General features: G+C 38.7%; 46 protein-coding genes (1 of these 46 running past the window's edge). 32 read left to right on the top strand and 14 right to left on the bottom strand.

Annotated elements, in window-relative coordinates; all coding sequences use genetic code 11:
* The 5 genes from VKY50_RS09530 to VKY50_RS09510 form a co-directional block, all read left to right on the top strand.
* On the top strand, positions 1–741 hold the 3' end of the coding sequence (locus VKY50_RS09530; RefSeq protein ID WP_324301230.1) for an AMP-dependent synthetase/ligase. 1,032 nt of this gene lie to the left of the window's left edge; the window shows 741 of its 1,773 coding nt (coding positions 1,033–1,773); its start codon lies beyond the left edge, outside the window; its stop codon occupies positions 739–741.
* Positions 742–891: 150 nt separating this feature from the next.
* Positions 892–1,329, top strand: coding sequence for a MarR family winged helix-turn-helix transcriptional regulator (locus tag VKY50_RS09525; RefSeq protein ID WP_324301228.1), 438 nt, complete (start codon positions 892–894; stop codon positions 1,327–1,329).
* Between the two features lie 54 nt (positions 1,330–1,383).
* Entirely contained in the window at positions 1,384–3,789 is a 2,406-nt protein-coding gene (locus tag VKY50_RS09520; RefSeq protein WP_324301226.1) for a 3-hydroxyacyl-CoA dehydrogenase/enoyl-CoA hydratase family protein, read from the top strand.
* A 24-nt stretch (positions 3,790–3,813) separates the two neighbouring features.
* Positions 3,814–5,001 carry an acetyl-CoA C-acyltransferase gene (locus VKY50_RS09515; RefSeq protein ID WP_324301223.1) on the top strand — a complete coding sequence of 396 codons (1,188 nt, stop codon included), beginning with the start codon at positions 3,814–3,816 and terminating at the stop codon, positions 4,999–5,001.
* A gap of 14 nt (positions 5,002–5,015) precedes the next feature.
* A complete protein-coding gene (locus VKY50_RS09510) occupies positions 5,016–6,815 on the top strand; it encodes an acyl-CoA dehydrogenase family protein (RefSeq protein WP_324301221.1) in 1,800 nt (599 codons plus the stop codon).
* Between the two features lie 199 nt (positions 6,816–7,014).
* On the opposite strand, the gene VKY50_RS09505 is transcribed toward VKY50_RS09510, so the two are convergent.
* From VKY50_RS09505 to bshC, 7 genes are all read right to left on the bottom strand, one after another.
* A complete protein-coding gene (locus VKY50_RS09505; protein WP_324301219.1) occupies positions 7,015–7,968 on the bottom strand; it encodes an NAD(P)H-dependent flavin oxidoreductase in 954 nt (317 codons plus the stop codon).
* 67 nt (positions 7,969–8,035) lie between these two features.
* The gene (gene mnmA / locus VKY50_RS09500; RefSeq protein WP_324301217.1) at positions 8,036–9,223 is read right to left on the bottom strand and encodes a tRNA 2-thiouridine(34) synthase MnmA; all 1,188 of its coding nucleotides are present in this window, start codon (positions 9,221–9,223) and stop codon (positions 8,036–8,038) included.
* Positions 9,224–9,426: 203 nt separating this feature from the next.
* On the bottom strand, positions 9,427–11,313 hold the full coding sequence (yidC, locus tag VKY50_RS09495) for a membrane protein insertase YidC (RefSeq protein ID WP_324301215.1): 1,887 nt from the start codon (positions 11,311–11,313) through the stop codon (positions 9,427–9,429).
* A gap of 99 nt (positions 11,314–11,412) precedes the next feature.
* Positions 11,413–13,029: a CTP synthase gene (locus VKY50_RS09490; protein WP_324301213.1), complete on the bottom strand. Its 1,617-nt coding sequence runs from the start codon at positions 13,027–13,029 to the stop codon at positions 11,413–11,415.
* A gap of 115 nt (positions 13,030–13,144) precedes the next feature.
* Entirely contained in the window at positions 13,145–13,375 is a 231-nt protein-coding gene (locus tag VKY50_RS09485; protein WP_324301210.1) for a DUF3820 family protein, read from the bottom strand.
* Between the two features lies 1 nt (position 13,376).
* Complete coding sequence (locus tag VKY50_RS09480) at positions 13,377–14,747, bottom strand: pyridoxal phosphate-dependent decarboxylase family protein (protein ID WP_324301208.1); 1,371 nt, start codon at positions 14,745–14,747, stop codon at positions 13,377–13,379.
* A 162-nt stretch (positions 14,748–14,909) separates the two neighbouring features.
* Positions 14,910–16,523: a bacillithiol biosynthesis cysteine-adding enzyme BshC gene (gene bshC / locus VKY50_RS09475; protein ID WP_324301206.1), complete on the bottom strand. Its 1,614-nt coding sequence runs from the start codon at positions 16,521–16,523 to the stop codon at positions 14,910–14,912.
* A 277-nt stretch (positions 16,524–16,800) separates the two neighbouring features.
* Here bshC and VKY50_RS09470 point away from each other — a divergent pair, with 277 nt between their 5' ends.
* Positions 16,801–17,715 (top strand): DUF6807 family protein, encoded by a 915-nt coding sequence (locus tag VKY50_RS09470; protein WP_324301204.1) that lies wholly within the window; start codon positions 16,801–16,803, stop codon positions 17,713–17,715.
* 14 nt (positions 17,716–17,729) lie between these two features.
* Here VKY50_RS09470 and VKY50_RS09465 read toward each other — a convergent pair whose 3' ends face one another.
* The 3 genes from VKY50_RS09465 to guaA form a co-directional block, all read right to left on the bottom strand.
* On the bottom strand, positions 17,730–18,134 hold the full coding sequence (locus tag VKY50_RS09465) for an OsmC family protein (protein ID WP_324301202.1): 405 nt from the start codon (positions 18,132–18,134) through the stop codon (positions 17,730–17,732).
* Complete coding sequence (locus VKY50_RS09460) at positions 18,091–20,049, bottom strand: amino acid ABC transporter substrate-binding protein (protein WP_324301200.1); 1,959 nt, start codon at positions 20,047–20,049, stop codon at positions 18,091–18,093. Before VKY50_RS09460 ends, VKY50_RS09465 begins: the two co-directional genes overlap by 44 nt.
* A 76-nt stretch (positions 20,050–20,125) precedes the next feature.
* Positions 20,126–21,655, bottom strand: a complete 1,530-nt coding sequence (gene guaA / locus VKY50_RS09455; RefSeq protein WP_324301198.1) for a glutamine-hydrolyzing GMP synthase — start codon at positions 21,653–21,655, stop codon at positions 20,126–20,128.
* Between the two features lie 237 nt (positions 21,656–21,892).
* Between guaA and VKY50_RS09450 the strand changes: the two genes are divergently transcribed.
* The 20 genes from VKY50_RS09450 (at position 21,893) to VKY50_RS09355 (ending at position 42,763) form a co-directional block, all read left to right on the top strand.
* On the top strand, positions 21,893–22,825 hold the full coding sequence (locus VKY50_RS09450) for a sugar phosphate isomerase/epimerase family protein (RefSeq protein WP_324301196.1): 933 nt from the start codon (positions 21,893–21,895) through the stop codon (positions 22,823–22,825).
* 169 nt (positions 22,826–22,994) lie between these two features.
* Positions 22,995–23,639: a DUF4159 domain-containing protein gene (locus VKY50_RS09445; RefSeq protein ID WP_324301195.1), complete on the top strand. Its 645-nt coding sequence runs from the start codon at positions 22,995–22,997 to the stop codon at positions 23,637–23,639.
* Between the two features lie 3 nt (positions 23,640–23,642).
* Entirely contained in the window at positions 23,643–24,164 is a 522-nt protein-coding gene (locus tag VKY50_RS09440) for a TrmH family RNA methyltransferase (RefSeq protein ID WP_324301193.1), read from the top strand.
* A 129-nt stretch (positions 24,165–24,293) separates the two neighbouring features.
* Positions 24,294–25,469, top strand: a complete 1,176-nt coding sequence (locus VKY50_RS09435; RefSeq protein ID WP_324301190.1) for a THUMP-like domain-containing protein — start codon at positions 24,294–24,296, stop codon at positions 25,467–25,469.
* Between the two features lie 75 nt (positions 25,470–25,544).
* Positions 25,545–26,609, top strand: a complete 1,065-nt coding sequence (locus VKY50_RS09430; protein ID WP_324301189.1) for a LacI family DNA-binding transcriptional regulator — start codon at positions 25,545–25,547, stop codon at positions 26,607–26,609.
* Positions 26,610–26,816: 207 nt separating this feature from the next.
* A complete protein-coding gene (locus tag VKY50_RS09425) occupies positions 26,817–28,196 on the top strand; it encodes a 3-keto-disaccharide hydrolase (protein WP_324301187.1) in 1,380 nt (459 codons plus the stop codon).
* A 6-nt stretch (positions 28,197–28,202) separates the two neighbouring features.
* Complete coding sequence (locus tag VKY50_RS09420; protein ID WP_324301185.1) at positions 28,203–29,543, top strand: Gfo/Idh/MocA family protein; 1,341 nt, start codon at positions 28,203–28,205, stop codon at positions 29,541–29,543.
* A gap of 14 nt (positions 29,544–29,557) precedes the next feature.
* Entirely contained in the window at positions 29,558–29,902 is a 345-nt protein-coding gene (locus VKY50_RS09415; protein WP_324301182.1) for a cupin domain-containing protein, read from the top strand.
* A 4-nt stretch (positions 29,903–29,906) separates the two neighbouring features.
* Positions 29,907–30,710 (top strand): SDR family oxidoreductase, encoded by an 804-nt coding sequence (locus VKY50_RS09410; RefSeq protein ID WP_324301180.1) that lies wholly within the window; start codon positions 29,907–29,909, stop codon positions 30,708–30,710.
* A 10-nt stretch (positions 30,711–30,720) separates the two neighbouring features.
* On the top strand, positions 30,721–31,926 hold the full coding sequence (gene uxuA, locus VKY50_RS09405; RefSeq protein ID WP_324301178.1) for a mannonate dehydratase: 1,206 nt from the start codon (positions 30,721–30,723) through the stop codon (positions 31,924–31,926).
* A 132-nt stretch (positions 31,927–32,058) separates the two neighbouring features.
* Positions 32,059–32,895 carry a 5-dehydro-4-deoxy-D-glucuronate isomerase gene (gene kduI / locus VKY50_RS09400; protein ID WP_324301176.1) on the top strand — a complete coding sequence of 279 codons (837 nt, stop codon included), beginning with the start codon at positions 32,059–32,061 and terminating at the stop codon, positions 32,893–32,895.
* Positions 32,896–32,902: 7 nt separating this feature from the next.
* A complete protein-coding gene (locus VKY50_RS09395; RefSeq protein ID WP_324301174.1) occupies positions 32,903–33,688 on the top strand; it encodes a gluconate 5-dehydrogenase in 786 nt (261 codons plus the stop codon).
* Entirely contained in the window at positions 33,688–35,094 is a 1,407-nt protein-coding gene (gene uxaC / locus VKY50_RS09390) for a glucuronate isomerase (RefSeq protein WP_324301172.1), read from the top strand. The genes VKY50_RS09395 and uxaC overlap by 1 nt, the downstream gene beginning before the upstream one ends.
* A 23-nt stretch (positions 35,095–35,117) precedes the next feature.
* Positions 35,118–36,128, top strand: a complete 1,011-nt coding sequence (locus VKY50_RS09385; protein ID WP_324301170.1) for a sugar kinase — start codon at positions 35,118–35,120, stop codon at positions 36,126–36,128.
* A 21-nt stretch (positions 36,129–36,149) separates the two neighbouring features.
* Complete coding sequence (locus VKY50_RS09380) at positions 36,150–36,818, top strand: bifunctional 4-hydroxy-2-oxoglutarate aldolase/2-dehydro-3-deoxy-phosphogluconate aldolase (RefSeq protein ID WP_324301168.1); 669 nt, start codon at positions 36,150–36,152, stop codon at positions 36,816–36,818.
* 83 nt (positions 36,819–36,901) lie between these two features.
* Complete coding sequence (locus VKY50_RS09375) at positions 36,902–37,882, top strand: TRAP transporter substrate-binding protein (protein ID WP_324301166.1); 981 nt, start codon at positions 36,902–36,904, stop codon at positions 37,880–37,882.
* Between the two features lie 2 nt (positions 37,883–37,884).
* The gene (locus VKY50_RS09370; RefSeq protein WP_324301164.1) at positions 37,885–38,346 is read left to right on the top strand and encodes a TRAP transporter small permease; all 462 of its coding nucleotides are present in this window, start codon (positions 37,885–37,887) and stop codon (positions 38,344–38,346) included.
* Between the two features lie 4 nt (positions 38,347–38,350).
* A complete protein-coding gene (locus tag VKY50_RS09365; RefSeq protein ID WP_324301162.1) occupies positions 38,351–39,646 on the top strand; it encodes a TRAP transporter large permease in 1,296 nt (431 codons plus the stop codon).
* 27 nt (positions 39,647–39,673) lie between these two features.
* On the top strand, positions 39,674–41,125 hold the full coding sequence (locus VKY50_RS09360) for a tagaturonate reductase (RefSeq protein ID WP_324301160.1): 1,452 nt from the start codon (positions 39,674–39,676) through the stop codon (positions 41,123–41,125).
* A gap of 27 nt (positions 41,126–41,152) precedes the next feature.
* Positions 41,153–42,763 carry a UxaA family hydrolase gene (locus VKY50_RS09355; RefSeq protein ID WP_324301158.1) on the top strand — a complete coding sequence of 537 codons (1,611 nt, stop codon included), beginning with the start codon at positions 41,153–41,155 and terminating at the stop codon, positions 42,761–42,763.
* Positions 42,764–42,849: 86 nt separating this feature from the next.
* On the opposite strand, the gene VKY50_RS09350 is transcribed toward VKY50_RS09355, so the two are convergent.
* A complete protein-coding gene (locus tag VKY50_RS09350; protein ID WP_324301157.1) occupies positions 42,850–43,377 on the bottom strand; it encodes a DinB family protein in 528 nt (175 codons plus the stop codon).
* A gap of 141 nt (positions 43,378–43,518) precedes the next feature.
* Positions 43,519–44,535, bottom strand: coding sequence for a LacI family DNA-binding transcriptional regulator (locus tag VKY50_RS09345; RefSeq protein WP_324301155.1), 1,017 nt, complete (start codon positions 44,533–44,535; stop codon positions 43,519–43,521).
* Positions 44,536–44,861: 326 nt separating this feature from the next.
* Here VKY50_RS09345 and VKY50_RS09340 point away from each other — a divergent pair, with 326 nt between their 5' ends.
* The 6 genes from VKY50_RS09340 to VKY50_RS09315 all read left to right on the top strand — a co-directional run bounded on the left by VKY50_RS09340 (position 44,862) and on the right by VKY50_RS09315 (position 53,688).
* Positions 44,862–47,963 (top strand): SusC/RagA family TonB-linked outer membrane protein, encoded by a 3,102-nt coding sequence (locus VKY50_RS09340; protein ID WP_324301153.1) that lies wholly within the window; start codon positions 44,862–44,864, stop codon positions 47,961–47,963.
* 6 nt (positions 47,964–47,969) lie between these two features.
* Positions 47,970–49,592, top strand: coding sequence for a RagB/SusD family nutrient uptake outer membrane protein (locus VKY50_RS09335; RefSeq protein ID WP_324301151.1), 1,623 nt, complete (start codon positions 47,970–47,972; stop codon positions 49,590–49,592).
* A gap of 110 nt (positions 49,593–49,702) precedes the next feature.
* On the top strand, positions 49,703–50,722 hold the full coding sequence (locus VKY50_RS09330) for a DUF4861 family protein (RefSeq protein WP_324301150.1): 1,020 nt from the start codon (positions 49,703–49,705) through the stop codon (positions 50,720–50,722).
* Between the two features lie 11 nt (positions 50,723–50,733).
* Positions 50,734–51,960, top strand: a complete 1,227-nt coding sequence (locus VKY50_RS09325; protein ID WP_324301148.1) for a glycoside hydrolase family 88/105 protein — start codon at positions 50,734–50,736, stop codon at positions 51,958–51,960.
* Between the two features lie 2 nt (positions 51,961–51,962).
* Positions 51,963–52,952, top strand: a complete 990-nt coding sequence (locus VKY50_RS09320; protein ID WP_324301146.1) for a pectinesterase family protein — start codon at positions 51,963–51,965, stop codon at positions 52,950–52,952.
* A complete protein-coding gene (locus tag VKY50_RS09315; protein WP_324301144.1) occupies positions 52,927–53,688 on the top strand; it encodes a rhamnogalacturonan acetylesterase in 762 nt (253 codons plus the stop codon). The genes VKY50_RS09320 and VKY50_RS09315 overlap by 26 nt, the downstream gene beginning before the upstream one ends.
* Before the next feature lie 84 nt (positions 53,689–53,772).
* Here VKY50_RS09315 and VKY50_RS09310 read toward each other — a convergent pair whose 3' ends face one another.
* Together VKY50_RS09310 and gyrA are read right to left on the bottom strand one after the other, a co-directional pair.
* Positions 53,773–55,044, bottom strand: coding sequence for a tetratricopeptide repeat protein (locus VKY50_RS09310; RefSeq protein ID WP_324301142.1), 1,272 nt, complete (start codon positions 55,042–55,044; stop codon positions 53,773–53,775).
* A gap of 31 nt (positions 55,045–55,075) precedes the next feature.
* Complete coding sequence (gene gyrA, locus VKY50_RS09305) at positions 55,076–57,631, bottom strand: DNA gyrase subunit A (protein ID WP_324301140.1); 2,556 nt, start codon at positions 57,629–57,631, stop codon at positions 55,076–55,078.
* Positions 57,632–57,671: the final 40 nt, after the last annotated feature.

The following is a 57,671-nucleotide window of genomic DNA, read 5'->3' as shown; positions in this document are numbered from 1 at the left end:
CTTCAACCTAGGTTAGCTCGAATATTCGGCGCTGCTGGAATACCTGTGATGGAAGGGTATGGACTCACTGAAACCTCTCCTGTGATTGCGGTAAATGACCAGAACAACCGCGGTTGGAAAATCGGGACCGTTGGTCGTATGCTTCCCAATGTCGAAGTTAAAATTGCAGAAGACGGAGAAATTCTGTGTAAAGGGCCCAACATCATGTTAGGTTATTATAAAGATGAAGAAAAGACCAAAGAGGCCATGGAAGGTGAATATTTCCACACGGGTGATATCGGGCAAGTTGATCCTGACGGCTTTCTAAAAATAACCGATCGTAAAAAAGAAATCTTTAAAACCTCAGGCGGTAAGTATGTCGCACCCCAAATGATAGAAAATCAAATGAAACAATCCCGATTTATTGAGCAGATCATGGTTGTTGGAGAAGGTGAAAAAATGCCTTGCGCACTGATTCAACCTAATTTTGAATTTGTTTACAAATGGGCCAGACGACAAAAAATCGACATCGCCGATAATCAAGCGCTTGTTAAAAACCCAAAAGTAATCGAACGCATCGGGGAAGAAGTTTCCAAATACAACCAACAATTTGGGCGATGGGAACAAGTTAAGAAATTTGAATTAACTCCAGATGAATGGAGTGTGGAGCAGGGGCATCTCACACCTACTTTAAAACTCAAGAGGAGAATCATAAAAGAAAAATATATGGATCTCTATAAATCCATGTATAAACCAGAATAATATACCAACAAATTGAACGCTTCCCATCGGAAGCGTTTTTTTGTATAGCGATCTTAAATCAGGGTTTTAAAATATTATCAAAAAATTCATCTATTTACTATGCATGCATAATAAATTATTCGTATATTTGGGTATGACCACATTAGAATAATGAAGGATAAGACTATAGATTTTGTATTAAGAGCTACTTGGCAAGCAGTAGCCAAGATGTATAATGAAGAAGCTGCCAAAGAACAAAGTACCATGGCCATCGGATTTACCTTGTTGAGTATTGATCCTGAGTCTGGATCTTCGTCCACTACATTAGGACCGAAAATGGGGATGGAAGGCACAAGCCTCTCTAGGATTTTAAAAAGTATGGAAGAGAAAGGTTTAATTGTCCGGCGACCAAACCCCAATGATGGACGCGGTGTGCTGATATGTTTAACCGAATTTGGAAAACAAAAAAGAGACTTTTCGAAAGAGGTTGTTCTTAGATTTAACGACATCGTTCGAAATCATGTTACCCAGGAGGATTTAAAAGGATTCTATAAGGTCACTAGTGTGATCCATGAATTGATATCAGAGAAAAAAATATATTCCAATTAAAAAATTGGAAAAAGCCATATTACCACAGATAAATATTAAAAACCCAAACACAAAATGAAAAGACATATTAAAAAAGTAGCGGTGATCGGCTCAGGAATTATGGGGAGCGGAATTGCATGTCATTTTGCCAATATTGGTGTGGAAGTTTTATTGTTAGACATTCTACCAAGAGAACTCAATGACAAGGAAAAGGCAAAAGGCCTTTCGATGGAGGATGCCGTTGTTAGAAATCGTGTGGTAAACGAGAACCTACAAGCTGCATTAAAATCGAACCCCTCTCCTATTTATAATAAAAAGTTTGCGGATCGTATTTCCACTGGAAATCTCGAAGATGATATTTCTAAAATTAAACATGTAGACTGGATTATAGAGGTCGTAATTGAAAGACTCGACATTAAAAAGTCGGTTTTTGAATCCATAGAAAAACATCGAAGTCCGGGAACCCTTATTACCTCCAATACCTCTGGGATCCCAATCCAATTTATGAATCAAGGGAGAAGTGAAGATTTCCAAAAACATTTTGCTGTAACCCACTTTTTTAATCCTCCCCGATATTTAAAACTCTTTGAAGTGGTTCCAGGTCCTAATTGTAAAAGTGAGGTGGTCTCTTTTTTAATGGAGTACGGAGAGAAATTCCTTGGTAAAACTTCTGTGCTAGCCAAAGACACCCCAGCCTTTATCGGAAATCGTATTGGTATATTTGGGATACAAAGCTTATTCCATCAGGTTAAAGAGATGGGACTAACGGTATCTGAGGTTGATAAATTGACTGGTCCCGTAATTGGACGACCAAAATCGGCTACATTTAGAACGGTAGATGTAGTAGGACTAGATACCCTTGTACATGTAGCTAATGGTTTATATGAAAATTGTCCACAAGATCAGGCAAGAGAATTATTCAAACTACCTGATTTCATCCAAACTATGATGCACAACAATTGGTTGGGTAGTAAAACTGGTCAAGGATTTTATAAAAAGATAAAAAATAAAAGTGGCAAGAGCACTATACTAGAACTCAATTTAGATACCCTAGAATACCAAGAAAGTAAAAAGACACATTTTGATACTTTGGAGCTCACCAAGTCCGTAGAACGCGTCTCAGATAGATTTCCAATACTGGTTGGTGGCAAAGATAAAGCTGGTGAATTTTACCGAAAGAACTTTGCCTCTCTTTTTGCCTATGTGCAAAATAGAATCCCTGAAATATCAGATGAGTTGTATCGTATCGACGATGCAATGAAAGCTGGTTTTGGGTGGCAACATGGTCCTTTTGAGATTTGGGATGCTATAGGAGTCGAGAAGGGAATAGCACTAATGAAAAATGAAAACCTCGAAGTAGCCTCTTGGGTGACTGAGATGGTGAACGCGGGTTCTACTTCATTCTATACCGTTAAAGAAGGAGCTACTTATTACTATGATATCCCTAAAAAGCACTATCTGAAAAAGCCCGGACAAGACGCCTTTGTTATTCTAGACAACATAAGAACCACAAAAGAAGTATGGAAAAACCCAGGGATAGTGATTGAAGATCTGGGTGATGGTATACTCAATGTTGAGTTTATTTCAAAAATGAATACCCTCGGAGGTGAAGTTATCCAAGGGCTAAACAAAGCGATCGATATCGCTGAAAAGGATTTTCAGGGATTAGTCATTGGAAACCAAGGTGCCAATTTCTCCGTGGGAGCCAATATCGGAATGATCTTTATGATGGCTGTGGAACAGGAATATGATGAGCTTAATTTTGCCATTAAGACCTTCCAGGATACCATGATGAGAATGCGATACTCCGCCATCCCTACAGTGGCCGCTCCACACGGCATGACACTAGGAGGAGGTTGTGAATTATCCATGCATGCCGATAAGGTAGTCGCAGCTGCTGAAACTTATATAGGATTAGTTGAATTTGGTGTAGGGGTCATTCCAGGCGGTGGTGGATCAAAAGAAATGACCTTACGAGCTGCTGATCTCTTTAGAAAGGATGATGTTGAACTCAATGTCCTTCGGGAACACTTCTTAAATATTGGAATGGCTAAAGTATCTACTTCTGCCTATGAAGCCTTTGATTTGAATATACTCCAAAAAGGAAAAGACATCGTTGTGGTAAATAATGATCGATTGATTGCCGAGGCCAAAAAGCATGCCCTAATTATGGCAGAGGCTGGATATACCCAACCTGTTAAACGAAAAGATATTAAGGTATTAGGAAAACAAGCTCTCGGTATGTTTCTGGTAGGAACCGATGCCATGAAGGCTGGAGGATACATCTCAGAACACGATTTGAAAATTGCCAACAAATTGGCCTATGTAATGGCGGGAGGTGACTTATCTGAAGCCACTTTGGTTTCAGAGCAGTATTTACTCGATCTAGAACGTGAAGCTTTCCTATCCCTATGTACGGAACGAAAAACCTTGGAGAGAATACAACATATGTTGAAAACAGGTAAACCACTTAGAAATTAAATTTTCAAATCAAAAAATTAGAACATGAAAAATACAGCATATATAGTACAAGCTTACAGGACTGCGGTTGGAAAAGCACCCCGAGGCTTACTCCGTTTTAAAAGACCCGATGAATTAGCTGCAGAGACGATCCAACACATGTTAAAGCAGGTACCCCAGCTTGATGTTAAACGAATCGATGATGTCATTGTTGGAAATGCCATGCCAGAAGCAGAACAAGGATTAAACATGGGACGCTTGATCTCCTTAATGGGATTAGGTGTTGAGGAAGTTCCTGGAGTAACGGTCAACAGATATTGTGCTTCTGGTTTAGAGACCATCAGCATCGCAACTGCAAAAATACAATCAGGGATGGCCGATTGCATCATCGCTGGTGGAGCAGAAAGCATGAGTTATATTCCAATGGGAGGTTATAAACCAGTACCTAATTATGAAGTGGCCAAAAAGGGACATGAGGATTATTATTGGGGAATGGGGTTAACTGCTGAGGCAGTTGCAAATCAATACAAAATATCACGTGAGGAACAAGATGAATTTTCTTATAACTCTCACCAAAAAGCTTTAAAAGCCATTAAAGAGAATCGATTTAAAAATCAAATTGTTCCCATAAATATAGAACAGGTCTATGTCGATAAAGCAGGTAAAAAGGCTACCAAACAATACATTTTCGATACTGATGAAGGTCCTAGGGCAGATACTTCCAAAGAAATATTAGCCAAACTTCGTCCTGTATTTGCTCAAAATGGAAGCGTAACTGCTGGAAATTCATCACAAATGAGTGACGGAGCGGCGTTTACTTTAGTGATGAGTGAAAAAATGGTCAAGGAGCTCAATTTAGAACCCATCGCAAGGTTAGTTTCATTTTCAGCTGTTGGTGTGCCACCCAGGATTATGGGAATAGGCCCTATTAGAGCTATTCCAAAGGCACTAGATCAAGCAGGGTTGAAATTAAACGACATCGACCTAGTGGAGTTAAATGAAGCTTTTGCTTCGCAATCTGTAGCTGTTATTAGAGAGACAGGTTTAAATCCTGATATTGTCAATGTCAATGGTGGAGCTATTGCTTTAGGACATCCACTTGGATGTACAGGGGCAAAACTCTCCGTTCAATTATTTGATGAGATGAGAAAACGTAAAAACAAATATGGTATTGTTACCATGTGTGTAGGTACTGGGCAGGGTGCTGCCGGCGTTTATGAGTTTTTAAACTAAAAAAACAAAGTGTGATGGAAACCAAACAAGAAACAATTAGAGGTGGTCAATTTTTAGTAAAACAGACCAAGGCAGCGGATGTTTTTACTCCAGAAGATTTTTCGGAAGAACAACAGATGATGCGCGATGCAGTAAAAGAATTTGTAGATCGAGAGGTATGGCCACATAAGGATCGATTCGAAAATAAAGACTACGGCTTTACAGAAGAGATTATGGGTAAAGCTGCAGAGCTTGGATTATTAGGAACCGCTGTACCTGAGCAGTACGGTGGTTTAGGAATGAGTTTTGTAACCACCATGCTAGTGTGTGACTATATCTCAGGTGCCACTGGTTCATTGGCTACGGCATTTGGAGCACATACTGGTATCGGGACAATGCCAATTCTATTATATGGAACAGAAGAACAAAAGCAAAAATATGTTCCCAAACTGGCCACAGGTGAATGGTTTGGTGCATACTGTTTAACAGAACCTGGTGCAGGTTCTGATGCCAATAGTGGTAAAACCAAAGCGGTATTGTCCGATGATGGAAAACATTATTTAATCAGTGGGCAAAAAATGTGGATATCCAATGCAGGCTTTGCAAATCTTTTTATCGTTTTCGCCAGAATTGAAGACGATAAGTATATCACTGGATTTATTGTAGAGAACGATCCTGAAAATGGTATTACTTTTGGCGAAGAAGAGAAAAAACTAGGGATTCATTCTTCTTCCACCCGCCAAGTGTTTTTTAACCAGACCAAGGTGCCCGTTGAGAACATGTTATCCGAACGAGGAAATGGATTTAAAATTGCTATGAATGCTCTTAATGTTGGTAGAATTAAATTGGCTGGAGCGTGTTTAGATGCACAGCGCCGTGTGATCACTGAGGCTATAAAGTATGCCAATGATCGCATTCAGTTTAAAACGCCTATAAGTCAGTTTGGTGCCATTAAAGCAAAAATAGCCCAAATGGCAACAGCAGCCTATGTGGATGAATCTGCGGTATATAGAGCGGCTAAAAATATAGAGGACAGAATTGCGATCCGAATAAGCAATGGGGAGAGCCATCAGGAAGCGGAACTCAAAGGATTTGAAGAATTTGCTATTGAATGTTCAATTCTAAAAGTAGCAGCTTCTGAGCACTGTCAAGACTGCACTGATGAAGGAATCCAAATATTTGGAGGAATGGGCTTTTCTGCAGACACTCCCATGGAGTCTGCATGGCGAGATGCTCGTATTTCAAGAATATACGAAGGAACCAACGAAATCAATAGAATGCTCTCTGTGGGCATGTTGATCAAAAAAGCGATGAAGGGTCATGTAGATTTACTAGGTCCTGCAATGGCAGTGAAAGAGGAGCTAATGGGGATCCCAGACTTTAACACTCCTGATTACTCTGAACTATTTGCAGAAGAAAAACAAATCATCGCAAATCTTAAAAAAGCATTTTTAATGATTGCAGGTTCCGCTGTTCAAAAATTTGGGCAAGATCTAGAGGAACATCAACAGATTTTAATGGCAGCATCAGATATTCTTATTCAAATTTATATGGCTGAATCAGCCCTTTTGAGAACACAAAAAAATGCTAATAGATTTGGTGAGGATTCACAAAAGCATCACATAGCGATGGCAAAACTTTACCTCTTTAACGCAGTAGAAAAAGTAAATGCAAAAGGTAAGGAAGCTATCATTTCAATTGCTGATTCAGATGAACAACGAATGATGCTTATGGGGCTTAAACGCTATACAAAATATACCAACTTCCCTAACATTGTAGACCTCCGAAATACTGTGGCCGACAAAGTTATCCAGGAGAATGCATATTGCTTTTAGAAAGTTTTAATAATATATTTCATAGAGGGTGAGAATAGCTGTTGTACACTTTTAGTCAGCAGCTATTTTTTTGGGGTCCGTATTTTAATACATATAATGGAACCGCTATCAACATTTGGACAAGGGTGTAAATCCAGATCGTTCATATGGTTGTAATAATGTGGGATTATTGAAAATACATTGTTGAATAGTTTCATCCCTATATATCATAACCTCTACTTTTAATTTCTTGTAAACAAGACCGATACTCTGAAACAATTTCTTGGACAATGGTTGCGACAGGCTTAATAGCATTAATCAGCCCACTTATCTGACCAATTTCAAGTTCACCTTGTTCGAGATCGCCCTCAAACATGCCCTTTTTTGCTCGACCTCTACCTAGATGAGTGGCTAAAACTTCTTTTGAAGCACCTTGGGAGTATAAATCTTCAATTTCATGAAAAAATTTGTTCTTCAGTAACCTCACTGGCGTGAGTTCTTTTAAGGTGAGTTTAGTATCGCCCTCTTTGGAGGCAACCACCATTTCTTTGAAATTTTGATGTGCTGAAGCCTCATCACTTGCCACAAACCGACTTCCGATTTGTACTCCTTCAGCTCCAAGGACTATAGCCGCTAGCATGGCCCTACCTGTTGCTATTCCTCCAGCGGCAATTAAAGGAATGTCCAACACCCTTCTGACCATAGGTATTAAACTCATGGTAGTGGTCTCTTCTCTTCCATTATGACCTCCAGCCTCGAATCCTTCAGCCACAACGGCATCTACTCCAGATTGCTGCGCTTTTAATGCAAACTTTACGCTACTTACCACGTGAACCACTGTTACACCATGTTCTTTTAAAAATGGCGTCCAAGTACTAGGATTACCTGCCGAGGTAAATACAATTTTAACCCCTTGCTCTACTACAATTTTGAGCAACTCCTCAATATTTGGGTAAAGTAAAGGAATATTAACACCAAAGGGTGCTTTGGTTGCCTGTTTGCATTTAGCAATATGCTCCTCTAGCACAGGAGGATACATAGATCCCGCCCCAATGATTCCTAAAATACCAGCATTCGAAGCTGCTGAGGCAAGTCTCCAACCACTGGTCCAAACCATACCCGCTTGAACAATCGGGTATTTAATTCCAAAAAGTTGTGTGATTCTATTGTCCATAGCTCAAAGATAAGAAAGCATTTTGAACCTAAGAACGATAAATTAAACCCAGCAAAAGCTACCGCTTTTAGCCAATAACGCCAGAACCAATCAATTCATCACCAGAATAAAAGGCTACAAATTGCCCTTCGGTGATCGCACTTTGTGGCTGATCAAAATCAACATATAAACCACTTTCTACTTGGTAAAGGGTTGCTTTTTGAAGAGGCTGACGGTATCGTATGCGCGCCATTACTTCAAGTTGCTGATCTGGTGCTAATGCTAAATCCTCACGAACCCAATGCAATTCTTCTTTACTCACAAACAATGCTTTTCTAAACAAGCCAGGGTGGTCCTTCCCCTGTCCTGTATAAATTACATTTTGATCCACGTCTGTCTCTATCACAAAAAGTGGTTCAGGTGTACCTCCCACTGCTAAACCTTTTCGTTGACCTTTTGTAAAATAATGAGCGCCTTGATGTTTCCCAACAACTTTTCCTTCGGAGACATTGTATGTAAGGCGTTTCGAATTGTAGGCTAATTCGTCAATTTTATTTTCAAAAATTCGCAGCTCTTTTTTCTTAAGGACGCTTTCGGAATCAATCTCTACGATCTGCCCCTCTTTGGGTTTTAGTTTTTGTTGTAAAAATTCCGGTAGTCTGACTTTTCCAATAAAACAGAGTCCTTGTGAGTCCTTTTTATCAGCGGTGATCAATTCATTTTCTTGGGCTATTTTCCGAACCTGAGGTTTAATAAGCTCTCCTATTGGAAAGAGTGTTTTACTGAGTTGTTCTTGGGATAATTGACATAAGAAATAAGATTGATCCTTATTGGGATCCTTTCCTGCCAATAGACGATGAATTTCTTTTCCATCCACTGTGATGGTGTCCTTTCTACAATAATGTCCAGTGGCTACATAGTCTGCTCCTAAACTAAGCGCAATTTTAAGGAACACATCAAATTTGATCTCTCTATTACAAAGCACATCAGGATTTGGTGTACGCCCTCTTTCGTACTCGTTAAACATATAATCAACGATACGCTCTTTGTACTGCTCACTTAAATCCACAGTCTGAAAAGGAATCCCTAGTTTTTCTGCTACCATCATAGCGTCATTGCTATCCTCTAACCAAGGACACTCATTTGAAATGGTTACAGAATCATCATGCCAATTTTTCATAAATAGGCCAATCACCTCATACCCTTGTTGTTTTAAAAGGTATGCAGCTACACTAGAGTCTACTCCTCCAGACAAACCAACGATCACTCTTTTCATCCTCCTTAATTTATTAGGGGCAAAATTACAAAATTCACCTATACGTTATAGTCGAACCCACCCATGTTACCTTTCAATTCTACTTGCCTAAAGATTTTAAAATCTTTTTTAAAATTAAAAGGACGAAAAATTTTATAATTCTCGTCCTTTTAAATCTAATTTATATGCTTACCTAGTATCCCTAAAATACTCACCTACAGGAATTATTTTTTCTTTTTCTGCTGGGCTTCCGCCTGTTCCATCATCTCACGCATTTTACGTTGGAACTTATTTTCTTTTTTAGGCTTTTTCTTATTCTCCTGGATCTTATCATGGATTTTATCTTCGTCAATGATATAATTTTTAATCACAAGCATTATAACTATTGTGATCAAATTGGAAATGAAGTAATACAAACTCAATCCACTAGCATAATTGTTAAAGAAGAACAACATCATAACCGGAGAGATGTATATCATGATTTTCATGATACTACTCATATCAGGCATTCCTTCTTGGGTAGGTTGTTGCATAGCTTGTTGTTGCCCTGTGGTCATTTTCATATAAAAGAAAATGGCAACAGAGGCTAAGATAGGGAACAAACTTACATGATCTCCATAGAATGGTATGCTAAACCCTTCAGGGAATTTGTAAATAATATCGTAGGAGGAAAGATCATCTGCCCATAGGAACGACTTATGTCTTAACATAATGGCCGTTGGGAAGAACATGAACAGGGCATAGAATACTGGTAACTGCAGTAAGGCAGGGACGCATCCACTCATTGGGCTTACTCCTGCTTTACCATAAAGCTTCATAGTCTCCTGTTGACGCTTCATTGGGTTGTCTTTAAACTTATCGTTAATTTCCTGAATCTCTGGACGTAGCACTTTCATTTTAGCCTGTGACAAGTACGATTTGTAAGTCACTGGTGAGAGCACAATTCGAACCAATATAGTCATTACAATAATGGCAATTCCATAGGGAAAGACTGTACTCAAAAATCCAAAAAGTGGGGTGAAAATATGTTTGTTAATAAACCCAAAGATTCCCCATCCAAATGGGATAGATTCAGAAAGATCAAGTCCTTTATAATCATTAAAAATCCTAGCATCCGTTGGTCCGTAGTACCATTTTAAATTTGAATTTAACTCTCCCCCTTGTATCTGCAAAGGAAGGCTAGAGGTATAAAGTTTCGTAAACTTCTCTTCAATAGATTCATCTTCAAATAATTGTTCTGAAGTTAAACTGACACTTGAAAATTCATTTGGATTAATTAATATCGAACTAAAAAAGTGCTGTCTATAAGAAATCCATTTTACATCATTAACGGTATCTTCATCATCCCCCCCTTGAGATAGTTTGTTACTGTTCCCATCTTCTAAATAGGATAAACGGGTGTAACGATTCTCATATTGGATACTTTGGCTTTGACGAATCGATTTTTGTTTCCAGTTCAGCTCTACTGGTTGAGAACTGTTTAACACATTAGAGAGCCCTTGGGAACGGATCGTATAATCCATCATATACTCCCCTGGCTTCAACTCGTAACGGTACTCCAAATATTGATTATCGGAAGCCTTTAGTTTCATAGAGAGTACTTGCGTGTCTCCATTTTTAGTCAAACTAGGTTCAAAATATAAATCTTGTGTGTTGAGTGTTCTGTTATCTGTCGTTGAAAAGGTCAAATTAAAAGATGCATTGCCATCCTCTACCAGATAAACGGGTACAGAATCATACCGGCTAAAATTTTTCAAAAGAACTTCAACGATTTGACCACCTTTATTACTGACCTTAAAACGAACTTTGTCATTTTCCAGGGTAGTCACATTCTTTGTTGCCGAAGGTAAGGAGGCGGAATATGCGAAAGACCCTAAACTACCTTTGTATGCAGCCAGAGCAGTGGAATCTTGTAAATTCACTTGTGGCGTTTGCTCAGTTAATACATTGCTCTTATTTGCTTGCTCCTGAGCCTGAACTTGCTCTTGTTTAGCCTTTTGTTCTTGAATCTCCTGTTCTGTCGGTGCATTGTTGTATAACACCCAAATAAGTATAGCACCTATAAGTACAAAACCAATAATAGAGTTTAGGTCAAACTTTTTTTCTTCCATGTAATCTAATCATTAAATTTTTTTCATTTGGAATACCCTGAATCAAGTGTACTCAAAGATGTGTCCAAACGCTAGTTGTCTGTCAAAGTGACATTTATATTATTTGCTATTTTTATAGTCTAATGTAGCTTTCACAAAAGCTACAAACAATGGATGTGGGCTGGCAACGGTACTTTTGTATTCTGGATGATATTGAACTCCCACAAACCAAGGATGATCAGGTATTTCAATTACCTCAACAAGGCCGGTATCTGGGTTAACACCACTAGCCTTTAAACCAGCAGCTTCAATTTGATCCTTATAGGTATCATTGAACTCATAACGATGTCTATGACGCTCTGATATTAGGGTTGATCCATAGATCTGATAAGCTAAAGTTCCTTCTTCTAAGGCACAATCCCATGCTCCTAACCTCATCGTCCCACCCATTTGAGTGATATTCTTTTGCTCTTCCATAAGATCGATAACAGGATTGGTTGTATTGGGATTCATCTCTGTAGAGTTGGCATCGTTGAGTTGAAGTACATTTCTAGCAAATTCAATGACAGCCATTTGCATACCCAAGCAGATTCCTAAAAATGGAATCTTATGAGTACGTACATATTGAATTACTTCAATCTTGCCTTCTATACCTCTTTCCCCAAATCCAGGTGCTACCAGTACACCGTCTAGGTGTGCAATTTTGTTCTCGAGAATATCTTTTGTAATGTGCTCTGAGTGTATGTATTCCACTTTGACTTTGACTTCATTTTCAGCTCCCGCATGTATAAAGGATTCAAGGATCGATTTGTAACTGTCTTGAAGTTCCACATATTTCCCAACAAGCCCAATGTGAACTTCGTGTCTAGGATTTTTGTGTCGACCAAGGAATTGATTCCAACGCTCTAAATCTGGATGCGCTTTTTCCTCAAGGTTTAATTTTTTCAGAACGACCTTATCCAATCCTTCTTCCAACATATAATTTGGAACATCGTAAATGGTGGATGCATCTATGGATTGAATTACAGCCTCTGGTTTGACATTACAGAACAAAGCTAATTTCTCTCTTAAGTCCGCAGAGAGTTCATGCTCAGTACGACATACTAAAATATCCGCCTTTATACCGCTTTCCATTAAAGTTTTAACAGAATGTTGCGTTGGTTTAGTCTTTAATTCCCCTGCTGCAGATAGATATGGTACCAGGGTGAGATGAATCACAATACTGTTATTATCTCCTAATTCCCACATTAACTGTCTAACGGATTCAATATATGGCAAGGATTCAATATCACCTACGGTTCCTCCAATTTCTGTGATTACAATATCATATTCACCACTTTTACCTAGAAGCTGAATCCGTTCTTTAATTTCATTGGTGATATGCGGAACTACCTGAACCGTTTTTCCCAAGAATTCGCCACGGCGCTCTTTCTCTATCACACTTTGGTAAATACGTCCAGTGGTCACATTGTTGGCCTGAGAGGTGTTCACATTCAAAAAACGTTCATAATGACCTAGATCTAAATCTGTTTCAGCTCCATCGTCCGTTACATAGCATTCTCCATGCTCATATGGATTCAAAGTTCCAGGGTCTACATTAATGTATGGATCAAGTTTTTGAATTGTCGCTTTGTAGCCTCGTGCTTGTAATAATTTTGCCAACGATGCTGCAATAATTCCTTTACCTAATGAAGACGTAACTCCACCGGTCACAAAAATGTATTTGGTAGCTGCCATTATATCTACTTAATTGATTTTAAACGCTTTAATAAGGATGACCGAAATAGTCGCGGCAAAAATACAAATAAGAATTAAATAAACACTTTTAAAGGGATTTGATTTTACCTAAAAGTCAGTGCATTTGACTTTTAATTTTTCGAACAAGATGCTCAAGGCCATTAACTTTAATCTCGTACATGGCCTCGAGTTGTTGTCCTAGTTTTCCTTTTGGGAAACCTTTTTGTTTAAACCACACATAGTAATATTCAGGAATATCCACCAAATAGTAATCCTTGTACTTTCCAAAAGGCATTTTAGTCTTAGCTAGTTGCAAAAGAAATGTCCTGTTTTCAAGAGTATTCATTCTAATTCATGGAATTTAAGATCGCCAGAACATCCTCCTTTGTGGTATCTGGGTTTATAAAACAAAATCTTGCCACAGTTTCAAAATTATCCCCTGTTCTCCACTTAGTCGGTGTGACAAGTGCAAATCCTTCGCGGTGATTTTTATAGGTCCAATTACGGTAGTCATCAGGAGTCCATCCTTTTCTTCTAAAAAGAACGCAAGACAAACTAGGCTCTCTGACTAGTTCAACGTTTGGATTTTCTGTGATGAGCTCTCCGGCGAGTAAGGCCAGGCTTATGCCCTGTTCAACGGATGATTTATATTTATCCGTACCATGCATTGCTAAAGAAAACCAAAGCGGTAAACCTCGGACTCTACGCGTTAATTGAATTTGATAATCAGAGGGGTTAAAGCCATGTGCACCTGAGTCTTTAAAAATCTCTAAATAGGATCCTTCCTGAGAATGGGCTTCTTTGGCTAACTCTGGGTTTTTATAAATGATCGCACCGCAGTCATAGGGTGAAAATAGCCATTTATGAGGATCTATCGTGATACTATCTGCTCTTTCAATTCCATTGAACAAATGTCGAACGGAATCAGCAGCCAAAGCTCCTCCCCCATATGCGGCATCCACATGAAACCAAAGATTCTCCGCCTCACAAATGCTTGCAACACCATCTAAATCATCAATAATCCCTGCATTGGTAGTACCTCCTGTGGCCACCACTGCAAAAAGACGCCGGCGTTGCTCTGGATGAAGGCTAGCGATTTTTTCTTTTAAATCCTCTTTATTCATACGGTCTTCGGTCTCCACTAACAATACATCCACATCGATGACCTTAGCCATCGCTTTTATGGATGAGTGCGCTCCAACAGAGGTAATCATCAACCCCTTTTGACCGATATTCTCTGGGTCTTTTCGCCAATTTTCACGTGCCGTTACCATGGCTGACAAGTTTGCAGCGGTTCCTCCACTTGTAAAGACTCCAAAAGCGCCCTTTGGAAGTCCAGTTAATGACACCAACCATTTCATAGCTTCCATTTCACAAAATATGCCACCTGCACCTTCCATCCAATACGCTCCATGGATACTAGAAGCAGAGGTCACTAAATCAAACATAATGGAAGCTCTCGTTGGCGAAGCTGGAACAAATGCCAGGTGTCTTGGGTGGTCAATTGGAACCGTGGCCTTAATTAAAACATCTTTAAACAACTCAAATGCGCGCTCCCCGCCTATTCCTTGTTCGGTAATGGTTTCGCCTACCAAGGCTCTTAATTCATCCTCAGATTTCGGATGTCCTAACTCTGGAGAAACAGTAGTAATCCTATTTAAAACGTATTTCATGACATCGAGGGTCATTTCTACGCTTTCCATGTCAATATCGTACATAAACACTATTTTGGACAAAGGTAGCCTTTTGAACCGTTTTTAGACGAAAATTACGGCCATCCTTCTAAGAAAAATAACCGCCTAGGTACTTTCTAACTGAATGTGAGTCCTTAAGATCAAAGTGTTTGATCTCGAAATGAAGGATACTAGAAGAAAAGCAGCTTACATTCGAATAACAGCAAAAGCTCCACGCAAAGGATCAAGCTCTTTTAAAAGACGTTCGATAAATAAGGGGCCGTATTGCACATATAAGTTGGAAAAATTATCAGTTCGCTCCTGTAGGTTTCCATTAGGAAATAGTTCATTTTGAAGTGATACTAACCTTCGCACTTCATCTGACAGTTTATTCTTTTGGGCCTTTAACAGGCGTTTTTCCAAGCGGTCAAGGCCTTGGAGTTGTTTGACTTCTTGAGCCTTTACCGCGCCCAAAAAAGTCTTATCAGTTTGTTCAGCGATCTTATACATATCTTGGAATTGCTCCTGAAGATATTTTTTTTGTTTGCTGAAATCAATATCAATATTGCTGATTTCTCTTATCTTACTATTTATAAAAGAATTCTTATCTAAGAAAAGCTGCGCATCACTAATGTTCAACTTTTGTAGCTTTTTGGATTGTTTCTCTGAGATTATTAATACAGAATTTCTAAGGAGTAACATTGGAAAGGTCACCTTTTGAGTTTTAAAAAATTCTTTGAGCTCCAGCCAATAAGCCAATTCACCTCCCCCTCCTATATAACAAAGATTCGGTAAAATAACCTCTTGATACAATGGTCTAGTCATCACATTGGGCGAGAACCGCTCCGGGTAATTAGTAAGCTCCTCCTCCAATTCTTGATCACTCCAACCTAACTCAGTATTGTTTACCCTAAAGCCAGTTTGGGTTTTTATAATGCGCTCCCTTAAGCCCGTCTGTAAGTAAAATAAATTAATCTCTCTTGGATTCACTTGGATCTTATAAGAAGCATCTACTTTATTTAAATTTGAGATGGTCTGCTCCACTGTCTTTTGGGATGTAGCTTCGAAGAGCTCCTGTCTCATATATGGAATAAAATGGTGTTTTAATACCTTATCCGAAGCATCTAAAATAACCAGTCCTTGGTTGGAAAATAACTGATTTACCATGTATCGTGTTGCATCCGTTAAGTTCTTATGTTTCATATAGGCATTTCGAAATAGCTCCACCAGCGCCTTGGCCTGTACACCCTTTCCGATCTCTGATGAGAAAAGCTCCAGAACGGAATCCAAACCTTCGGTGGGATAAGCTCCCACCATACCACCTTGCTCCTTAGTCCCAGGACCTTGCCATTGGAATTTCTTTCCATTGAAATTAAAAAAATTAATCTCCTCAAAATCATGGTCCTCACTGGCCATCCAATACACTGGTACAAAACGGTTATCGGGATGTTGTTTTTGCAATGCTCTACAAAGATTTATGGTACTCACAATTTTGTAAAGAAAATAAAGCGGTCCTGTAAATAAGTTTAACTGATGTCCTGTAACGACCGTAAAAGTATTTTCATCGGCTAAGGCGGTGATATTTTCTGACGTTAAATCGGATGTTTGAAAATCTTTATATTGATCCGCCAACACCTTGGTTAGTACCTTTCTATTTTCGTGAGAAAACGACCTTTTCTTTTCCTTTAGTTGTTCTGCAAAATTTTCAAGATGTGGAAATCGATTATAGAATGGTTGTAACTCCTTCTTCTGATCGAGGTAATCACATATAAGTTTTGAAAAATAATTTGTTTGTTGAAAAGATAAATAGGATGTTGGCATAGTATATTTAAAATATCTCCCTTTGCTAATACACAGGGTTCTTATAATTTATCGATTTAAGTCGTTTACTAAAACGAGAACTTACCGCCAGTTTTAATTTAATTGGAAGGCAAATCCCAAAATGATACAGGGTTACTCAAAAATAATCAAATTTCAACTCTAGAATGAGGTTTAGAAAAGTTTTAAAGATAAGTATCTTTAAAATTTTTCTCCTTTAACCTATAAAATTATAGGAAAAGTTTAACTTCATGCAGCTGTTTAATCATACCAAAATAAAATGAAGACAACACTAGTTACTATTTCATGTTTTGTATTATCTATTTATGGATGGGCTCAAGGGTTTGAGTCGCAAAACACCCCACAAGGTGTTTTAATAACTGAATATGGTCAAAAAGTTTTATTTTATCAAAAAGAGACCACATCCCTAGATGGACGGTATCCTCGTGCCAATTACATTCACCCGCTATACGATTTACAAGGCAAAGTTATAACAGAGGATTTCCCTGAAGATCACAAACATCATCGTGGGATCTTCTGGACATGGCACCAAGTGGTGGTTAATGGGCAACCAATGGGCGATGCTTGGGAGTGTAAAGATTTCTCATGGGATGTAAAAGACGTCATCGCGGACCAAGTAGGCGAAAATCTGCAACTTCAAATTAAAACACATTGGGGTTCACCGCATTATAAACCTAATGGACAAGAACTCCCTTTTGTGGAAGAATACACTAAAATCACGATATACCCAAGGGATGACAACTATAGGATGATAGACTTTGAAATTGCGTTAACAGCCTTGGCTCAGAATGTTCAAATTGGAGGATCAAATGACGTAAAAGGTTACGGTGGATTCTCTACTCGTTTTAAACTTCCCTCTGATATTAAATTCACCTCTTTGGGTAAAACTATCCTTCCTAAAAACGAAGCTGTTCAAGCGGGGCGTGGGATGCAAATCAATGGAAGGATAAATGCTGATCAAAACCTAGGGGTGCTTGTTGTGGCAAGTAAATCAAATCCAATTCCTAATAACTTATGGATTCTTCGCTCAGAAAACAGCATGCAAAATCCTGTTTACCCTGGGGCTGAATTAATTCCTATCTCCAGGACTACTCCAACAATCCTAAAGTACCGAATAGTTATTTACAACAGTCAACCGAGTAAACAAGAACTAGATTTATGGCAGGAATTTTAAACCCTTTTAAAGGATTATCGCCAATTAAATTGAATATCCTTTTTAATATCTGGATGTAAACTATAATATACCGGGCAGGTCAACGCGGCATTTTCTAAGATTTTTCGATGTTTTGGCCCAACAACACTAGGAAAATCAAAAATCACCTTGATTTCTGAAATTCTTCGCGGATTAGTATCCATAATTTTCGTTACGGTAGCAGTGGTATCCGTAAGATCAACATCGAGATCATTTGCCTTGATACCCATTATGGTCATCATACAACTGGCAAGCGCTGTCGCAACGGTATCTGTTGGAGAAAAAGCTTCTCCTTTTCCATTGTTATCAACGGGTGCATCTGTAATAAATGAATTACTGCTTTTTATGTGAACACATTTAGTTCTGAGTGCTCCCAAGTAGGTCACTATCGAGGTCGACATTTTTTTCTGCATCTTTAATTTCTAAATTTTCGTATTTGACAATATACACGGCTTGGTTGATATACCCGCCAGAGGGCACCTGTACATAATCAAATTTATTTTCAAGGTATTCTGTTTCACTTACCTTAGAAGCCACTAAACTGAGGTTCTTATTGTAGGAAAGCCGAAGAATAACATCCATTGTTAAGTCAAACCCTCTTGTAGCGTATCGATTTGGAGTGATTCCGTATTTTTCTTCATACGCTAGACTAAACGCTCCTTCAAAATTGGACATCTTATCCATGGAAGGAAAGTGAAATTGCAAATTTGACAAGTGCATATTGGAAATATTACCACTATCATAAGCACTTCCTCTGAAGGTTGTTAACAATACAATATCATGTTCTTGATTCTTTGCTGAATTTACAACTCCAGTTATATTAGTCAGCAATGGAATACTGTTAGTTTCTACAATCACCCAATTTTGCTTCTCTGCTGAAAGGAATGGATTTATCTCATCTAATCGAATGAACTTATCCTCTATTGGATTTATAATTTTTGCACCAGGAAAAATACTTTGAAGTTTTGTTTTAATGGCGGCACTCTTTAGATCTGCGATTATGATCACATTTTTACCAATACCATAATCTCTAAGATACGCATACATCCGTTCTCTGAGTAGGTTATCTGCTGGTAGTGTTTGGAAAACATTTGGACCTAGGTTAATTCCTTTATTAGAAAAAGGAGAGAAAATCGGCGTTTGAGAGGCTCCTAAATAAGTAGTCAATCTATTGAAACCAACAGGTAATATTGGTCCAATTACAGCATCGGAACCTACTAAATCCCCACTGGTTGCTATTTGATTTACTCTTCCAGCATCTGCCTGACTGTCAAACACATTGACATCAACAGTAAGTCCCAATTGTTTTGCTGAGTCTATCGCCATTAGAGCACCTGTATAAAAATCAAGAGCAATGCCCATCAAACGGTCTTTAGTGATTTTATCTTTGCTATTATTGAGATCCTCAAAATCTAAACTATTAAGTTTAAAAGGTAATACCAAGGATAATCGTGTGGTTTGATTGTAATTTAAACTGTCCAATAAAGAAAACCGTTCCACCAATTGGCCATCATTAACCGCCATATCACCAGTTTTTTCCTTGGGCAATTTTAAGACCATCCCTACCTTTAAGCCATCTTCTCTAACTTCAGGGTTTAGGTTTTCGATCTCCTGTTGAGTAACACCTAGTTTCACCTTTAACCTATAGAATCCTTCTTTTGGCAATACTGTATAATAATTGTATTGCTCTATCTGAACGGGAGTCTTTTCATTACCAGCAACAAAAGGAACCCACAGCGTGTCCCCTGGTTTTAATACCTCTTGCATTCCAGGATTTAAAACCTTTAAAGAATCTACCGTGATCCCATGCTCATAAGCGATTCTCCAAGGCCCTTCTTTAGGGGAGACTACATAGGGAAGTAAATCAGATCTGTCAAATTCACCTTCGGTAATCACCGTGGAATATACTGGTATTCTTATCTTTTGATTTCTATCTAATTGCTGACTGTATAATTCTTTATTGTATCGCTTAATATCCTCTATACTGACATTGTATTGTTTAGAAATCCCGTAAAGCGTTTCTTTTCGACTTACCTTATGAGTGATAAAACGTGTTACTTCTCCAGGTTGTCCAGTTTGAGGCTGATCACCTGTAGTTTGCTGTTCTGCTAGTGGGACAATAAGAATAGTGTTCGCCTTTACTCCATTTTTCACCTCTGGGTTTAAATTTAAAATGGAATAGGGTGTTACGCTATAATGCTTGGCAATACTTTCTAGGGTTTCACCTGGTTTAACTGCGTGTGTCTCATATTTTTGGGCATGTAGACTCACACAACTAAAAAAAAATATGGCAAAAACTATTTTATTAATATTCATATAAATTGGTTTCTATTTTGTGTTAACAACCGTGGTGTCACAGCAGGGAAATCCAAAAGTACAAATGTTTTTGTTATTACTCCCACTCTATAGTTGCCGGTGGTTTAGAGCTAATATCGTATACTACTCTATTAACGCCTTTTACCTTATTTATTATATCATTAGATACTTTTTGTAAAAATTCATAAGGTAAATTTACCCAGTCAGCTGTCATTCCGTCTGTACTCTCTACAGCTCTAAGGGCAACACACTTTTCATAGGTGCGTTCATCGCCCATAACACCCACAGAATTAACAGGCAATAATATCGCTCCTGCTTGCCATACTTTATCATAAAGGCCTGCATTTCGAAGTCCGTTTATAAATATGGCATCAACCTCTTGCAATATACGTACTTTTTCAGCAGTAATATCTCCAAGAATTCGGATGGCCAAACCAGGGCCAGGAAATGGATGTCTTCCCAATAATTCTGGATTGATCCCCATAGAGGCACCTACCCGCCGAACTTCATCTTTAAATAACATTCTCAAAGGCTCTACAATCTTTAACTTCATAAAGTCTGGAAGACCTCCTACATTATGGTGACTTTTGATCGTGGCTGAAGGACCATTCACTGAAATAGACTCGATTACATCGGGATAAATGGTTCCTTGTCCCAACCATTTCACATCGTTAATCTCATGAGCCTCATCATCAAACACTTCTATAAAAACTTTTCCGATAGCCTTTCGCTTAAGTTCAGGATCAGACTGCCCTTCCAATTCTTTCAAAAATCGTGCAGAGGCATCTACCCCTTTAACATTCAGTCCCATCCCTTCGTACTGCTTGAGTACGGTTTCGAATTCATTTTTTCGCAGCAGCCCATTATTGACAAAAATACAATACAAGTTATCTCCTATCGCTTTATTTAACAATACTGCAGCAACAGTAGAATCCACCCCACCAGAGAGTCCAAGGACAACTCTGTCATTTCCGACTTTTGCTTTCAACTCTGCTACTGTCATATCAACAAAGTTATCAGGGGTCCAACTCTGAGCAACGCCAGCAATTTTAACCAAGAAGTTTTCTAAAAGCTGTTTACCATCTGTGGTATGATACACCTCAGGGTGGAATTGAATGGCATAGGTCTTTTCTCCTTCTATCTTATAGGCAGCAAACTGAACATCCTCAGTACTTGCTAGTTTTATACCGTTCTCTGGTAATTTTTTAATTGAATCACTATGGCTCATCCAGACTTGACTACCTGTTTGAATGCCTTGAAAGAAAACTTCATTTTCTACAATAAAAGAAAGTTTAGCACGCCCGTATTCTCTGGTATCAGAAGGCGCTACTTCTCCCCCGCTAAATTGAGCGATATACTGTGCTCCATAGCAGACCGCTAGGGTTGGTATCTTCCCTCTTATTTGAGACAAATCAGGGTGCGGAGCTTCCTTGGAACGCACTGAAAATGGGCTACCAGAAAGAATCACCGCTTTGTACTGTGAAATGTCTTTTGGAGGATTGTTGAATGGATAAATTTCGCAGAAGATATTTAATTCTCTAACGCGTCTTGCGATGAGTTGCGTAAACTGCGAACCGAAGTCTAAAATGAGTACGTTGTTTTGCATGCGCAAAAATACTATTTAATAAGAAATTCGAAAGCCTTAAAACGAGTATTTTTTCAACATTCAATTCTTTAGAATGTTTACAAGTTACTCGTAGTTCATTTGGTGCATAAATTTTGGCCTGACTACAGATTTATACAGTGCAAAATAAACAACGAGCTAAATTAAATGCTACGGCTTTGCTTTAGTGTGCTTCAATTTCCCTACTTTTGAAAGTACTAACTATTATCCAATTTCAACATGAAAAAAACAATTCTAAAAAATCTTACAGCCATCGCCATGGTGTTGGCTATCACAACTGTTATATCTTGTAAGGAGAAAACAGAAAAAAAATCCGAAACTACGGTAACTACAACCCAACAGACCACCCCATCAACACAAGATCAATTTGGTGGCATTGCACTATACACCTTACGCGAAGATATGGGTAAGGATGTGGATGGCACCTTGGAAGAGGTAGCCAAAGCTGGGTATAAAAACCTTGAAGCTGCCGGATACAAAGATGGGAAATACTATGGGATGAGTCCTGAAGATTTTAAAAAACTTGCAGCCTCAAAAGGGTTGTCCTTGATCAGTACCCACCAATCCAGTGCTACACTGGATAATGCGGATCAAGAAATCGCAGCAGCAAAGGCTGCAGGCTTTAAGTATTTCGTGATTCCAGTTCCACCAATGGGCCATTTTAAGTTCAACACCCAGACGCAAACTATGGGAATGGATCCTGATTTGGATTTTGTAGTGGATTTTTTAAATACAGTAGGTAAAAAATGTGCTGACGCTGGTTTACAACTACTCTACCACAACCACGATTTTGAATTCATGCCGAATGAAAACGACATTGTACCAATTGAATATTTTCTTGAAAACACCGATCCAAAATATGTCAATTTTCAAATGGATCTCTTTTGGGTAACCAAAGCAGGTGCGGATCCTGTTGCTTATTTTGAGGAATACCCAGGCCGTTTCAAACTATGGCATGTGAAGGACATGGACGAAGAAGGAAAATTTGCTCCAGTGGGTGAAGGAACTATTGATTTTGAAAGAATTCTAGCCAAAAAGGAACTATCTGGCATGGAGTATTACATGGTTGAGCAAGATATGACTTTTAATGAAACTCCGATTGAGGCCATCAATATAAGCCACAAAGGTCTTAAAGAAATTGGATTCAAATAAATAAAAGGCGAACTAAAAATTATTAAAAGGATGATAGGAATTGGTTTCTATCATCTTTTTTGTTTTATTCCATTAGGGATTTAAACAATATCAATTTAGCACTAAATTGATTATTTACAATGATTTAACCCCTTTTAAAAATTATGTAAATTTGCTTCAAATCGCATCCATGAAAAACACCTTAATATTCGGTCTTCTTATTTTTCTAACTGCCCAGCTACAAGGCCAACAGATCGCAATTCTAAAATATCGTGGCGGAGGTGATTGGTACGCTAATCCAACTTCCCTAGAAAATCTTATTGCATTTTGCAATACGGAAATTGGCAGCAGCATGGATCCCAAGCCAGCTACAGTAGCGCCAGGTAGTAGCGATCTATTTCAATACCCCTTTATTCATATGACTGGCCATGGTAATGTGCACTTTAATGCCCAGGAGGCCAAAAACCTACAACAATACTTATTATCTGGCGGCTTTTTACATGTCGACGACAATTATGGAATGTTTGATTATTTCAAAAAGCAGCTTCCAAAGATATTTCCAGACAATCAACTTGTAGAACTACCAGCTACCCACCCCATATTTCGTGAACCCTTTGACTTTCCTAATGGACTTCCAAAAATCCACGAGCACGATGGAAAAAGACCGCAAGCTTTTGGTATTATAAACAACAATCGCCTGGTGTTGTTATTTACATTTGAATCAGATCTAGGGGATGGCTGGGAGAATCAACAAGTACATAACGACCCAGAAGAAATCCGCATAAAAGCCTTAAAAATGGGGGCTAACATCATTTCTTATGTGTTTAAAAACTAAAAAATGGAGCAACAACAACTCACGCATCATCATATTGCATTTACCCCCAAACAACATCCAATTACACTAGTTTGTGATCAACTCACTGGTGCGGCCAATATTGGATCCATATTTCGATTAGCCGATGCTTTTGGTGTTCAAAAGATTTATTTCTTACAATCGGAATTCGAATTTAATCGAAGAACTGAGAAGACCTCGCGATCAACACATAAATATGTAGCATATGAGTTTATCCCTACCTTGGAACAATTACCATTTATAAAGAATCTAAAAGAAAGTAACACCATAGCCTTAGAGATAACCAATACCAGTAAGGCTATTCAAAAGCTAAACATTCTACCAGAACTTCCAACCTATTTATTTATCGGAAACGAAAATTATGGGGTAAGTGCTAGTGCATTGAATGTAGTAGAACAAAGTTATCACATCCCTATGTTTGGTAAGAACAGCAGTATGAATATCGCTCAAGCTACCAGTATTGCACTTTACGAACTCACCAATTTATACCAAGAATATGCCCCCTAATTCTAAAAGGTAGCAGGATAAAAAAACGTAAAAAAGTGGCGTAAAAAGAATGAGTAAAAGGATTTAAACCACCAAAATATAACCGAACCGATTATAAATAAACAAACTTAATTTAGTTATAGTATTGCTTTGAATAAAGATGTATTAAATACTGGGGTACAGAAATTTATAAACGAAAATTTAAGAACTGACATTTCGTCACTTTTACTTAAACACCCAGAAATCGAAGGCGTGGACACTAAAATTATAGCTGAGCAAATTCAAGCTAAATTAAAGTCCAAAAAAAAGCTGCCAACGTGGTTTAAAACTCCTAGTATTTACTACCCGACAAAATTAAGCATAGAACAGACCTCCTCAGAAAATACAGCGCTATATAAGAGCAGTTTAATTCAAGGTAATACCCTTTTCGATCTCACTGGAGGTTTTGGGGTGGACTCCTACTACTTTGCTAAGTATTTTAAGGAGGTTATCCATTGTGAGATCAATCATGAGCTATCACAAATTGCGCAGCACAATTTTAAAGTGCTAAAGCAGCATAATATTAGTTGCCAAGCTGTAGACGGAATGAAGTTTTTAGAGCATGCGAATAAGGCTGACTGTATTTACCTAGACCCCTCAAGAAGGGATCACACTAAAAAGAAGGTATTCTTGCTGCAAGATTGCACTCCTGATATTACTGAATTACACGAGCGATTGTTAAAGAAAGCCTCCACAGTACTGGTTAAAGTATCCCCTCTTGTGGATATAAGTAAGGCCATCGCAGATGTACCCAATATCAATGAAATCCATATAGTAGCTGTAGATAATCAGGTTAAAGAGATGTTACTTCTAATCTCAAGCAGAACTTCAAACACCAAAATTAAAGCTGTTAATATTAAAGACAATACGATCGATGAATTTATCTTCGAATACACCCAAGAGCAACAAATACAAGCAATATACAGCCAACCCCTGACCTATTTATATGAACCAAATTCAGCCATTCTAAAAAGTGGAGGCTTTCATATGGTATCGGTGCACTACAATCTAAAAAAATTGCATGCAAGCACTCATTTATACACCAGTGACAGCGCAATCGAATTTCCAGGAAGACGATTTTTAATAAAGCAGGTTCTACCATATAATAAACAAGGCCTAAAGAAGTTAAAAGCGCTAGATAAAGCCAATATCACTACCAGAAACTTCCCTTTGAAAGTGGATAAACTCAGATCGCAACTTAAAATTAAAGATGGTGGTACCGATTATGTGTTTTTCTGCACCGATTCAACAGGCGCTAAAATTGCTGTTATAACCGAGAAAATATAGAAGTGTTAAATTAGCGTGTACGTACCTTATTTTTAAATTTAATTGTATATTTGGTAAGCAATCAAAACCAAAACATTGACAATTAAAGAAATAGCCAAACTAGCCAATGTATCCTTAGGCACAGTTGATCGGGTGATTCACAAAAGAGGAAAAGTTTCCAAGCAAACGGAAAAAAAGATCCTAGAGATCATTGAAAAAGTGAATTACACGCCAAATATCTATGCGCGTGGCTTAGTATTGAATAAACAATATCGCATTTATGCCCTAGTTCCACAATTTAGCCAAGGACAATACTGGGAAATGCCTGTTAAAGGTATGCAAAGTGCTGCTACGAATCTGCATCAATTTGGCATTAAATTAGAACTACTATACTTTGATCAAAACGCTATCGCCTCCTTTAATAATGCAGCTGATGAACTTTTAAAGGATGAACCAGATGGGGTTATTTTAGCCCCTGTTATTAACTTCGAGGCTTTAAAATTAACTAAAAAACTAAAGGAAGCCAACATCCCTTTTGTTCTTATTGATTCCCTGATTCAAAATAGTGAACCCTTAAGTTTTATTGGGCAGGATGCTTTTCAAAGTGGTAGACTTGCAGCCAAGTTATTATGCACGGAGATCAACTTAAAAGGATCGATTTCTATTATTTCGATTAAGAATAATGAAAATTACAACAGCACCTTACAGCAAAGAATTGAAGGTTTTAAGGATTACATCACCAATAGTGACTTTATGGATCAAATATCCTTAAATGAGTCACATATTCAAGTTGGATCACTTGATATGCAAAAGGCCATAGAAAAAGCCGTCGGCTTAAAGGGCACCACTGCTGGAGTATTTGTTCCTAGCTCCATGATCCACTATGTGGCTGCTTTTATCGATCAACGGGCAGAAGAGTTTTCAAATTTAAAAATGGTTGGAAATGACCTTATTCCTAACAATATTAAGTACTTAGAAAAAGGGACCATTAACTATCTTATCGGACAACGACCCGAGAATCAAGGATACTTTGCCCTGTCGAGCTTTTATAAACATTTGGTATTAGGTCAAGCGGTTGCCGAGGATATTTATCTTCCCCTGGATATCATAACCCAAGAAAATCTAAAATATTACCGTAATAACTTTCAGTACAACTTTTGATTAATTAACCAACCATGAATGAAATACTTAACTACCTTGCTATAAATAATTTAACATTGTCTAGTATATTTTGTAAAATGTACAAACTAGATTTGAGAACCCATTAGGGGTAAGGTTAGAAAAACCAAGAGAATCAGAATTTAGAATAAAACGTGTACGTACACACATCCATATAGAAAAGAATAATCCTGCTAATAATATAAAAACATGAAAACTACAGTAAAGAACATCAAACTACGCAGTCTTAGTATTTGTACCCTTGCTCTTCTAGGGTCTTGTGAACCTCAGAGTGACCCTATACCTTGGGAACCTTTATTCAATGGAAAGGACCTAAGTGGATGGACTCAAATCGGTGGAAAGGCAAACTACAGAGTCGAAAATGAATCCATCATTGGGGCTACTGTACATAATACACCAAATTCATTTATGGCTACCGAAAAAATGTATGATGATTTTATATTAGAATTAGAATACAAAGTAGACTCGACAATGAATTCTGGAATTCAAATTCGCAGCAATAGTACTCCGACCTATCAAAATGGACGTGTTCATGGATATCAAATTGAAATTGATCCCTCTGATCGTGCTTGGAGTGCTGGAATTTATGATGAAGCACGTCGTGGTTGGCTTGTCCCACTTACAGATAACAAGGCCGCACAAGATGCCTTTAAACAAGGACAATGGAACCATTACAGGATCGAAGCCATTGGAGATACCATTAAAACATGGATCAACGATGTCCCCGCTTCCTTTCTAATTGATGACAAAACTAGTTCAGGTTTTATTGCTCTTCAAGTTCATAGCATTGGAAAAGATGCCAAAGAGGGCACAGAAATTCACTGGCGAAATATCAATATTCTTACAGATAGCCTTCAAAAATACACAAGAAAAAGCCCATTAACTCCGGTTGGAACTAAAAACCGATTGACCATTAGCGAACAAAACGATGGTTGGGAATTACTTTGGGATGGTACATCTACCAAGGGATGGAGAGGCGCTAAATTGGAAAGTTTTCCTGAGCAAGGTTGGGTTATTGAAAATGGTGAGTTAACCGTTCTGGAGAGCGAAGGTAAAGAATCTGCTGCTGGTGGTGATATCGTCACAGTAGAAACATACGGGGATTTTGAGCTTAAAGTAGATTTTAAAATAACCAAAGGCGCGAACAGCGGTATTAAATACTATGTGGATACCGACCTTAATAAAGGAACTGGTTCCGCTATTGGATTGGAGTATCAAATCTTAGATGACCTCAGACATCCAGATGCAAAATTGGGGAATCACCAAGGTAGTAGGACGCTCGCTTCATTATACGATTTAATCAAAGCTGATCCACGCAAACCAGCCAATGAAATAGGAAGCTGGAATACGGCTTATATTGTATCCAAAGATGGTAAAGTGGAGCACTGGCTCAATGGAATGAAAGTTCTAGAATTTGATCGCTTTAGTGAAGAGTTTCAAAAGTTGGTTGCGGAGAGTAAATACAAAGACTGGCCAGATTTTGGTGTCTTAGAAACTGGAAATATACTTTTACAAGACCACGGCAATAGAGTGTCTTTTAAAAATATCAAAATCAAAACATCAAAATAATATACCATGACAAATAGAAGGAAATTCATAAAAAACACCATTTTAGGTAGTACAGCAGTGGCCCTTGGTGGATCTGCCATGGCCATGCCAGCAAGTAGTTACAGAAATATCATAGGTGCAAACGATCGTTTAAATGTGGCTATTGCAGGTTTAGGAAGACGTGTCGGCGCTTTCTACGAGCCGATTGCTCGCAAACAAAGCAATGTCCGTCTTAGTTATTTATGCGATGTTATGGAGCATCAAAGAACAAGAGCCATGGAAAATGTCTCTAAATTGCTGGATTACAAGCCAACTCCAGAGAATGATATTAGGAAGGTGATTGATGATAAGAAGGTAGATGTTCTTATTAACGCTACACCAGATCATTGGCATACCCCAGGTTCGATTATGGCGCTTAAAGGAGGAAAGCACGTTTATGTTGAAAAGCCTTCAAGCCACAATATGAATGAAAATGAACTATTAGTGGAAGCAGCCAAAAAATATGATAAAGTAGTTCAAATGGGAAATCAACAGCGATCTGCCCCACATACGATAGAGATCATTAATGAAATTCATCATGGCTTAATTGGTAATGCTTATAAAGCACTTGCATTCTATAGCAATTCTAGAGGTGAAGTCCCCAAACAACAAAAAGCACCTATTCCTACGGGGCTGGATTGGGAATTATGGCAAGGACCTGCAATCCATCGTGAGTATACTTCAGAAACTTGGGATTACAATTGGCACTGGTATGGTTGGAATTATGGAACCGCTGAGGCCGGAAATAATGCGACACATGAGCTGGATATTGCACGTTGGGCATTGGATGTTCATTATCCGAACTACGCCTTTGTCAAGGCGGACAAACGTCATTTTGTAGATGATGGCTGGGAAATGTATGATTCCATTCTAGCAACCTTTGAATTTCCGGAAAAGAAGGTGATCCAATGGGATGGACAAAGTAGAAATGGCTATCAGACCTATGGCGCAGGACGTGGAACGATCATTTATGGTACCGAAGGAAGTGTTTTTGTCGATCGAGGAAGATATGTGGTTTACGACCGTTATGGCAAAATTGTTAAAGAATACAATGCTGCAAATTCAGAATCAGGAACTGCTCTAGGGGGTGGCGGTGACATTTCTACAGATCATATGGTGAACTTCTTTGAAACCATCCGTGGAAAACAAAAGTTAAATGCACCCATAGATGATGCTAACATCAGCATGGCCTTAGTTCACTATACCAACATCGCTTATAGAATAGGCAAAGGATTTAAAGTAGATCAAAACACTGGGCGATTCCAAGACCCTGCTGCCATGAAACTTTGGGGAAGAACCTACCAAGAAGGCTGGGAACCAACCATATAACAGATAATAGATTTATGAATAAGAATACAGCCTTTTTTTTAACAAACAAAAATGACTGGGAAACCGTATCAGAAGGCATAAGCAGACAAATAACAGGGTATAACGACCAAATTATGATGGTTAAGGTAAGATTTGAAAAAGGGGCAGTAGGGGTGTCGCACCACCACCCCCATACCCAAAGTTCATACGTGGTTTCAGGCGTGTTTGAAATTACTATAGATGGTCACAAACAGCGTCTTGAGGCCGGGGACACTTTTTTGGTAGCTCCTGAACTTGTCCACGAAGCCGTTTGCATTGAGGCTGGGGTACTCTTGGATGTTTTTAACCCTTTACGAGAGGACTTTTTAAATAAGAAATAAACACATGAGATTAAAAGATAAAGTTGCCATTATAACAGGCGGGAATGGAGTACTAGGAGGAGCGATTGCCATGGGGTTAGCGGCTCAAGGAGTTAAAATTGCCATACTAGGAAGGACCGCACATAAAGTTGAAACTCGTGTTGCGCAAATAGAACAATCAGCAGGGCAATCCATAGCATTGATTGCTGATGTGTTAGACCAAGAAAGTCTGGAACGCGCAAATGAAACCATTTTAAAGAAATGGGGCAAAATCGACATTTTGATCAACGCCGCTGGAGGAAATCTTAAAGGTGCCACTATCGCTGATACAGACAACTTCTTTGATCTTTCCTTTGAGGATTTTGACAAAGTCACTCAATTAAACTTAAAAGGTACACTACTACCCACCTTTGTTTTTGGAAAATCCATGGCTAAGCAAAGAAAAGGAAGTATCCTCAATATTTCTTCCATGTCTGCACAACAAGCAATTACTAGGATTGTAGGGTATTCGGCTAGCAAAGCTGGAGTGGATAACTTTACAAAGTGGTTATCTGTGGAGATGGCATTAAAGTTCGGCGAAGGTATCAGGGTCAATGCCATAGCACCTGGTTTTTTTATTGGAGAACAAAACAGAGCCTTATTACTTAATGAGGATGGTAGTTTAACAGAACGAGGAAAAACCATTGTAGCCCAGACCCCTATGAAACGGTTCGGAAAACCTGAGGAGCTTCAAGGAGTTGTGAATTGGCTCGTAAGTGATCAAGCTAGTTTTGTAACGGGAGTAATTATCCCTATAGACGGAGGATTTAGCGCCTTTAGCGGAGTTTAAAAAAAATAAAATGAATACAGAAGATACAGTATTTGAAAAAACATGGCGGTGGTATGGGCCCAATGACCCTGTTAGCTTAGATGATATTAAGCAAGCTGGTGCCACCGCAGTAGTCACTGCCCTACACCATATCCCGAATGGGGAAGTTTGGCAAGTAAGTGAAATCGAGAAGCGAAAACACCTCATCGAGCAAAAAGGACTTCGCTGGGCGGTAGTGGAAAGCGTACCGGTTCATGAGTCGATTAAAATTCAAGGTAGCGATTTCCAAAAATACATCGCCAATTATAAACAAACTATCAAAAACCTTGGTCAATGTGGAATCCACATCCTGTGTTATAATTTTATGCCTGTTCTAGATTGGACACGCACGGACTTAGATTATAAACTCGAAGATGGCTCTACTGCGCTTCGTTTTGATAGAATTGCCTTTGCTGCCTTTGAGCTCTATCTTTTAAAAAGGCCCGGGGCTGAGATGGTATATACCGAGGATGAGCAAAAGCTAGCCTTAGCGTATTTAGAATCTTGCGATGCGTCACAAAAGAAGCAATTAGTCAACAATATAATCGCTGGATTACCTGGCGCTGAGGAGGGCTACACTTTAGATGATTTTAATAGCATACTTGATACCTACAAGGAGGTAGATGAGAAAAAATTAAAATCGCACTTATTTTACTTTCTTCAGCAAGTTGTTCCTGTTGCAGAGCAATCTAATGTACGCATGTGTATTCACCCAGATGACCCACCCTATCCAATTTTAGGGTTACCAAGAATAGTGAGCACTCTTGAGGACATACAAGAAATCTATCAAGCGGTAGATAGTCCAAATAATGGTTTGACTTTCTGTACAGGATCCTTTGGTGTTCGAGGCGATAATGACCTAGTTGCAATGATTAACAAACTTTCAAAACGCATTCACTTTGCACACCTAAGAAGCACCCAAAGAGATGACGCTGGAAATTTCTACGAGGCCAATCATTTAGAAGGTGATGTGGATATGTATGGCGTGGTAGAGGCACTCATAAAGGAGGTATTAAGAAGAAGGGAGCAAAATGGTCAACAAGTCAGTATTCCGATTCGCCCTGATCATGGCCATAAAATGCTCGATGATCTAAATAAAAAGACTAATCCAGGTTATTCGGCTATTGGGAGACTAAGAGGTTTGGCGGAATTACGAGGATTAGAATTTGGTATACTCAATACAATAAAAAGACAATAAACTGTATAAAATCAAACATTTTTACCAAAAAAACTATGAAACACAAATTAAATAAGAAGTTTTTTTTGATTATTGCCAATATTTGAAAAATTAATTTATATTTGTGTAATCGATTACATAAAACAAAATATTATGATGAAGATAGACTTTAGATACGCTAGCCATCCTGTGGATGCGAGAAGCTACGGAACGGATGAATTAAGATCACATTTTTTACTTGACCCCATTTTTAGTGCCGATCAAATTCACCTCACCTACTCCATGTATGATCGCTATATCGTCGGAGGAGTGATGCCCGTAAATAAAGCGCTTAAATTAGAAACCTTTGACCATTTAAAATCGTCCTATTTTTTGGAGCGAAGAGAGTTAGGTGTTATCAATGTTGGAGGATCGGGTACGGTAAAGGTGGATGGAGAAGTGTTTTCGTTAGAAAAAAAAGAAGCGCTCTATATCGCCAAGGAATCCAAAGAGGTCATCTTTGAGTCAAATGGAGATGAACAAGCCTTATTTTATATCAACTCCGCTCCTGCCCACCACAGGTTTACAACTAAAAAAGTGGGGCGAGAGGATGCTGAAATTATTAATTTGGGGGATGATAAATACGCCAATAAAAGAATTTTAAATAAATTAATTGTAAACAGCATTGTTGAGACCTGTCAATTACAAATGGGTCTCACAGAACTCCAACCTGGTAATGTTTGGAATACCATGCCTGCACATACCCACAATAGACGGATGGAGGCTTATTTTTATTTTGACCTCGAAGAAGGGCAAACCGTTTGTCACTTTATGGGTGAACCGCAACATACCAGACACATTTTTATGCAAAACCACCAAGCAGTTTTATCCCCTGAGTGGTCCATTCACTCCGGTGCTGGAACCGCAAGTTATTCCTTTATATGGGGTATGGCTGGTGAGAATTTAGATTATGGGGATATGGATGGAGTCGCCCCAAATGAATTAAAATAAATTGAAAATGAAACTATTTGATTTAAAAGGGAAACGTGCTCTTGTAACAGGAGGAACTCATGGATTAGGAATGGCTATGGCAGAAGGTTTAGCCGAAGCGGGAGCCGAATTAGTGATCAGTAGTACCACTCCTGAAAAACTTGAAAAAGCCCTTGCGCATTATCATAATAAAGGATATACCGCCTCGGGATATATCTTTGATATCACAGATGAGGAAGAAGCTGCTAGAAAAGTAAAAGAAATTAACACAAACCACGGCACCATTGACATTTTAGTCAACAATGCAGGAATCATTAAACGTGAGTTAGCCATTGATATGAAAGTGTCGGACTTTAGAAGAGTGATCGATGTTGACCTTGTTGGAGCCTTTATCATGTCACAACTTGTTGTGAAGGATATGATCGAAAAAGGCGGGGGCAAAATCATCAATATATGTTCTATGATGAGCGAGCTTGGAAGAAATAGCGTATCAGCCTATGCTGCTGCCAAAGGTGGGCTTAAAATGCTTACCCAAAATCTGGCCACCGAATGGGCTAAGTACAATATACAAGTCAATGGTATTGGTCCAGGTTATTTTGCTACCTCACAAACCGCCCCTATTCGTGTAGATGGAAATCCATTTAACGAATTTATCATTAGCCGTACACCAGCTGCGCGTTGGGGAGATCCTGAAGATCTTGCAGGTACTGCGGTATTTCTGGCCTCAGAGGCAAGTAAATTTGTCAATGGACAAGTCATTTATGTCGATGGTGGAATCCTTGCCACAATCGGAAAACCTTTAAACGAAAATTAATGAAAAACGACACCTTTATACATGAAAATTTCTTGTTGAGCAACAAGTATGCCCAGGAGTTGTATCACGATCATGCGAGCAAAATGCCAATAATTGATTACCATTGTCATTTACCTCCAAAAGAAATTGCAGAGAATAAGGTTTTTGAAAATATCACTCAAGCCTGGATCTATGGCGACCACTATAAGTGGAGAGCTATGCGAACACTCGGAATCCAGGAAAAATATATCACCGGAGGCGCAAGCGATAAAGAAAAATTTGAAAAATGGGCACAAACGGTCCCCTATACCCTTAGAAACCCTTTATATCACTGGACACAGTTGGAGCTTTCAAGGTATTTTGGAATCGATCAGTTGCTTAGTCCTAAAACTGCATCAGAGATTTATGATCAAGCTTCACTGCAGTTAAACACCACAGCCTTCAGTACGCAAGGGATCTTAAAAAAGATGAATGTCGAGGTTGTATGTACTACGGAGGATCCCACGGATTCTTTGGAATATCATAAGGAGTTAGCCACATCGGATTTCAAAACGCATATAAGCACCTCTTTCCGCCCAGATAAGGCTATTTTTATCGATCACCAAGGATTTATAGGGTATTTAAGATCTGTAGAAGAGGCTTCAGGAGTCGCCATACAAAATTATCAAAACCTAAAATATGCGCTTGTAAAACGCATAGAGTACTTTCACGAAAATGGATGTCGCGTTTCTGACCACGGCTTAAATTATATCCCTTATATATCCTACAACGAGGCGGAGGTGACCAAAATATTTAATAAAAGAATAGAGAAACAAAACTTAAGTGCCGAAGAAATCCTAAAATACCAAACGGCCTTACTTCGCTTTTTATCGCAAGAATACCATTCTCGCGGTTGGGTACAACAGTTTCATCTAGGCGCCCTGCGTAACAACAACACTAGGATGCTAAAAGAATTAGGTCCTGATACAGGTTGGGATTCCATTGCGGATTACCCACAAGCCGAAAGTCTGTCAAGGTTCTTAAATAGCCTGGATCTTGAAGATCAATTGACAAAGACCATTATCTATAACCTCAATCCTGCTGATAATGAAGTAATGGCTTCCATGATCGGGAATTTTAATGACGGATCTGTCAAAGGAAAAGTACAATTCGGATCAGGATGGTGGTTTTTAGACCAAAAGGATGGCATGACCAAACAACTAAACGCCCTTTCCAACATGGGACTGGTGAGTTGTTTTATAGGGATGTTAACGGATTCACGAAGCTTTTTATCTTTTCCAAGGCACGAGTATTTTAGGAGAGTCTTGTGTAATTTATTTGGCCAAGAAATCGAGCAAGGTGAGTTACCCAATGATATCCCGTGGATTGGACAAATCATAGAGGATATCTCGTATAACAACGCTAAAGAATACTTTAATTTTAAATAATCATTATACGCCCATAGCAAATTATGAAAAAAGTCGTTGCATTCGGTGAAGTTTTACTTCGGTTTTCTACCACAGGCCACCTTCGCATATCGCAATCCAATGCATTTAATGCGGATTATGGTGGTAGTGAACTCAATGTACTCACCTCAGCTGCAAATTTTGGAATGAACTGTGAAATGGTCACGGTTTTGCCTAATAATGACCTAGGAATGGCTGCTATAATGCAAATGCGAAAGTTTCATATAGGAACAAAGCACATCCCATTAGAAGGAGAACGTCTTGGCCTTTATTTTTTAGAAAAAGGTGCCTCTGTACGTGGAAGCAAAATTATATATGATCGAGCACACTCAAGTTTTTCACAAATTAAACCAGGGATGATTAATTGGGAAGAAGTATTTCATGATGCAGCCTGGTTTCACTGGTCTGGAATAACGGCAGGAGTTTCTCAGGGAGCTGCTGATGTATGCCTAGAGGCTATTGAGATTGCTAATAAAATGGGGTTAACCATTTCCACGGATTTTAACTACAGAGCAAATCTATGGAACTATGGCAAATCAGCTGGAGAAGTTATGGAGAAAATGGTATCGCATTGCCATATTATCCTTGCGGGGGATTACGCCTCAAGACAGTACTTTGATATCCAAGCCGAAGGAGACACAATAGATCTCTTAAATAGGTCGCTTTGTGATAAATTAAAACAACGCTTTCCAGTGGCACAAAAAATAATCATTACACATCGGGAAAACATTAGCGCTTTACACAATAAATGGAGCGCTGTGTTATTCGACGGAGAAAAATTATTGAAATCACAATCCTACGACATTACAGATATTGTAGATCGCATAGGCGCTGGTGATGGCTTTATGGGTGCTTTAATTTACGGTTTAAATCACTTTGAAGATCAGAAGGCTTTAGAGTTTGCCGTAGCGGCTTCTTGTTTAAAACATACCATTTATGGTGATGCTAATTTAGTAAGTACTAAGGAAGTCCTGGATCTAATGGAGGGTGATGCAACGGGAAGAGTACAGCGTTAGATATTTTAAAAAAAAATCAAGATGAAAACATATACTAGAATAGAAGTTCTTAATGCCATGGAAACAACAGGATTGGTTCCTTTATATTACAATCCAGATGTAGAGCTGATGTGTCAAGTGGTCGATGCATGCTACCAAGGCGGGGCACGATTATTTGAATTTACAGCGCGTGGAGCTTTGGCACATGAGGTATTTACCACCTTGGTTAAATACTGTCAAAAAAATTGTCCAAACTTGATTCTAGGGGTGGGTTCGGTAACTGACGCCGGTGCAGCTTCCCTTTATATGCAACTCGGAGCGCAATTTATTGTAACCCCAGTATTTAGAGAAGATATTGCTAGGGTATGTAATCGAAGAAAAGTATTGTGGTCCCCAGGCTGCGGTTCGCTATCTGAGATTGCTACAGCTGAGGAACTCGGATGTGATATTGTAAAGCTATTTCCAGGGGCAGTATATGGAGCTGAATTTGTAAAAGCAATAAAAGGACCTTGTCCATGGACTCGTATCATGCCTACAGGTGGGGTGGATACTTCCCAGGAAAACTTAAAATCGTGGTTCGATGCTGGAGTGAGTTGCGTTGGGTTGGGTTCTCAACTCATTACCAAAGAACTAATTAAAAATAAAGATTTTGAATCATTGAAAAAGACGGTCGATAAAACCCTCAAATTCATAGCTTCTATAAAACCCTAAGAACATCATCCACCAAAACCAATGTTAAACTAAACGTAAAGCTTTTCAAGAATCATCCTCTTGAAAATAACAAACTACCCATCATGAAGCTTTTAATGAAAATCTCAATCGTTGTAATTGCATTAACAACAATTCTCTCGTGCAATCCAAACAGTGATCACAAAGTTATTAAGCTCGCTCACGGGCTTGATATAAATCATTCGGTTCATAAAGCTATGGAGATCATGGCCAAAGATTTGGAAGAAATATCCGATGGACAACTTAGCATTAAGATTTATCCGAATCAACAATTAGGATCGGAAAGAGAGTGCCTTGAACTACTTCAAATTGGTAGCCTTGATATGACTAAGGTTTCTGCAGGAGTTATGGAGAATTTTGCTCCAAAGATGAAAGTATTTGGGCTACCATTTCTTTTTAGAGATAGGGAACACTCTTTTAAGGTGCTCGACGGTCCCATCGGACAAGAATTATTGGATGAAGCCACCCAATTTTGGCTAAAAGGTTTGTGTTATTACGATGCGGGTAGCAGAAGTTTTTACACAAAGGATCATCCCATAAAAACCCCAGAAGATTTAAAAGGCCAAAAAATAAGAGTTATGGAAAGTGCTACCTCTATGGCTATGGTACAAAGTCTGGGAGGCTCCCCTACTCCAATTGCTTGGGGAGAGCTCTATACAGCACTTCAACAAGGTGTTGTGGATGGTGCCGAAAACAATCCTCCAAGTTTTTATCTTTCCAGACATTACGAAGTCTGTAAATACTACTCAATTGATGAGCACACGATGCTTCCCGATATTTTGGTGGTAGGAACACATCTATGGGACAAGTTAACTCCTCAAGAACAAAAATGGCTTCAAGAAGCCGCGACCCGATCTGTTGAGGATCAAAGAGAACTGTGGGCCAACTCAGAAAAAGAGGCTTTAGATGCTGTTAAAGAAGCGGGAGTTCAGATTAATTACCCAGATAAAGCGCCCTTTATTGAAGCTGTTCAAAATATTTATGATCAATATCAAATTGATCCTGAATTAAATACCCTGATCCAACAAATCAAAAACACCAAATAATTATGAATACAATTCGTCAAAAAATTGACTTAATTCTAAGTAGAACCCTGATAATCATTATGGCATTAATGGTCATAAATGTTTTATGGCAAGTATTTACCCGCTATTTAACGGGTTCACCGAGTTCATTTACCGATGAATTATCGAGGTATCTAATGATTTGGTTGGGAATTCTAGGGGCAGCCTATGTTTCTGGAAAGAACATGCATGTTGCCATCGACTACCTCCCGTCAAAGTTGAAAGAAAAACCAAGAAAACGTTTAGCCACATTTGTACATATCATTGTGCTTTTATTTGCACTCTTCGCGTTAGTGATCGGTGGTCTCCGGTTGGTATACATCAGTTTTACTTTAGGACAGACAACCCCGGCACTGGGAATGCCCTTAGCTGTAGTCTATTTGGTTTTACCTCTAAGTGGATTACTGATCGTTTATTACAAATTAGCTGACTTACTAAAAAAATAACATTATGGACTATACACCTGTACTTGTACTTATAATAAGTTTCTTATTCCTTCTAGCGATAGGAACCCCTGTTGCTTGGAGTATTACCGTCTCATCCTTATTAACCATGATGGTCTCCATTGACTCCATTGCATCCTTTACCACCGTAGCACAACGAATGGCCACTGGACTCGATAGTTTTGCGCTACTGGCCATCCCCTTTTTTATTCTCTCTGGTGAACTGATGAACAAAGGAGGGATTGCCCATCGGCTTATTGCCTTTGCCAAAACACTCGTTGGATCACTCCCTGGTGGTTTAGCTTTAATTAATGTCATTGCCGCGATGCTCATGGGTGCCATCGCTGGTTCGGCGATGGCATCTGCGTCTGCGATGGGAAGCATCTTAGGTCCTGAAATGGAGAAAGAAGGGTATTCAAAAGAGTTTGGAGTAGCTGTTAATATCACCTCAGCCACCACTGGATTAGTAATACCACCCAGTAATGTACTCATCGTATATTCATTAGCTAGTGGAGGTGTTTCTATTGCGGCTCTTTTCTTGGCGGGATATATCCCAGGAATACTTACTGGATTACTCCTTATGATGGTAGCGGCTATTTGGGCTAAAAAGAAAAAATATAATATCGGTAAAGGTAGTTCGCTTAAAGAAGTATTTAAAACTTTCATAGATGCCTTACCAAGTTTGCTACTTTTAGTTGTAGTCATTGGAGGAATCGTTATTGGTATATTTACCGCAACAGAGGCTTCTGCGATTGCTGTATTGTACACCTTAGTATTAGGATTTATATACAAGGAAATTTCCGTTAAAAACCTGCCGCAAATTCTTCTTGACTCCTCTGCAACTACCGCCGTGGTAATGCTTTTAATTGGAGCTTCTATGAGTATGTCATGGGTAATGTCTTATGAAAATATTCCACAAGAAATTAGTACGGGACTTTTACAAATAAGTGAAAATCCAATTATCATATTATTAATTATTAATCTCATCCTATTGGCTGTTGGAACCTTTATGGATATGACACCAGCGGTGCTTATATTTACTCCTATCTTTCTGCCCATTGTAACTGCCTTAGGAATGGATCCTGTGCACTTTGGAATTCTTATGATCCTGAATCTTTGTATCGGCCTTTGTACACCGCCGGTGGGATCAGTGCTTTTTGTCGGGGTCGGAATTGCCAAAACTTCTATACAAAAGGTCATCAAGCCATTAATTCCAATGTTTGCGGCAATGATAGTGGCATTATTATTAATAACCTATTTTCCGCAATTAACATTATGGCTACCAAGTCTATTTGGGTTTTAAATGATAAAATAAAATTTTGCTAAATAAATGAAAGAATTAAACAGAACCACGGTGGACCATCTTCCAAACTATCCTATTAAAGTATTGCAATTTGGAGAAGGGAATTTTTTAAGGGCGTTTGTCGATTACGCTATTGACACCTTAAATAAGAAATGTGATTTTAATGCAGGAGTCGCTGTGATCCAGCCCTTATCGGAAGGTATGGTAAAGCTTTTAAACCAGCAGGACGGTCTATATACCCTTTTTATGAAGGGTATTTGGGAAGGAAAAGAAATACAGGAAAAAGAATTGATTTCTAGTATCGTACAGGGTGTTAATCCCTATCAAGATTTTAAGGCTTATTTATCCCTTGCCCAATTGGAAGAATTAGAATTTGTCATTTCCAATACGACCGAGGCAGGAATTTCCTTTAATCCAGAGGATCGATTTGAAATGGAACCCCCCAGTTCTTTTCCTGGAAAATTGACCCGATTTCTTTATGAACGCTTTGAGTATTTTAAAGGTGAAAAAGGCAAAGGACTTACAATAATTCCTTGTGAGTTAATCAATTACAATGCTCATACATTAAAAAAGATTATTTTACAGTATATCGAACTATGGAACCTGGGAGACGGGTTTAAACAGTGGATCCTTCAGTGCAACGATTTTCATAATACCCTTGTCGATCGAATTGTTCCAGGATATCCCAAGGATGATATTGAGGCCTACAATGCACAGTTGGACTACCAAGACAACTTAATTGTAAGTGCAGAGAAATTCTTCTTATGGGTTATTGAAGCAGACGAGAAACTCAAATCAAAGTTACCGTTTCACAAAACGGATTTGGACGTGAAAATTGTCACGGATATGCAGCCATACCGAACAAGGAAAGTGCGTATTTTAAATGGAGCACATACCACGATGGTTCCTTTTTCAATTCTCTATGGCAATGAGACTGTTAAGCAAACTGTGGACAATCCATTCACTGGTTCTTTTGTGCAGCAGGCAATTTTTCAAGAGATCATCCCTACCCTAGAGATGGATCGCCAAGAATTGGAGCAATTTGCCCAAGCGGTATTGGATCGCTTTAGAAACCCGTTTATAAAACACATGCTCTCCAGTATTGCGCTGAATTCTATTTCCAAATTTAAAGTTCGAGTACTGCCAAGTTTATTGGCTTATGTAGAACTTAAAGGTAGATTACCAGTTCATTTAACCTTTGCGCTAGCGTGTCTAATTCGGTTTTACAAATCACAATGGAATGATCAGGAGTTACCTGTTAAAGACGATGCTGAAGTGGTGGCTATATTTAAAGCGTTATGGCAAGAGACCTCTTACGACCAAATAAGTGAAAAGGCGCTATCGTTCACTGAATTATGGGATCGAGATCTAACAAAAATAAATGGGCTTTGCGCTGCTGTATCCAAAGGTTTATCACTTATTGACACCAAAGGTATTGAAGAAGGTTTTCAAGAATTTATCAAGCAGGTAGGTAAGTAACGTTATAATAGATGAAAAGAATGAATTATGGAAAAGCAATTAATTAAAGTACATCCAAATGACAATGTTGCGGTGGCTTTGAAAAATATAACAAAGGGGACACCAATTGAATTTGAACAACAATCCATTGAGGTCCTCTCCGATGTTAAGGCTAAACATAAAATCGCTTTAACTACTTTTAAGACAGATGATAAAATCATTATGTATGGAGTACTTGTTGGAAGTGCGAGTCAACCTATCAAAAAAGGAGAAGTCATTACCACTGAGAATGTAAAGCACCAAAGTGAGAAGGTGTTCGGAAAAACCGAAAAGTTCACTTGGACTCCACCAGAGGTAAGTCAGTGGAAGGATAGAGAATTTATGGGATACCACAGGGCCGATGGGCAGGTAGGAACCAGAAACGTTTGGTTATTCTTTCCGTTAGTTTTCTGCGAAAATAGAAATATAGAAGTACTCAAAGAAGTTTTTGAAAAAGAACTTCTAAACCAAAACGTCAGCAAACACCAGTTGCTACTGCGGTCTCTTTTAAACAACTCAGATCCCAGCCAAACCACCACGGTTGATCAAGCTGTTCCAGTATTTGATAACGTAGAAGTCCAATTTATTACCCACCAAGGCGGTTGTGGTGGCATACGTCAGGACTCAGAATCTCTTGCTCGATTGCTCGCAGGGTATGTTAACAATCCCAATGTTGCTGGCGCCACAGTACTGAGTTTAGGGTGTCAAAATTTACAAATACGGATATTTAAAGATGCGCTTAACCAAGTGGCGCCCGAGAACACCAAGCCTATACTCATCTACGAACAACAGCAAATGGGAACGGTAGATAACATGCTAAACACCATCATAACGGAATCCTTCGAAGCCATTAAAATGGCCAATGAAATCTCCCGCAAACCAGCTCCCATTTCTAAACTCAAGATTGGATTAGAATGTGGCGGATCTGATGGTTTCTCAGGAATTTCTGCGAACCCTACCTTAGGCCATATTTCAGATATCATGGCAGCTGTGGGAGGGTCAGCAATTTTATCTGAATTCCCAGAGCTTTGCGGTGTAGAGCAAGAACTTGTCAATCGCTGTGTGGAGGAAGCAGATGGAAAGCGCTTTCTTGAATTGATGAAAGCCTATGAAAAATCCGTCGTAGATGCTGGATCTGGTTTTGATATGAACCCCTCCCCAGGAAACATTAAGGACGGGCTCATAACCGACGCGATGAAATCAGCTGGAGCCGCTAAAAAAGGTGGAACATCACCCGTTTCACAGGTATTGGACTACACGGAGTATGTAACCAAACCAGGATTAACACTACTTTGTACCCCTGGTAATGATGTGGAAAGCACAACAGCCATGGCTGGTTCAGGAGCAAATATTATTCTCTTTACAACAGGTTTGGGTACTCCTACTGGAAACCCTATTACCCCTGTTATTAAGGTGGCATCTAATACGGAACTTGCCGAGAAAATGCCAGATATTATTGATTTTGAAACAGGCGCCATTATTCGAGGCGAACAAACTATAGAGCAGACTGCTGATCAGCTTATGGAATATATCCTTGAGGTCGCTAGTGGTAAACCCACAAAGGCCATGGAATTAAATCAAAACGATTTTATCCCATGGAAACGCGGTGTTTCACTTTAGGCTTATTCAAAAAACACAAAAAAACCCATCTCTGCATTGCAATAAACTCCTCAGAGGTGGGTTTAATTATTAGTTACACGTTTCCATTAAAATAATTTCTCGTTCGGTGGTTTAACCCCAACAAGCCTTAGGTAAATAGTTGTTTGTCCTCGGTGATGAGTTTGGTGTTCAAAAGCCTTATCCAAGGCAGTTGCCTTAGTCATTTCAAATCGATCAAATAATTTAACGGTCTCGCTTAATTGTTGCGCTGTCAAACCTTTAAGATGATCGATCAAGAAATCATAACTTTTATTGACTAGTTTAATAACATTTTCTTTGGAGGTATCCGCTGTTTTTTCTGATTCACCCATTCCCACAGGACTTTCTACACCAGTAGCTACAGCACCGAATCCGTAATTAGAATCAGCAATATGAAGCATTTGTTTTGCAAAGGAACGTACCTCTTCGGTAGGTTTGTAATCATATTGATCCTCAGGCATGGCTTCCATATACTCCAATGTATAAGCCTTCGCCCGTGTCCAATCTGCAATTTCTTCTTCGCTCACTCCTTGAGCATGCATAAAATAGGATCCACTTAGGATCACAAAGGTCATAATCAATCGAATAGTTTTCATAATTGTGTTTTTTGGTTAGAAGTACTTCTCTGTGGAAGAAGTATCGTCCTACTTCCCTATCAGAGAAAATCAATTTAAAATTATGATTTTTATTGATTTCTATGTTCCTTAAATGAATAAAAAATAGAATAAATAGACAATTTAAGACCTACTTGAAGATTTTCTAATCTTAAGCGTTGGGGAAAGTACTACCTTTTTTTCAATTTTTACTTTGGCATCTTTTACTTGTTCTAAAAAGACTTTAGCCGCTGTGTTGCCCATCTGCACTGGAGATTGATCAACACTACTTATGGAAAGTTCCATGAATTTGGTAAAGGGTTCATTACTAAAACCCACCACACAAAATTCTTCAGGAATTTTGATTCCATTTTTTTTAAGTTGCTCAATGGCGCCAAGGGCCAAAAAATCACTCGAGGAGAATATGGCGTCTGGACGATCGTCTAATTTCATAAATTTATCGATAGCTTTATGCCCTGATATTACATCACTTTTACTTTGAATGACATATTCTTTATTAAACTTTAAACCAAAGTCTTCTAAAGCCTGCTTATAGCCTTCATAACGATGCTTATAAATCTCTAAGGAACGATCACCGGAGAGGTGTGCGATCCGCTTACAGCCTTGCTGTATTAAATGCTTGGTTGCCATATATCCGCCTTGAAAATCGTCAATGGTCACTGTACTTACTCCTTTGACATCCTTTCTCCTATCAAAAAACACCAGTGGAATCCCTTTTTTAAGCACATGATCAAAATGATCCAATTGCGTAGTGTGTTTTGATACCGACATTAATATTCCATCTACTTGGGCATTTAAAAGGGCATTGATATTATCTATTTCAGTCCCCTCCTCTTCATGGGTTTGACAAATAATTACATGGTACCCTAATGGGTACAATTCTTCTTCTATACCACGAATAATGGAAGAAAAAAAATTTCTGTCAATATAAGGAACAATAACCCCAACGGTATTACTCCTACCACTCTTTAATGCCAAGGCTAGTTTATTTTGCTTGTAATTCATCTTAGCAGCAGTCTCTAGAACTAACTTTTTAGTAGCTTGACTAATTTTAGGGTTGTTGTTCAAAGCTCTCGATACTGTAGCTGCAGTAATGTTTAAGGCTTTGGCTATATCGTAAATCGTTGTCTTTTCGCTCATTCATCAGGTATTTAACGCTAACAGCTCACAAATGTAACCATTTTGATTTTTAATTTAATTTAATGTTATCGATTACCTTTAAATTGATAGAATCAGATTATTACGCCATAAATGAGCGTAGATTAGTATTAAGTAATCTTTATGTTGGTAAAAGTAGTACTATTTTGTTAAAAAAAATAGAAATAAATTTATAATACTATCTTTTTTTAAGGTTTTATTTGTTTTTTAATATCAAATTAGTAGATTCGTGCAATCGATTACAAATCAAACTAACATTATGAATTAAAATCAAGTCAAACAACTTTTAAAACCAAGCCGACGCAATTATGAAAATCGAAACACTCGTAAAAACAAGACTAAGGTCTTTTACAACTGCTATTGCAGTATGCTGTTGTATAATGGCTAACGCTGTTTACGGCCAACAAGGTTCCAGTGTAAGTGGAACCATTGTAGACAACCAGAGCAACACTCCACTTCCTGGAGTGAATGTAATAGAAAAAGGAACCAATAACGGTACAACCACTGACTTTGATGGTAATTTTCAATTACAATTATCTTCATCCGATGCCATTCTAGAGATTACTTATATTGGGTTTAAATCTCAAGAGGTCAATCTTAATGGTAGGACATCAGTACAAATTGTTCTAGAGGTGGATACGCAATCGTTAGAGGAAGTTGTGGTCATTGGATATGGAACACAAAAGAAATCTGATTTAACGGGAGCCGTAGGTAGCATGGATGCAAATACCCTTACAGAGCGTAGCATGAACAACCCTTTAGAGGCCATGCAAGGAAATGTCCCTGGGGTACAAATATCCCAAAGCACTGGGCGTATAGGAGATGGTTATGACATTGTCATCAGGGGAAAGAATTCACTGAGTGGAAACAGCGATCCGTTGTTTATCGTCGATGGTGCTCAAACTGATAACATTGACTTTTTAAACCCAGAGGATATAGAACGTATGGATGTTTTAAAGGACGCATCCTCCACTGCCATTTACGGATCTAGAGGCTCCAATGGAGTTGTTATTGTAACTACCAAAAGTGGTACTTCTGCTCCTGCTGACTTTACAGTATCAGTTGATAGTTATATGGGGATTAGAGACGTGGCAAGATTACCTAAGATGATGGATTCCGAAACATGGTGGTACTATCATAGATCTGCATATTTGGCTACAGCGAGCCTAGGACCAGATGGTTATGTGACTCCTGAAACCTTATTTGATGCCTATAGCGGAACAAGAAATTCAGAATTACTTAGAAGAGCTGAAAACAAAGAGTCTTTCGATTGGTATGATGCGGTACTAAAATCAGGAATACAACAAAACACCTATGTAAATGCAGCCGGAAGAACCGAGGATGGCTTAGGCTATAATATTGGTTTAGGAGCTCAAAAAGAAACTGGAAACATTGATAATGAGTCGTTAAAAAAATATAGTTTCAAAACTGGCGTCACCAAAAAATTTAATGAAAAATTTGAGATAGGTGCTAATCTAACAGTCTCCTTTATTGAGCAACAAGACGGTAGTAGTGTGGCTATGCGTGAAGCATTTCGTTTTAGCCCACTTATGACACCATATGGTTTCGATGGAGAACTATTCCCGCTACCAGGTAAATTAACAGATTTAGATGGTAATATGGTAGTAGACAAGACCTCCACATACAATCCTATTTTAGAAATTCAGAACTCCTCGGATGAGACCAGAAAATGGACTGGAGTTGGTAATATTTACTTCCAATATAATATTCTAGACTGGTTATCTTTTAAAACGGCTTATTCAGCAAGTTATAGAAACCACCGAAGAGGGCAATCCTGGGGCGCAATGACCAATACCGGTGTAGCCAATGGAGATATGCCCTCTGCATCAATGGACAAAGGCGAAACCATTAATGGTACTTGGGATAATCAAATCAACATCGATTATAACTTTAACGACAAGCACCAATTTAATTTTCTTGCCCTACAGAGTTTGTACTATAGTAGAACGGAAACCTCTTTTTTAAGTTCTCGTAATATGCCTTTTGACACAGGATTCTACAATATAGGATCTGGAGAACAAGGTACGTTTAATCTCGGTTCTAACTTCTACAAGCAGACCATGAATTCATTCGCACTTCGTATGAATTATTCTTTTGATAATCGTTATCTCATTACGCTTTCTAATCGTTGGGATGGTTCTTCCTTGTTGTCCGAGGGAAAAAAATGGGATACCTTCCCATCGGCTGCCGTAGCGTGGCGAATCTCTGAAGAAGATTTTCTTTCCAATTCATCGACCATTAGTAATTTGAAATTACGTGCCAGTTACGGGTATACGGGAAATAACAATGTTTCTCCTTATGCAACCATGAATTCTTTAGATAGACAACTATTCTATGATTTTAACGGTAGTGTAGCCAATGGCTGGCTCCCTTCTATTCTTGCCAATTCTAATTTAGGATGGGAAAAAACACGTGAGATAAACTTTGGGTTAGACTTTGGATTCGCAAATAACAGAATCTCAGGTAATGTAGATGTATATGACCGTCTTTCGGATGATTTAATAATGGATCAGAAACTTCCCATTGAATCAGGATGGTCCAACATCAAAGCGAATGTGGCCTCGGTTCGAAATACTGGAGTTGAAGCCAGTATAATGGGGAGGATAATAGAGGGTGAAAATGTAACATGGACCACCAATGTAACTTTTACCAAAAACACCAATAAGATTGAAGAGCTATACAATCAAGACCAAGTTGATGATGTTGGAAATGGGTGGTTCATTGGAGAGGACATTGACGCGCATTACAATTACAAATTCGATGGAATCTGGCAAGGGAATCAAGTAGCAGAAGCGGAGTCCTATAATCAGTCTGAAGGACAAGCTCGAGTGAAGGATATAAATAATGACGGGAAGATCACTCCTGAGGATGACCGTATTATCCTAGGTAGTCCTTCACCAGATTGGACAGGAAGTATTTTCACTCAATTAAAAGTAGGAAATGTTGATCTTTCAGCCTCTGTCATTACCAATCAAGGTGTTTTAGCCTATAGTAATTTTCATGCCAACTTCACAGACACAAGAGACCGTGGAAGACAAAAGCTAGACATCAAGTGGTATGTGCCAGAGAATCAAGCTGGATTGCCGGCACAGTATTCTAATAGTTACCCACAAGGTAGAAATATGGGGACTTATTGGAGGAACGACGGTGTGGGATATTACAAAGATGCATCTTTTGTGAAGATAAAAAATATTGCCTTAGGATATACCTTCAGTGATAGCATTATTGATCGATTAAATCTTAAACATTTAAGGATTTATGCCAATGTTATCAATCCATTTGTCTTTACAAATTATGAAGGTTATGACCCAGAATGGGCCAGTGCTCCATTGGGAATTGGACGTGTAAGTTCAGTTACATATCAATTAGGGATCAACTTAAAATTCTAAGAAATCATGAAATTTAAACATATCATATACACTGCAGCAATTTTTGGATTCACATTGTTTTCTTGCGACGATTATATTGAAGAAGAAAATTTATCAAATGTTGATGGTGGAAGTTTTTATACCACTGAAGCAGGGTTTGAAACCCTTGTCAATGCAAATTATGCGCAATTAAAAGAAATCTATGGTAATGAACCTTGGTTGTTTTGTGCTGGCACAGATCTTTATGCCGAGGGAAGAGATCAAGAGCCACCTGGATTAAGTCAATACATTCAGTTGACCCCATCTGCTGAGGGTGTTGACCAATTGTATACGAGTTGCTACCGCGCTATCCAAAGCGCTAATATGGCAATTCACTATGGTGAATTAAATACGCAAAATTCAACGATAAAACAGCGTATAGGTGAAGTCAGATACCTACGAGCCAATGCTTATTTTTTATTGGTACAAACCTATGGTGGAGTTGGACTGGTGACCGAATATATTGACAGTCCAATCTTGACCTTTGACCGTAATTCTGCGGAAGAAGTTTATACCTTTATTATAAGTGAACTAGAAATGGCGCTCGCATCCGTCTCTGGTGGCGCCTACGACGGGCGGGTAAATAAGCGTGCCGTACAACACTTACTAGCAAAGGTGTACCTAACAAGAGCTTATGAAAGTTTTGGTAATTCGGATGATTTTTCAAAAGCAGCCAGTTATGCTGATGATGCTATTGCGGGGCAATCCTTGACAATTCCTTTTGAGGAGCTTTGGGCCCCTGGCAATGAAATGAATGCTGAAACCCTATTTTCAATTCAGTTTAGTGAAGAATCCGCTAGTACGGATCCCACGAATCTTGGACATATGCAGAATTTATTTTTTAGCTCGTATCTAGGAGGGGCTGAAATTTCAGGAGACGCACCTTATAGATCCTACAACCTCTGCCCCACCCAATTTGCTATAAGTCTTTATGAGCAGGGAGATCAAAGATGGGAAGCTACTTTTATGACCCAAGCCTTTGAGCGGTATTATGATTATTACGATCAGACCGATCATAGCAATCTTGTGGTAGCACACTATTATGCTCCTAAATGGGCTAGTTCAGCTGCTGATTTAGCTGCGTATCAGAGTCTCCATCCCGAAGCGATCATTCACCCTTATGGTGAGTATGTTCCTTCGGTTAGTAGAAACTTGGATTACCAAACCATTCCAGTAAAGAAATTTGATGATCCTAAAGCTCCTTTTGGAGGTGGAAGAACCAGTACTCGTGATCTTATTTTATCTCGCTTAGGGGAAACATATCTCATCGCTGCAGAGGCGTACTTGCAGTCGGGTAATCCCACCACAGCTTTAGATCGACTAAATCAAGTTAGAAATAGAGCCAATGCCACTGTTGCCACAGCAGCAGAATTGGATATTGATTATATATTGGATGAAAGAGCAAGAGAATTACTAGGGGAATACCATCGATGGTTTGATCTTAAACGCACTGGTAAATTAGTAGAGCGTGCATCTTTACATCACTATTTGATCGAAGAAAGCAATTTTGCTGGTGCTAATGGTGAGTTGAAGATTTTAAGACCCATCCCACAAGATGCTATTGATTTAAATCAGAACAAGGATTTTCCACAGAACCCAGCCTATCAATAAGACAAAAATTCACATAGTATTATATTGATGTTGTTAGCATTCGTGAACTTATTGTAACTTACAATAAGTTCATGATGTTTAAAATAAATAGTAAACTTAATAGTATAAAAATGAAAACAATTCAATTCTTAATTCCCATTTGTTGTATTACACTTTGTTTTTCCTGTAAAGAACAAGAGAAAAAACCAGCTGCCACTTCGGAAAAAGTGGTTGAGCAAGTTATAGCGACGCCAAAGTCTGAAGGTCTATCTTATGCCGAAATTTCCGTTAAAGAAGGTGGAAAATGGGTTGATCGAAAATACGAAGGAGGTGGAGCTTTTAAAAATGTAAACCAGCTTGATGTACCGAAAGAACATACCGATCATTCCTATTATATCCGTTACGAAGGACCAGGTTGGGAAAGTGACAAAGTGGGATATCGCCTCTATTTAGATTGGAGAAATGCCATTGATATCTTTGGAAAGAAAACACATCAAAAGGTACTTCCAAAGGTCGGTCAAGATAATTTTGATTCCTACCATGAGATGAGTGATTGGGGTATGGATATTCTAAAGGCTGGAAAATCGCTCGGGATTGGTTCCATAGGAAGATTTCACCAAGGAAAAGTGTTACATTTTGAAAATGTAGATGCCACTTCAGCGAGTGTTGAAAATTCGGATCTACAGTCCACAGTACATGTTAATTATAGGGGTTGGAAAACTGCTAACGATAAAATTGATTTGACCTCTGAATTAACCATCAAACCAACTAATCGCTACACCAAACACACTATCCAAGCAAGTAAAGCAATTAATGGGATTACAACTGGGATTGTAAAATTTGAGGATATTGAATTAATTAAAAAAACCAGCGACAACGGAAAATGGGCATATATTGCTTCTTATGGTGAGCAAACTTTAGTGCCTGACAACCTTGGAATGGCCTTGTTTTACAATACGGCATCAGTGGATCAGGTTGTGGATGGGCCTGATGACCACCTCGTTGTTTTTAACCCCACTACAGAGCCTATATCGTTCTACTTCCTAGGAGCATGGGAAAAGGAAAAAGACGGAATCAAAAATCAAAAAGAATTCTTAAGCTATATCGATGGGCTTTTAAAGGAATTAAATTCGAATAATAAATTACCTTAACCAAATATCACATGAAAATAGCTATTAATGTTTTAACAACTGCTTTTGTAGCGATGAGTCTTTTGAGCAGCTGTGAGGAGAAAGCAAAAAAGTCAAACGACACCAAACCCCCTGCCACCACTACCCTTGTGGATAGCACTGATAAGTGGTCCGTGAGAATGGCTAATTCAATCATGCATCGTAATGAGGATGCTTACCAGATCGACCACCGGACGGTTCCCAAATGGGATTATGTTCATGGGGTGGTTATGTTAGGTTTTGAAAAGTTGTACGAAAAGACCAAGGATCAAAAATACTACGATTATGTAAAAGGTTACGCTGACACACTTATCAATGATCAAGGTGCCATAGCAACCTATAAAATAGAAGATTATAACATCGATATGATCAATGCTGGCAAGATCCTCTTTAAACTCTATGAAGACACCAATGATCCTAAGTATAAAAAGGCCATGGATACGCTTCGTTTGCAACTGAAGAATCAGCCAAGAACAGCATCAAACGGATTTTGGCATAAAAAGCGCTACCCGAACCAAATGTGGCTGGATGGCCTGTATATGGGTGCTCCATTTTATGCGCAGTACACAGTGACTTTTGAGCAAGGTAAAGCCCTGGATGACATCGCACATCAGTTTGCATTAATTCAAAAACACGCTAAGGATGAAGAAACTGGACTACTCTATCATGGTTGGGATGAGAGTAAGGCTATGGATTGGGCCGATGACACCACTGGTACCTCTCCAAACTTCTGGTCTAGAGCCTTAGGCTGGTATGCCATGGCTTTAGTGGATGTTCTTGATTATATCCCAAATGATCACCCAAGCAGACCTGAAATCATCACTTATTTAAATGAGCTTGCAACTGCTGTTGTGAAGGTACAGGATGAAACTGGCCTATGGTACCAGGTAACAAATATGGGAGATCGTGAAGGTAATTATCTTGAAGCTTCCGGAACAACTATGTTAGTTTATTCTCTGGCAAAGGGTGTGAACAAAGGATATTTACCTGCTCATTTTATGAAAAATGCAGAATTAGGCTTTAAAGGACTCACGGAGCATCTTATCAAAGTGGATGAAAATGGGCTTATAACGATCACTCAAGTATGTGCCGTAGCTGGTCTTGGAGGAAATCCTTACCGGGATGGATCCTATGAATATTACATTAATGAACGTAAAAAAGATAATGATCCTAAAGCCACTGGACCTTTTATTTTAGCAGCGCTAGAATTGGATAAGTAATCATGAGCCGCACAATTAAAAGCATATCGAAATTTCTACTGTTTTGCACCTTTATTATGTGCTCCACAGATTATCTTTATAGTTTTCCTCCCAGGGAGACAGATGTGGTAGTTGCTACTGATGGCAGTGGTGACTACCGCTCCTTACAGGAGGCCATCGATAACACCAAATCATTTCCCTATCAAAGGATAACCATTAGGGTTAAAAATGGAATCTATAAGGAAAAAGTAAAAATCTACGAGTGGAACACCAATTTAAGTATAATTGGTGAAGATCCTAAGGAAACCATTATAGTTTATGATGACTATTTTGATAAAATTGATAAAGGACGAAACAGTACTTTTCACACCCCTACCCTTTTAGTGGAGGCCTCAGGTACTATCTTAAAAAATTTAAGAATCCTCAATACTGCTGGTGCAGTTGGACAAGCTATTGCGCTTTCCATTACCGCAAATAAGGTAAAGGTAGAAAACTGTGCTATAATTGGGCATCAGGATACGGTATATCTAAGCGGGGCGTATAATAAAATATATTTTAAGAATTGCACCATCGAGGGAAATACAGACTTTATATTTGGTCAGGCTACAGCTGTATTTGAAAACTGTTTGATTCACAGTGTTTCTGGCTCCTATATTACCGCAGCATCAACGCCGAAGGGGGTGGACTATGGATTTGTTTTTATAGGATGCACCCTAACGGGATCAGAAAATAGTAAAGGAGTCTATTTAGGACGACCTTGGCGTTATTATGCCAAAACTGTCTTTATTAATACGCACATGGGAAAGCATATTAATCCCAAAGGATGGCACGATTGGAATAAGCCGAAGAGTCATAAAAATAGCTTTTATGCTGAATATAATTCAACGGGTCCAGGAGCTCATGCAGACCAACGCGTTCCTTGGTCTTATCAGCTAACAAAGAGCCAACTTTCAAATTATACTCTTGAATCGATCTTAACATCAAACAATGACAACAATTGGTACCTTCATTAAAAAGCATCTAACAGCGGTATTATTCTTCTGTCTTACCACCCTTGCCTATGGACAAAATATTACTATTTATACCATAGGTGATTCTACAATGGCTAATAAGCCCGATACAGAGCAGAACCCTGAACGTGGATGGGCTCAAATGTTACCTGAAATTTTTAATAAAGACATTACCATTGTAAACAAAGCGGTCAATGGTAGAAGTACGCGTAGTTTTATAAATGAAGGTCGGTGGGAAGAGGTTTATCAAATGCTTCAACCAGGAGATTATGTTTTTATTCAATTTGGTCATAATGATCAAAAAGTAAAATCTCCAGATCGATATACCAATCCACATACTGCATACCGTCATCATTTAATAAAATTTGTGAATCAAACACGCGATAAAGAAGCAATCCCCATATTATTTTCTTCCATAGTAAGAAGAAATTTTAATGATCAGGGCACCCTCATTGACACGCACGGTGCCTATCCATTGGAAACTCGTTTAGTGGCACAACAATACGGCGTTGATTTTATAGACTTGCAGTACCTCACAGAGGTATTGGAAATGCGCTATGGCGTTGAAAAATCCAAAGAATTACATCTGCATTATAGTGAAGGAGAAATCCCTTATTATCCAAAAGGAAAGAAAGATGATACGCATTTATCAGTTAAAGGGGCCAGAGAGGTATGTAATCTTGTGGCACAACAGCTTAAAGCCGCTAAACATCCTTTGAGCAACTATTTAATACAATAATTTACGATACATAATATCCTACCAATTTAAAAAGGCACCCCAGGGGTGCCTTTTTAGTATATGTAATTCGGTGAGTGGATTAAATTACTGTTCTAGACCAGCTAATTTTTCTTTCATTTCCATGAACTTATCTTGTTCACCTAAAGTTCCATAAATGTTCATTAAAGTTCTAACGGCATCAATATTAGATGGATTTACTGTTAGAAGTTTTTCAAGATAAGGTACTGCAGAACGATAAAGATCCTCTCGCTCTTGTTTTAATTCGTCATAACGTTTGTTATCCGCAGCGCTATTACCAAGGCTGTTCATTTCATTTACCAAGTCCTGCTCACTAGAAAGGATCATTGAAGCTAAGTTCAAATAAGCGTTTTCACTTTGTGGGTCCAATTCTATAGCTTTTTGGTAATACTTGGTAGCTTGCTCTTTATTACCTTGTTCACCAGTAATTACACCAAGGTTGTAATATAGCGTTGGATTGGATGGATCTTTCTCAATGGCTTCTTCCATCAATGACTGGAACTTTGCTTTATCCCCAGCTTGAACATACATATTTGCTTCTGTTAATAGCAAATTCATATCATCTGGATTCGCCTCACGGGCATCTTTAATAGCTGCCGCTGCCTTTTCAGTTTCACCCTTCTCGTTGTAGATCAACGCAATGTTTTTAATGATCTCTGGATATCTAGATTCCGTTTCTTCTTCAGAAGGATCCGTATATTGCCCAGTTTTAACCATTAGGTCACGGTTTTGCTCTGAACCAAGATTCTCGGTTTCCCCAGTTTCTTTGTTTACAGCTAAGTACGCAGTGCTCTCTCCTGTATAACCTAATTCATTTAATTTAAGATAATACTCCAAAGCTGTGTCGTAATCACCTCCCTGAACGGCACTAGAGGCTGCATAATACAAATAATCTTGGTTATCAGTCATTTGATAAGCCATAAATAATTTGTTCGCTGCTTTGGAAAATTCTTTATTGTTATTATCCTCAATAGCAGCATTTACGATATCTCCAGACAAGCCATTAAGTATCTCAGTTGCTTCGTCGGTATATTTAGTCTTAAATGTTTTTTCAAACGCTATAAGTTTATTTAGATTTTCTACAGCCTTTTGATAATCTGCATCATTTCCACTCTTTTTGGCTAAATCAGCGTGAGTTTTACCTAAAAGAAAATAATATTGTGCTTTGTATTTATCATCTGCGGACTCTATTGTGGAGGCCAGACTTTGCAAAGTACTCTTGGCCTCTGCCGTACTTCCTTTATCCAATGCTTTATCGGCATCTCTTAATTCGCTTTTCTGAGCGATTGCAAAAGAAGAAACTAATAAAGCTGACGCTATTATAACTCTCTTTTTCATTGTTCTTAATTTGAAATTTGTTTTTAAAGTGTTAATTATTGTTGTTATCAGGTTGTATCTCGTTATTACTATCTAAATCTATGCCTTTTTCTTGAACTTCGATGTCATTGACATCCTCCTGGTCTAGTTCATCTTCTTTCATTACTTTGGCTACAGCAGCAATGGAATCATTCTTAAGATTGATCAATTTTACACCTTGAGTTGCACGACCCATAACACGTAAGTCTTCTATAGCCATTCGGATGGCTACACCACTTTTTGTGATAATCATTAAATCGTCCTCATCACTAACATTTTTAATGGCTACTAAGGCACCAGTCTTCTCCGTAATGGACATGGTCTTAACTCCTTTTCCTCCACGGTTAGTAATACGATAAACCGCTTCACCATCCTCTGGATCATCTAAATAGGTTCGTTTTCCATAACCATTTTCTGAGACCACTAGGATATGGTCGTCTAAATTGTTTACAGAAACCATTCCTATTACCTCATCATGATCATCTGCTAGAGTTATACCGCGAACTCCAGAGGCATTTCTGCCCATCGGGCGGGTTTTACTCTCTTCAAAACGAATCGCTTTACCGGATTTAACGGCCAATAATATTTGACTGTTTCCAGTGGTTAATTTAGCTTCTAGTAACTCATCCTCTTCACGAATTGTGATGGCATTAATTCCATTTTGTCTAGGACGAGAATACTGTTCTAAGGAAGTCTTTTTAACCACTCCTTTTTTGGTAGCCATAATGACAAAGTGGCTGTTGATATAGTCATTGTCTTTTAAATCCTTGGTGCAAATAAAGGCTTTTACCTTATCATCTTGTTCGATGTTAATAAGGTTTTGAATTGCACGGCCTTTTGAGGTTTTACTGCCTTCAGGTATCTCATAAACGCGCATCCAGAAACATTTACCTTTCTGGGTAAAGAACAACATATACTGGTGGTTGGTCCCAACAAATAAATGCTCTAAGAAATCTTCATTACGAGTAGAAGATCCTTTTTGTCCTACCCCACCTCTATTTTGAGTTTTATATTCACTTAAGGGTGTTCTTTTAATATAACCTGCATGAGAAATGGTAATAACCACCTGCTCATCTGGGATCATATCTTCAATACTTAAATCACCTCCAGCGTATTCGATTTGAGAACGTCTTTCGTCCCCGTATTTTGCTTTTATTTCTTCAAGTTCCTCTTTGATAATTTCCATCCTACGCTCTTTTCTAGCAAGGATATCTTTACAATCTTCGATGAACTTAATGGTCTCTTCGTATTCAAGTCTTAATTTATCCTGCTCTAGACCAGTAAGTTGACGTAAACGCATTTCAACAATAGCCTTGGCCTGGATTTCTGAAAGCTTAAAGCGTTCCATTAATTTGGCACGAGCCTCCTCAGCATTTTTGGAACCTCGAATAATAGCAATCACCTCGTCAATATTATCAGAAGCAATTATAAGTCCTTCCAGGATATGAGCACGCTCTTCTGCCTTACGCAACTCATACTCTGTTCTTCGAACAACCACCTCATGACGATGTTCCACAAAGTGGTGAATCATATCCTTGAGATTCAACATATGTGGTTTCCCGTTAACAAGTGCAATGTTGTTTACACTAAAAGAAGATTGAAGAGCCGTGTATTTGAACAAATTGTTTAGTACGATGTTCGGAATAGCGTCTTTTTTTAGAATATAAACAACGCGCATTCCTTTTCTATCCGATTCATCACGGATATTTGAAATCCCTTCTATTTTTTTCTCATTAACAAGGTCAGCGGTCTTTTTAATCATATCCGCTTTGTTCACTTGATATGGAATTTCAGTTACGATGATACATTCTCTTCCATTGACCTCTTCAATGCGAGCCTTGGCTCTGATCACAATACGTCCACGCCCTGTTTTAAAGGCTTCACGAACACCGTCATAACCGTATATCACACCACCGGTCGGGAAATCTGGAGCTTTGATGTGCTCCATAAGCTCATCGACCTCGATATCATAATTGTTTATATAAGCAATGGTACCATCCACTACTTCAGAAAGATTGTGTGGAGGCATATTGGTTGCCATTCCAACTGCAATACCAGAGGCTCCATTAACGAGCAAATTTGGCACCCTTGTTGGAAGCACCTTAGGCTCCTTTAAAGTATCGTCAAAATTTAATTGGTGGTCTACCGTATCCTTATCGATATCTGCCAACATGTCTTCGGATATCTTTCGCATACGTGCCTCAGTATAACGCATCGCAGCTGGACTATCGCCATCTATCGACCCGAAGTTTCCTTGGCCATCGACCAGCATATACCGTAAACTCCAGGATTGTGCCATACGCACCATAGTGTCATAGACTGAGCTATCACCGTGTGGGTGGTATTTACCAAGAACCTCACCTACAATTCTCGCAGATTTTTTGTAAGAACTATTCGACCTAACCCCCAGTTCATGCATTCCAAACAACACACGTCGATGAACTGGCTTTAAACCGTCCCTAACATCCGGTAAAGCACGTGACACAATGACTGACATCGAGTAATCGATATACGCCGATTTCATCTCATCCTCTATATTAATAGGGATCAGCTTTTCTCCTTCCGCCATATTTATTATATTATTTTCTGTTTAATTATAAATCGTGCCA

The sequence above is a fragment of the Galbibacter sp. genome (assembly GCF_035306585.1).
Lineage (GTDB): Bacteria > Bacteroidota > Bacteroidia > Flavobacteriales > Flavobacteriaceae > Galbibacter.
Note: the sequence above shows the minus strand (reverse complement) of the source record. Positions and strands in the feature narration are given on the sequence as shown.

What these genes read in the sequence shown, in the direction of transcription:
- VKY50_RS09330 (WP_324301150.1), top strand. Translation starts at nt 49,703, where the DNA reads ATGAAAACAATTCAATTCTTAATTCCCATTTGTTGTATTACACTTTGT.
- VKY50_RS09310 (WP_324301142.1), bottom strand. Translation starts at nt 55,044, where the DNA reads ATGAAAAAGAGAGTTATAATAGCGTCAGCTTTATTAGTTTCTTCTTTT.
- VKY50_RS09470 (WP_324301204.1), top strand. Translation starts at nt 16,801, where the DNA reads ATGAAGACAACACTAGTTACTATTTCATGTTTTGTATTATCTATTTAT.
- VKY50_RS09355 (WP_324301158.1), top strand. Translation starts at nt 41,153, where the DNA reads ATGGAAAAGCAATTAATTAAAGTACATCCAAATGACAATGTTGCGGTG.
- VKY50_RS09440 (WP_324301193.1), top strand. Translation starts at nt 23,643, where the DNA reads ATGGAGCAACAACAACTCACGCATCATCATATTGCATTTACCCCCAAA.
- VKY50_RS09335 (WP_324301151.1), top strand. Translation starts at nt 47,970, where the DNA reads ATGAAATTTAAACATATCATATACACTGCAGCAATTTTTGGATTCACA.
- VKY50_RS09520 (WP_324301226.1), top strand. Translation starts at nt 1,384, where the DNA reads ATGAAAAGACATATTAAAAAAGTAGCGGTGATCGGCTCAGGAATTATG.
- VKY50_RS09340 (WP_324301153.1), top strand. Translation starts at nt 44,862, where the DNA reads ATGAAAATCGAAACACTCGTAAAAACAAGACTAAGGTCTTTTACAACT.
- VKY50_RS09385 (WP_324301170.1), top strand. Translation starts at nt 35,118, where the DNA reads ATGAAAAAAGTCGTTGCATTCGGTGAAGTTTTACTTCGGTTTTCTACC.
- VKY50_RS09445 (WP_324301195.1), top strand. Translation starts at nt 22,995, where the DNA reads ATGAAAAACACCTTAATATTCGGTCTTCTTATTTTTCTAACTGCCCAG.
- VKY50_RS09525 (WP_324301228.1), top strand. Translation starts at nt 892, where the DNA reads ATGAAGGATAAGACTATAGATTTTGTATTAAGAGCTACTTGGCAAGCA.
- VKY50_RS09395 (WP_324301174.1), top strand. Translation starts at nt 32,903, where the DNA reads ATGAAACTATTTGATTTAAAAGGGAAACGTGCTCTTGTAACAGGAGGA.
- VKY50_RS09485 (WP_324301210.1), bottom strand. Translation starts at nt 13,375, where the DNA reads ATGAATACTCTTGAAAACAGGACATTTCTTTTGCAACTAGCTAAGACT.
- VKY50_RS09365 (WP_324301162.1), top strand. Translation starts at nt 38,351, where the DNA reads ATGGACTATACACCTGTACTTGTACTTATAATAAGTTTCTTATTCCTT.
- uxuA (WP_324301178.1), top strand. Translation starts at nt 30,721, where the DNA reads ATGAATACAGAAGATACAGTATTTGAAAAAACATGGCGGTGGTATGGG.
- mnmA (WP_324301217.1), bottom strand. Translation starts at nt 9,223, where the DNA reads ATGAAAAGAGTGATCGTTGGTTTGTCTGGAGGAGTAGACTCTAGTGTA.
- VKY50_RS09345 (WP_324301155.1), bottom strand. Translation starts at nt 44,535, where the DNA reads ATGAGCGAAAAGACAACGATTTACGATATAGCCAAAGCCTTAAACATT.
- kduI (WP_324301176.1), top strand. Translation starts at nt 32,059, where the DNA reads ATGATGAAGATAGACTTTAGATACGCTAGCCATCCTGTGGATGCGAGA.
- VKY50_RS09480 (WP_324301208.1), bottom strand. Translation starts at nt 14,747, where the DNA reads ATGTACGATATTGACATGGAAAGCGTAGAAATGACCCTCGATGTCATG.
- bshC (WP_324301206.1), bottom strand. Translation starts at nt 16,523, where the DNA reads ATGCCAACATCCTATTTATCTTTTCAACAAACAAATTATTTTTCAAAA.
- VKY50_RS09450 (WP_324301196.1), top strand. Translation starts at nt 21,893, where the DNA reads ATGAAAAAAACAATTCTAAAAAATCTTACAGCCATCGCCATGGTGTTG.
- VKY50_RS09465 (WP_324301202.1), bottom strand. Translation starts at nt 18,134, where the DNA reads ATGTCGACCTCGATAGTGACCTACTTGGGAGCACTCAGAACTAAATGT.
- VKY50_RS09410 (WP_324301180.1), top strand. Translation starts at nt 29,907, where the DNA reads ATGAGATTAAAAGATAAAGTTGCCATTATAACAGGCGGGAATGGAGTA.
- VKY50_RS09320 (WP_324301146.1), top strand. Translation starts at nt 51,963, where the DNA reads ATGAGCCGCACAATTAAAAGCATATCGAAATTTCTACTGTTTTGCACC.
- VKY50_RS09490 (WP_324301213.1), bottom strand. Translation starts at nt 13,029, where the DNA reads ATGGCAGCTACCAAATACATTTTTGTGACCGGTGGAGTTACGTCTTCA.
- VKY50_RS09515 (WP_324301223.1), top strand. Translation starts at nt 3,814, where the DNA reads ATGAAAAATACAGCATATATAGTACAAGCTTACAGGACTGCGGTTGGA.
- guaA (WP_324301198.1), bottom strand. Translation starts at nt 21,655, where the DNA reads ATGCAAAACAACGTACTCATTTTAGACTTCGGTTCGCAGTTTACGCAA.
- VKY50_RS09505 (WP_324301219.1), bottom strand. Translation starts at nt 7,968, where the DNA reads ATGGACAATAGAATCACACAACTTTTTGGAATTAAATACCCGATTGTT.
- VKY50_RS09460 (WP_324301200.1), bottom strand. Translation starts at nt 20,049, where the DNA reads ATGAATATTAATAAAATAGTTTTTGCCATATTTTTTTTTAGTTGTGTG.
- VKY50_RS09375 (WP_324301166.1), top strand. Translation starts at nt 36,902, where the DNA reads ATGAAGCTTTTAATGAAAATCTCAATCGTTGTAATTGCATTAACAACA.
- VKY50_RS09350 (WP_324301157.1), bottom strand. Translation starts at nt 43,377, where the DNA reads ATGAAAACTATTCGATTGATTATGACCTTTGTGATCCTAAGTGGATCC.
- yidC (WP_324301215.1), bottom strand. Translation starts at nt 11,313, where the DNA reads ATGGAAGAAAAAAAGTTTGACCTAAACTCTATTATTGGTTTTGTACTT.
- uxaC (WP_324301172.1), top strand. Translation starts at nt 33,688, where the DNA reads ATGAAAAACGACACCTTTATACATGAAAATTTCTTGTTGAGCAACAAG.
- VKY50_RS09415 (WP_324301182.1), top strand. Translation starts at nt 29,558, where the DNA reads ATGAATAAGAATACAGCCTTTTTTTTAACAAACAAAAATGACTGGGAA.
- VKY50_RS09510 (WP_324301221.1), top strand. Translation starts at nt 5,016, where the DNA reads ATGGAAACCAAACAAGAAACAATTAGAGGTGGTCAATTTTTAGTAAAA.
- VKY50_RS09360 (WP_324301160.1), top strand. Translation starts at nt 39,674, where the DNA reads ATGAAAGAATTAAACAGAACCACGGTGGACCATCTTCCAAACTATCCT.
- VKY50_RS09425 (WP_324301187.1), top strand. Translation starts at nt 26,817, where the DNA reads ATGAAAACTACAGTAAAGAACATCAAACTACGCAGTCTTAGTATTTGT.
- VKY50_RS09420 (WP_324301185.1), top strand. Translation starts at nt 28,203, where the DNA reads ATGACAAATAGAAGGAAATTCATAAAAAACACCATTTTAGGTAGTACA.
- VKY50_RS09315 (WP_324301144.1), top strand. Translation starts at nt 52,927, where the DNA reads ATGACAACAATTGGTACCTTCATTAAAAAGCATCTAACAGCGGTATTA.
- gyrA (WP_324301140.1), bottom strand. Translation starts at nt 57,631, where the DNA reads ATGGCGGAAGGAGAAAAGCTGATCCCTATTAATATAGAGGATGAGATG.
- VKY50_RS09325 (WP_324301148.1), top strand. Translation starts at nt 50,734, where the DNA reads ATGAAAATAGCTATTAATGTTTTAACAACTGCTTTTGTAGCGATGAGT.
- VKY50_RS09370 (WP_324301164.1), top strand. Translation starts at nt 37,885, where the DNA reads ATGAATACAATTCGTCAAAAAATTGACTTAATTCTAAGTAGAACCCTG.
- VKY50_RS09380 (WP_324301168.1), top strand. Translation starts at nt 36,150, where the DNA reads ATGAAAACATATACTAGAATAGAAGTTCTTAATGCCATGGAAACAACA.